The sequence below is a fragment of the Pseudorhodoferax sp. Leaf265 genome (assembly GCF_001422365.1).
Taxonomy (GTDB): domain Bacteria; phylum Pseudomonadota; class Gammaproteobacteria; order Burkholderiales; family Burkholderiaceae_C; genus Pseudorhodoferax.
This window is the reverse complement of record NZ_LMMT01000010.1, coordinates 1-55058: the sequence shown is the minus strand read 5'-3', so window position 1 is coordinate 55058 and position 55058 is coordinate 1. Positions and strand designations below refer to the sequence as shown.

Annotated in this window: 55 protein-coding genes (1 of these 55 running past the window's edge); 26 read left to right on the top strand and 29 right to left on the bottom strand. The window is 69.7% G+C overall.

What is annotated here, in order from left to right; translation table 11 throughout:
- Positions 1-346 carry the 3' end of a CaiB/BaiF CoA-transferase family protein gene (locus ASF45_RS10700; RefSeq protein WP_056661272.1) on the top strand. Its footprint begins 818 nt before the window's first position, so 346 of the gene's 1164 nt are visible here — the last part of the coding sequence; the start codon falls outside the window, past its left edge; the stop codon is at positions 344-346.
- Here the strand turns inward: ASF45_RS10700 and ASF45_RS10695 are convergent.
- The gene (locus ASF45_RS10695) at positions 338-1228 is read right to left on the bottom strand and encodes a LysR substrate-binding domain-containing protein (RefSeq protein ID WP_056661269.1); all 891 of its coding nucleotides are present in this window, start codon (positions 1226-1228) and stop codon (positions 338-340) included. The genes ASF45_RS10700 and ASF45_RS10695 overlap by 9 nt on opposite strands.
- Positions 1229-1314: 86 nt before the next feature.
- Here ASF45_RS10695 and ASF45_RS10690 point away from each other — a divergent pair, with 86 nt between their 5' ends.
- Positions 1315-2247 (top strand): hypothetical protein, encoded by a 933-nt coding sequence (locus ASF45_RS10690; RefSeq protein WP_056661266.1) that lies wholly within the window; start codon positions 1315-1317, stop codon positions 2245-2247.
- Between the two features lie 17 nt (positions 2248-2264).
- Here the strand turns inward: ASF45_RS10690 and ASF45_RS10685 are convergent, their stop codons facing one another.
- The 5 genes from ASF45_RS10685 to ASF45_RS10665 are packed head-to-tail and all read right to left on the bottom strand — an operon-like array spanning position 2265 to position 6511.
- The gene (locus tag ASF45_RS10685; RefSeq protein WP_056661263.1) at positions 2265-2798 is read right to left on the bottom strand and encodes a TIGR00725 family protein; all 534 of its coding nucleotides are present in this window, start codon (positions 2796-2798) and stop codon (positions 2265-2267) included.
- Position 2799: 1 nt separating this feature from the next.
- The gene (locus ASF45_RS10680) at positions 2800-3621 is read right to left on the bottom strand and encodes an ABC transporter permease (RefSeq protein WP_200932145.1); all 822 of its coding nucleotides are present in this window, start codon (positions 3619-3621) and stop codon (positions 2800-2802) included.
- Positions 3618-4691: an extracellular solute-binding protein gene (locus ASF45_RS10675; RefSeq protein ID WP_056661261.1), complete on the bottom strand. Its 1074-nt coding sequence runs from the start codon at positions 4689-4691 to the stop codon at positions 3618-3620. Before ASF45_RS10675 ends, ASF45_RS10680 begins: the two co-directional genes overlap by 4 nt.
- 27 nt (positions 4692-4718) lie before the next feature.
- A complete protein-coding gene (locus tag ASF45_RS10670) occupies positions 4719-5747 on the bottom strand; it encodes an ABC transporter ATP-binding protein (protein ID WP_056661258.1) in 1029 nt (342 codons plus the stop codon).
- A complete protein-coding gene (locus ASF45_RS10665; RefSeq protein WP_056661255.1) occupies positions 5744-6511 on the bottom strand; it encodes an ABC transporter permease in 768 nt (255 codons plus the stop codon). Before ASF45_RS10665 ends, ASF45_RS10670 begins: the two co-directional genes overlap by 4 nt.
- Before the next feature lie 167 nt (positions 6512-6678).
- On the opposite strand from ASF45_RS10665, the gene ASF45_RS10660 reads away from it, so the two are divergent.
- The 4 genes from ASF45_RS10660 (at position 6679) to ASF45_RS10645 (ending at position 10619) form a co-directional block, all read left to right on the top strand.
- Entirely contained in the window at positions 6679-7575 is an 897-nt protein-coding gene (locus ASF45_RS10660; protein WP_056661249.1) for a LysR substrate-binding domain-containing protein, read from the top strand.
- A gap of 104 nt (positions 7576-7679) precedes the next feature.
- A complete protein-coding gene (gene nadC / locus ASF45_RS10655) occupies positions 7680-8540 on the top strand; it encodes a carboxylating nicotinate-nucleotide diphosphorylase (RefSeq protein ID WP_056661246.1) in 861 nt (286 codons plus the stop codon).
- Between the two features lie 2 nt (positions 8541-8542).
- Positions 8543-9520, top strand: coding sequence for a tripartite tricarboxylate transporter substrate binding protein (locus ASF45_RS10650; RefSeq protein WP_156472948.1), 978 nt, complete (start codon positions 8543-8545; stop codon positions 9518-9520).
- 64 nt (positions 9521-9584) lie between these two features.
- Complete coding sequence (locus ASF45_RS10645) at positions 9585-10619, top strand: RNA methyltransferase (RefSeq protein WP_056661242.1); 1035 nt, start codon at positions 9585-9587, stop codon at positions 10617-10619.
- An 8-nt stretch (positions 10620-10627) separates the two neighbouring features.
- Here the strand turns inward: ASF45_RS10645 and ASF45_RS10640 are convergent, their stop codons facing one another.
- The 6 genes from ASF45_RS10640 to ASF45_RS10615 form a co-directional block, all read right to left on the bottom strand.
- Positions 10628-11689, bottom strand: coding sequence for a malate/lactate/ureidoglycolate dehydrogenase (locus ASF45_RS10640; protein WP_056661238.1), 1062 nt, complete (start codon positions 11687-11689; stop codon positions 10628-10630).
- A 101-nt stretch (positions 11690-11790) separates the two neighbouring features.
- Complete coding sequence (locus ASF45_RS10635) at positions 11791-13317, bottom strand: UxaA family hydrolase (RefSeq protein ID WP_056661234.1); 1527 nt, start codon at positions 13315-13317, stop codon at positions 11791-11793.
- Positions 13318-13342: 25 nt separating this feature from the next.
- Positions 13343-14737, bottom strand: a complete 1395-nt coding sequence (locus ASF45_RS10630; RefSeq protein ID WP_056661231.1) for a TRAP transporter large permease — start codon at positions 14735-14737, stop codon at positions 13343-13345.
- Between the two features lie 16 nt (positions 14738-14753).
- Positions 14754-15311, bottom strand: coding sequence for a TRAP transporter small permease (locus ASF45_RS10625; RefSeq protein ID WP_056661229.1), 558 nt, complete (start codon positions 15309-15311; stop codon positions 14754-14756).
- Positions 15312-15450: 139 nt separating this feature from the next.
- Positions 15451-16437, bottom strand: coding sequence for a sialic acid TRAP transporter substrate-binding protein SiaP (locus tag ASF45_RS10620; protein ID WP_056661226.1), 987 nt, complete (start codon positions 16435-16437; stop codon positions 15451-15453).
- Between the two features lie 26 nt (positions 16438-16463).
- Positions 16464-17180 (bottom strand): FadR/GntR family transcriptional regulator, encoded by a 717-nt coding sequence (locus tag ASF45_RS10615; protein ID WP_056661223.1) that lies wholly within the window; start codon positions 17178-17180, stop codon positions 16464-16466.
- Positions 17181-17289: 109 nt separating this feature from the next.
- Here ASF45_RS10615 and ASF45_RS10610 point away from each other — a divergent pair, with 109 nt between their 5' ends.
- From ASF45_RS10610 to ASF45_RS10595, 4 genes are all read left to right on the top strand, one after another.
- The gene (locus ASF45_RS10610) at positions 17290-18048 is read left to right on the top strand and encodes an SDR family oxidoreductase (RefSeq protein WP_056661220.1); all 759 of its coding nucleotides are present in this window, start codon (positions 17290-17292) and stop codon (positions 18046-18048) included.
- Positions 18045-18791 carry an SDR family NAD(P)-dependent oxidoreductase gene (locus ASF45_RS10605; RefSeq protein WP_056661217.1) on the top strand — a complete coding sequence of 249 codons (747 nt, stop codon included), beginning with the start codon at positions 18045-18047 and terminating at the stop codon, positions 18789-18791. Before ASF45_RS10610 ends, ASF45_RS10605 begins: the two co-directional genes overlap by 4 nt.
- 22 nt (positions 18792-18813) lie before the next feature.
- Positions 18814-19662, top strand: a complete 849-nt coding sequence (locus ASF45_RS10600) for a fumarylacetoacetate hydrolase family protein (RefSeq protein WP_056661214.1) — start codon at positions 18814-18816, stop codon at positions 19660-19662.
- A 166-nt stretch (positions 19663-19828) separates the two neighbouring features.
- Positions 19829-20119, top strand: a complete 291-nt coding sequence (locus tag ASF45_RS10595) for a hypothetical protein (RefSeq protein ID WP_056661211.1) — start codon at positions 19829-19831, stop codon at positions 20117-20119.
- A 3-nt stretch (positions 20120-20122) separates the two neighbouring features.
- Here ASF45_RS10595 and ASF45_RS10590 read toward each other — a convergent pair whose 3' ends face one another.
- Positions 20123-20806: a glutathione S-transferase family protein gene (locus ASF45_RS10590; RefSeq protein WP_056661208.1), complete on the bottom strand. Its 684-nt coding sequence runs from the start codon at positions 20804-20806 to the stop codon at positions 20123-20125.
- 93 nt (positions 20807-20899) lie between these two features.
- Positions 20900-21817, bottom strand: a complete 918-nt coding sequence (ppk2, locus tag ASF45_RS10585; RefSeq protein ID WP_056661205.1) for a polyphosphate kinase 2 — start codon at positions 21815-21817, stop codon at positions 20900-20902.
- Between the two features lie 142 nt (positions 21818-21959).
- Between ppk2 and ASF45_RS10580 the strand changes: the two genes are divergently transcribed.
- From ASF45_RS10580 to ASF45_RS10555, 6 genes are all read left to right on the top strand, one after another.
- Positions 21960-22934 (top strand): magnesium and cobalt transport protein CorA, encoded by a 975-nt coding sequence (locus ASF45_RS10580; RefSeq protein WP_056661202.1) that lies wholly within the window; start codon positions 21960-21962, stop codon positions 22932-22934.
- A 203-nt stretch (positions 22935-23137) separates the two neighbouring features.
- Positions 23138-24841, top strand: a complete 1704-nt coding sequence (locus tag ASF45_RS10575; RefSeq protein ID WP_056661199.1) for a Na/Pi cotransporter family protein — start codon at positions 23138-23140, stop codon at positions 24839-24841.
- Between the two features lie 5 nt (positions 24842-24846).
- Positions 24847-25941 carry a phosphate ABC transporter substrate-binding protein PstS gene (gene pstS / locus ASF45_RS10570; protein WP_056661196.1) on the top strand — a complete coding sequence of 365 codons (1095 nt, stop codon included), beginning with the start codon at positions 24847-24849 and terminating at the stop codon, positions 25939-25941.
- A 157-nt stretch (positions 25942-26098) separates the two neighbouring features.
- Entirely contained in the window at positions 26099-28513 is a 2415-nt protein-coding gene (locus ASF45_RS10565; protein ID WP_056661193.1) for a DUF3141 domain-containing protein, read from the top strand.
- A complete protein-coding gene (locus ASF45_RS10560) occupies positions 28510-29961 on the top strand; it encodes a bifunctional enoyl-CoA hydratase/phosphate acetyltransferase (protein ID WP_056661190.1) in 1452 nt (483 codons plus the stop codon). Before ASF45_RS10565 ends, ASF45_RS10560 begins: the two co-directional genes overlap by 4 nt.
- Positions 29958-31202: an acetate/propionate family kinase gene (locus tag ASF45_RS10555; protein WP_082550938.1), complete on the top strand. Its 1245-nt coding sequence runs from the start codon at positions 29958-29960 to the stop codon at positions 31200-31202. The genes ASF45_RS10560 and ASF45_RS10555 overlap by 4 nt, the downstream gene beginning before the upstream one ends.
- Here ASF45_RS10555 and ASF45_RS10550 read toward each other — a convergent pair whose 3' ends face one another.
- The 7 genes from ASF45_RS10550 to ASF45_RS10520 all read right to left on the bottom strand — a co-directional run bounded on the left by ASF45_RS10550 (position 31203) and on the right by ASF45_RS10520 (position 36177).
- Positions 31203-31538: a copper-binding protein gene (locus ASF45_RS10550; RefSeq protein WP_082550937.1), complete on the bottom strand. Its 336-nt coding sequence runs from the start codon at positions 31536-31538 to the stop codon at positions 31203-31205.
- A 9-nt stretch (positions 31539-31547) separates the two neighbouring features.
- A complete protein-coding gene (locus ASF45_RS10545; RefSeq protein ID WP_056661187.1) occupies positions 31548-32006 on the bottom strand; it encodes a DUF411 domain-containing protein in 459 nt (152 codons plus the stop codon).
- Positions 32003-32497: a plastocyanin/azurin family copper-binding protein gene (locus ASF45_RS10540; protein ID WP_056661184.1), complete on the bottom strand. Its 495-nt coding sequence runs from the start codon at positions 32495-32497 to the stop codon at positions 32003-32005. Before ASF45_RS10540 ends, ASF45_RS10545 begins: the two co-directional genes overlap by 4 nt.
- Positions 32498-32513: 16 nt before the next feature.
- Positions 32514-33887 (bottom strand): multicopper oxidase family protein, encoded by a 1374-nt coding sequence (locus ASF45_RS10535; RefSeq protein ID WP_056661180.1) that lies wholly within the window; start codon positions 33885-33887, stop codon positions 32514-32516.
- A 10-nt stretch (positions 33888-33897) separates the two neighbouring features.
- On the bottom strand, positions 33898-35304 hold the full coding sequence (locus ASF45_RS10530) for a TolC family protein (RefSeq protein WP_056661178.1): 1407 nt from the start codon (positions 35302-35304) through the stop codon (positions 33898-33900).
- A complete protein-coding gene (locus ASF45_RS10525) occupies positions 35301-35624 on the bottom strand; it encodes a hypothetical protein (RefSeq protein ID WP_082550936.1) in 324 nt (107 codons plus the stop codon). The genes ASF45_RS10530 and ASF45_RS10525 overlap by 4 nt, the downstream gene beginning before the upstream one ends.
- A gap of 103 nt (positions 35625-35727) precedes the next feature.
- Positions 35728-36177 (bottom strand): hypothetical protein, encoded by a 450-nt coding sequence (locus ASF45_RS10520; RefSeq protein WP_156472947.1) that lies wholly within the window; start codon positions 36175-36177, stop codon positions 35728-35730.
- A 97-nt stretch (positions 36178-36274) separates the two neighbouring features.
- Between ASF45_RS10520 and ASF45_RS10515 the strand changes: the two genes are divergently transcribed.
- Positions 36275-38539 carry a copper-translocating P-type ATPase gene (locus ASF45_RS10515; RefSeq protein ID WP_056661169.1) on the top strand — a complete coding sequence of 755 codons (2265 nt, stop codon included), beginning with the start codon at positions 36275-36277 and terminating at the stop codon, positions 38537-38539.
- Here the strand turns inward: ASF45_RS10515 and ASF45_RS10510 are convergent.
- Together ASF45_RS10510 and ASF45_RS10505 are read right to left on the bottom strand one after the other, a co-directional pair.
- Entirely contained in the window at positions 38520-39044 is a 525-nt protein-coding gene (locus ASF45_RS10510; protein ID WP_056661166.1) for an MgtC/SapB family protein, read from the bottom strand. The genes ASF45_RS10515 and ASF45_RS10510 overlap by 20 nt on opposite strands.
- A 14-nt stretch (positions 39045-39058) precedes the next feature.
- A complete protein-coding gene (locus tag ASF45_RS10505) occupies positions 39059-41050 on the bottom strand; it encodes a lytic transglycosylase domain-containing protein (RefSeq protein ID WP_056661163.1) in 1992 nt (663 codons plus the stop codon).
- A gap of 11 nt (positions 41051-41061) precedes the next feature.
- Between ASF45_RS10505 and ASF45_RS10500 the strand changes: the two genes are divergently transcribed.
- On the top strand, positions 41062-41664 hold the full coding sequence (locus tag ASF45_RS10500) for a 5-formyltetrahydrofolate cyclo-ligase (RefSeq protein WP_056661160.1): 603 nt from the start codon (positions 41062-41064) through the stop codon (positions 41662-41664).
- A 15-nt stretch (positions 41665-41679) separates the two neighbouring features.
- Here the strand turns inward: ASF45_RS10500 and ASF45_RS10495 are convergent, their stop codons facing one another.
- Entirely contained in the window at positions 41680-42675 is a 996-nt protein-coding gene (locus ASF45_RS10495) for a LysR substrate-binding domain-containing protein (RefSeq protein WP_056661156.1), read from the bottom strand.
- Between the two features lie 108 nt (positions 42676-42783).
- Here ASF45_RS10495 and ASF45_RS10490 point away from each other — a divergent pair, with 108 nt between their 5' ends.
- Positions 42784-43272 (top strand): DUF2917 domain-containing protein, encoded by a 489-nt coding sequence (locus ASF45_RS10490; protein ID WP_056661153.1) that lies wholly within the window; start codon positions 42784-42786, stop codon positions 43270-43272.
- A gap of 9 nt (positions 43273-43281) precedes the next feature.
- Here the strand turns inward: ASF45_RS10490 and ASF45_RS10485 are convergent, their stop codons facing one another.
- The 3 genes from ASF45_RS10485 to ASF45_RS10475 all read right to left on the bottom strand — a co-directional run bounded on the left by ASF45_RS10485 (position 43282) and on the right by ASF45_RS10475 (position 45537).
- Entirely contained in the window at positions 43282-43941 is a 660-nt protein-coding gene (locus tag ASF45_RS10485; protein WP_056661471.1) for a Crp/Fnr family transcriptional regulator, read from the bottom strand.
- A gap of 107 nt (positions 43942-44048) precedes the next feature.
- Complete coding sequence (locus ASF45_RS10480) at positions 44049-44723, bottom strand: helix-turn-helix transcriptional regulator (protein ID WP_156472946.1); 675 nt, start codon at positions 44721-44723, stop codon at positions 44049-44051.
- A gap of 151 nt (positions 44724-44874) precedes the next feature.
- Positions 44875-45537, bottom strand: a complete 663-nt coding sequence (locus ASF45_RS10475; protein ID WP_056661148.1) for a Crp/Fnr family transcriptional regulator — start codon at positions 45535-45537, stop codon at positions 44875-44877.
- 101 nt (positions 45538-45638) lie between these two features.
- On the opposite strand from ASF45_RS10475, the gene ASF45_RS10470 reads away from it, so the two are divergent.
- Together ASF45_RS10470 and ASF45_RS10465 are read left to right on the top strand one after the other, a co-directional pair.
- Positions 45639-46370, top strand: coding sequence for a Crp/Fnr family transcriptional regulator (locus ASF45_RS10470; RefSeq protein WP_056661145.1), 732 nt, complete (start codon positions 45639-45641; stop codon positions 46368-46370).
- Between the two features lie 124 nt (positions 46371-46494).
- On the top strand, positions 46495-46731 hold the full coding sequence (locus ASF45_RS10465) for a hypothetical protein (RefSeq protein WP_056661142.1): 237 nt from the start codon (positions 46495-46497) through the stop codon (positions 46729-46731).
- Positions 46732-46735: 4 nt separating this feature from the next.
- On the opposite strand, the gene ASF45_RS10460 is transcribed toward ASF45_RS10465, so the two are convergent.
- Positions 46736-47572 (bottom strand): DUF6279 family lipoprotein, encoded by an 837-nt coding sequence (locus ASF45_RS10460; protein WP_156472945.1) that lies wholly within the window; start codon positions 47570-47572, stop codon positions 46736-46738.
- A gap of 43 nt (positions 47573-47615) precedes the next feature.
- Here ASF45_RS10460 and glmU point away from each other — a divergent pair, with 43 nt between their 5' ends.
- Together glmU and ASF45_RS10450 are read left to right on the top strand one after the other, a co-directional pair.
- Positions 47616-49025, top strand: coding sequence for a bifunctional UDP-N-acetylglucosamine diphosphorylase/glucosamine-1-phosphate N-acetyltransferase GlmU (gene glmU, locus ASF45_RS10455; protein WP_056661136.1), 1410 nt, complete (start codon positions 47616-47618; stop codon positions 49023-49025).
- Positions 49022-49789 (top strand): ATP-binding protein, encoded by a 768-nt coding sequence (locus ASF45_RS10450; protein ID WP_056661133.1) that lies wholly within the window; start codon positions 49022-49024, stop codon positions 49787-49789. The genes glmU and ASF45_RS10450 overlap by 4 nt, the downstream gene beginning before the upstream one ends.
- Here ASF45_RS10450 and ASF45_RS10445 read toward each other — a convergent pair.
- Positions 49740-50231, bottom strand: a complete 492-nt coding sequence (locus ASF45_RS10445; protein WP_056661130.1) for an Lrp/AsnC family transcriptional regulator — start codon at positions 50229-50231, stop codon at positions 49740-49742. The genes ASF45_RS10450 and ASF45_RS10445 overlap by 50 nt on opposite strands.
- Positions 50232-50365: 134 nt before the next feature.
- Here ASF45_RS10445 and glmS point away from each other — a divergent pair, with 134 nt between their 5' ends.
- The 3 genes from glmS (at position 50366) to ASF45_RS10430 (ending at position 54917) form a co-directional block, all read left to right on the top strand.
- The gene (gene glmS, locus ASF45_RS10440) at positions 50366-52267 is read left to right on the top strand and encodes a glutamine--fructose-6-phosphate transaminase (isomerizing) (RefSeq protein ID WP_056661127.1); all 1902 of its coding nucleotides are present in this window, start codon (positions 50366-50368) and stop codon (positions 52265-52267) included.
- Between the two features lie 462 nt (positions 52268-52729).
- Positions 52730-52936 carry a helix-turn-helix domain-containing protein gene (locus tag ASF45_RS10435; protein WP_056661124.1) on the top strand — a complete coding sequence of 69 codons (207 nt, stop codon included), beginning with the start codon at positions 52730-52732 and terminating at the stop codon, positions 52934-52936.
- Positions 52926-54917 (top strand): class I SAM-dependent DNA methyltransferase, encoded by a 1992-nt coding sequence (locus ASF45_RS10430; protein ID WP_056661121.1) that lies wholly within the window; start codon positions 52926-52928, stop codon positions 54915-54917. The genes ASF45_RS10435 and ASF45_RS10430 overlap by 11 nt, the downstream gene beginning before the upstream one ends.
- Positions 54918-55058 lie beyond the last annotated feature (141 nt).

The window sequence follows — 55058 nt, the reverse complement described above, 5'->3', positions numbered from 1 at the left end:
ACTGCGCGTGCAGCACCGTGCCGCGATCAATGCGCATGTGAACGTGGCCGTCTCGCGCCACGACAAGGCGCACTGGATCGCCACGCTCAACGCGGCCGGCGTACCCTGCGGCACCGTCATGAACCTGGCCGAGGTCTACAGCGACCCGCAGGTGCTGTCGCAGCAGATGCTGCTGGAGGTGGAGCACCCGGGCCACGGGCCGGTGCGCATGAGCGGCTTTCCGGTCAAGTTCTCCGAGGCGCCGTGCGCCGTGCGCCTGCCGGCGCCGGACCCGGGCGCGCACACGGCCGAGGTGTTGCGCGAGGCCGGGCTCAGCGAGGCCGAGATCGCGGTGCTGTCAGCCTAGGGCCGCCGCCTGCAGGTGGGCCAGCAGCAGCCGGCTCGCGTTGGGCAGGCCCTCGCCTGCGCGCACGCAGATCTTGAGTTCGCGTTGCGCCCAGCCGTCCGTCAGCGCGATGGTGGCCAGGCCGTCGCCCGCGTACAGCGCCAGCGCCTCGCCCGGCATCACGCCCACGCCGAAGCCGGCCTTGACCATGGCGACCATGGCGTCGTAGGAGGTCACCTGAAAGCGCATGCGCAGCGGCAGGTTGGCGGCTGTGGCCGCGCGCATCAGCATTTCGTTGCCGGCGCTGCCGCGGTGCATGCCGACCTGGTCGTACGCCAGCGTGTCGGCATAGGCCAACGCGCGGTGGCCGGCCAGCGGGTGCGCCGCCGGCACCACCAGCACCATGCGGTCGCGCCGGTACGGGAACACCGTGAGGCCCTGCAGGTCCAGCGCGCTCGTGAAGATGCCGATGTCGGCCGCGTTGTCCAGCACCAGCCGCGTGACGACCGAGCTCACGCGCTCCTCCAGGTCGATTTGCACGCGCGGGTGCTGGCGCGCGAAGCGGGCCAGGTCGTTCGGCAGGAACTGCGTGATCGACGAGAGGTTGGCCGCCAGCCGCACGTGGCCGGCTGCGCCGCTGGCCTGGTCACGGATGGTGTCGGCCAGGCCCTCGGCGTTGTGCAGCAGCTGGCGTGCGCCGCGTGCCAGGTTGCGGCCGGCCTCGGTCGGCTCGACGCCGCGCGCGCGGCGGATCAAGAGCGGCGTGCCGACCTGGCGCTCGAGCTCGGAGATGCGCTTGCTGAGCGCCGAGGTCGCGATGTGCTCGCGCTCGGCCGCCGCGGCGATCGTGCCTTCCTCGACCACGGCGACGAAGAGTTGCAGCGAATAGAGGTTCAGGCGCACCGGCAAGGTCTGCGGGGGGGGGGAGGGCGAATGATAGAAGCGTGGCGACGGCACAATGCGGAGCCGTTCCCGCCGCCCCACGCCCTTTGTCCGAAGCCTCCCCACCGTCTCAGCCGATCACCGCCGAACTGGTGGCCGTGCTCGTCGCCGTGACGGCCGGGCAGGCGCGCATCCTGACCACGCACAAGGGGCTGGCGCTGCCCAGCGGGCCGTTCGAGCAGACGCACCGCTCGCTGCAGGCCGGCATGCGCGCCTGGATCGAGCGGCAGACGCACCACCCGATCGGCTACATCGAGCAGCTCTACACCTTCGCCGACCGCGACCGTGCGCGCGACCAGGGCCGCCGCGTGATCTCGGTCAGCTACCTGGGCCTCACGCGCGAGGCCGCGGCCATCGACGAAGCCAGCGGCTGGCGCGACTGGTACCGCTACTTCCCCTGGGAAGACCGGCGCTCGGATGCGGCCGAGGCCTTGCTGGCCGGCCAGATCCTGCCGGCCCTGGCAGCCTGGCGCGATGCCGCGCCCGACGCCGCCAGCGCGCAGCAGCGCCGCCTGCGCGTGGACACGGCCTTCGGCCTCGGCGGCTCGGCCTGGAACGAGGACTTCGTGCTGCAGCGCTACGAGCTGCTGTTCGAAGCCCGCCTGGTGCCCGAGGCCCTGGGCCGCAGCCGCGCCGGCGCGCCCGTGCTGCCCACGGGCCAGCCCATGCGCGAGGACTTCCGCCGCATCCTGGCCACCGGCATCGCGCGGCTGCGCGCCAAGATCAAGTACCGGCCCGTGGTGTTCGAACTCATGCCCGATGCCTTCACGCTGCTGCAATTGCAGCAGACCGTGGAGGCGCTGGCCGGCCATGCGCTGCACAAGCAGAACTTCCGCCGCCAGGTCGAGCAGCAGGCCCTGGTCGAGGAGACCGGCGCGCTGGCGCAGGGCGGCTCGGGCCGGCCGGCCATGCTGTTCCGCTTCCGTGACGACGTGCTGCTCGAGCGCGCGATCTCGGGCAGCAAGCTGCCGTTCAAATGAAGTGGGCGGCGGTGCGCTCAGGCCGGCAGGGCCAGCAGCGCATCGACCAGCCGGGCCAGCATGTCCTGGACATCGGTCACCTGCACCGCGCCGGGCAGCGCCACGTCGCCATGCAGCACGAACACCGGCGTGCCCCACTTCAGGCCCAGCGCCATCTCCGACAGCGTGCCCATGTTGCCGCCGATAGCGGCCAGGCACAGCGCGCTGCGGGCCACCAGCGCGTTGCGCATCTCGCCCATGCCGGTGGCGATGGCCACGCTGAGCCACGGATTGGCGTTGCGCGTGTCTTCCTCGGGCAGGATGCCGATGGCGATGCCGCCGCCTTCGCGCGCGCCGCGCGAGGCGGCCGCCATCACGCCGCCGCGGCCGCCGCAGACGATGGCCATGCCGGCCTGGGCCAGGGCGTGGGCGACTTCCTGGGCGGCCGCGCAGACCTGGGCGTCGCCGTCGCCTGGCCCGATGATGCCGACCGGCCGCATGTGGCGCTGCGCACCCTGCTGGCGCTGGGCCAGGCGCTGCAGCGCCTCGGTCAGCGCGGCCGGATAGTCCATGTCAGTGCCCGGCTGCGCCACCGCGTTCTCTTCTGCGTGCAATCACATCTCCCAAGCCCATCACCACGACGCACAGCGCCATCAACAGCAGCGACAAGGCCGCCGCCACACCGAAGTCGGACCCGCCGTCACCCACCTGCGCATAGAGCATCAGCGGCAGGATGTTGAGCTGTGTGCCGACCAGCGCCAGCGCCGTGCCGTAGGTGCCCATGGCGATGGCCGCGACCAGGCAGGCGTTGGACAGCACCGAGGGTGCGACCTCGGCCAGCACCGTGTCGCGGAACGCGCGCCAGCGCGTGGCGCCCAGCGTGCGTGCGGCCTGCATCGGCCGCAGGTCCAGGTTCACGAACACGGGGTACAGCGACAGCGCCACGCGCGGCACCAGGTAATAGGCATAGGCCATGCCCAGGCCCACGGCGCCGTAGATCCAGCTGCCCACCTCGGCCGGATCGGCGCCCAGGCCGGCCAGCAACTGCGTGACGAAGCCGGCGCGGCCGAAGGCCAGGATGAAGCCGTAGGCGATCACCAGGCCCGAGAAGGCCAGCGGCAGGCTCAGCAGCGTCATCATCCAGTGCCTGCGGGCCGGCGGCTGGCGTGCCAGCTCCACGGCCACCGCGGTGCCGACCAGGGCCGACACCGCACCCGCCGTGAGCCCCAGCGCCAGCGTGTTGCGCAGTGCGCCGGGCAGGAGCGGGTTGGCGAACAGTCGCGCGAACGCGCCACCGCCGTCGCCCAAGGCCTCGGGCAGCAGGGCGCCCAGCGGCAGGGCAAAGAACACCGCCATGAAGGCCCAGGCGGGCCAAGCGCCGAAGCGGCGGATCATTTCAAGGTCGCTTGCGTCCAGAGCTGGTCGACCTCGGCCTTCTTGGCCGAGGCTTTCACCACATCCAGCGGGCGGATCTGCGGGGCCGCGGGCATCTTGGCCGCCACGTCGGCCGGCAGCGCGGTGCCCGGCACGGCAGGCCGCACGTAGCCCTGCGCGAACAGCTGCTGGCCGGCGCTGCTCATGATGAAGTTCAGCCACAGCTTGCCGGCGTTGGGATTGGGGCCGTTCTTGACCAGGCTGATCGCGTAGGGCGCGGCCACGCTGGCCTCCTTGGGGATCACCACCTCGCAGGCGTCGCCCATGCCGTCCACATGCTTGGCCTTCAAGCCGTCGTTCTCGTAGCTGATCCAGATCGGGATCTCGCCCTTGAGGAACTTGGCGTAGGGCGTGGTGCCCTCCACGCGCTGCACGTTGCCGGCCGCGTGCAGCTTGCCCAGGAAGTCGGTGCCGGGTTTGACGTCGTCCACGCTGCCGCCGTTCGCATAGGCCGCGGCGAACACCAGCACCTGGCCCACGCCGGTGCTGCGCGGATCCAGGTAGCTCACCGCGCCCTTGTACTCGGGCTTGAGCAGGTCGGCCCAGCCGGTGGGCACGTTCTTTACGAGCTTCTTGTTGACCAGGAAGGCGATGTTGAGCGTGTGGATCGTGAACCAGCGGCCTTCTTCCTCGCGGAACACGGGCGGCAGCTTGTCGAAGCCGATCGGCTTGAAGGGCGCGACCACGTCCTTCTTGGCTGCGTCCACGGCCGAGGCCGCGAAGTAGTAGGCCGTGTCGGCCTGCGGACGGCGGCGCATCTTCTCCAGCGCCACCACGGTGGCGGCCGAGCCCAGGTCGTTGTAGGTCAGCTCGATCTCGGGGTAGCGCTTCTTGAAATCGCGGAACAGCGACTTCCAGTTGGCCCATTCCGGCCCGGTGTCGAACGACACGCACATGCCTTCCTTCTTCGCTTCTTCGTACAGCGCCTTCTCGCCGGCGTACAGCTCGGCGCCGTCGAAGGCGTGGCTGCGGGTGGCCAGGGCGGCCAGCGGCAGTGCGCCGGCGGCCTGGATCAGTTGTCTGCGTTGCATGCGGGTTCTCCTTGTCGAGGTGGGCGCTCAGTCGTCGAGCAGGCGGATGGATTCGGGGGCGATGGCGATGGCCGTGGTGGCACTCCTGCGTCCTTCGGCCAGGAAGGGCCGCGGCGCGCCGGCCACCTCGAAGTCGTAGCGCGTCATTGCCCCCAGGTAGCGGGCCGCACCGGGCCGGCCTTCCAGCCGGTTGGGGGCGCCGGGGGCGGGGTCGGCCTGTACATGCTCGGGTCGGACCAGCACATGCACGGCCTGGCCGACGGGGCGGCTGCCGGTGGGCGTGGCCAGCTGGGCAAAGCCCACGTCGACGCGGCCCGGCGCCGCCACCTTGCCGGTCAACAGCGTGGACAGGCCGACGAACTCGGCCACCGCGCGCTGGGCCGGACGTTCGTACAGCTCACGCGGCGTGGCCATCTGCAGCAGCCGTCCTTCCTTCAGCACGGCGACGCGGTCGGCCATGGTCAGCGCCTCTTCCTGGTCGTGGGTCACCAGCAGCGTGGTGGCGCCGAAGCGCTGCTGCAGCGCACGGATCTGGTCGCGCAGGTGGCCGCGCACGCTGGCGTCCAGGGCCGACAGCGGCTCGTCCAGCAGCAGCGCGCGCGGGTCGATCGCCAGCGCGCGTGCCAGCGCCACGCGCTGCTGCTGCCCGCCCGAGAGCTGGGTCACGGCGCGCTCGGCGTGGTCGATCAGGCCGACCACCTCCAGCAGTTCGCGCGCACGGGTGCGCCGCTGCGCCACAGGCTGCTTGCGCAGCGCCAGGCCGTAGGCCACGTTGTCCTGCACCGACAGATGGGGGAACAGCGCGTAGCTCTGGAACACCATGCCGATGCCGCGCTGGTGCACCGGCGTGCCGGCCATGTCCTGCCCGGCCAGCGCGATGCGGCCGCTGTAGCCCGTCTCCAGCCCGGCGACCAGCTTGAGCAGCGTGGACTTGCCGGAGCCGCTGGGGCCGATGACGGCGACCAGCTCGCCGGAACCGACCTCGAACGAGATGCCGTGCAGGCCCTGTGTGCTGCCGGGATAGCGGTAACTGACGTGGTCGAAAACGAGGCTCATGGTTTCTTGCGCAGGGCGGAGGACGACAGCAGCGCGGCGATGCAGGCCAGCATCAGCAGCACGACCGTGGCGGCGCAGGCGAAGCCCGTGGCGCCGTAGAAGGCCTGCAGCAGCACCACCGGATAGGTGCGGTTCTGGAAGCCCGCCAGCAGGTTGGACAGGTTGAATTCGCCGATCGACAGCGCCGCCACCATGACCAGCCCCGACAGCAGGCTCTGCTGCAGGCTGGGCAGCACGATGCCGGTGAAGCGCTGCCACTCGGTGGCGCCCAGCGTGGCGGCGGCCTGCTCGAGCCGCTCCAGCCCCAGGTGGCGCAGGTCGGTCAGCAGCGTGTTGGTCAGGTAGGGCAGGGTGGCGATGGCATGCGCCCCGATCAGCAACGGCGTGCTGCCCAGCCAGGGCATGGCGTCGGTGTTGAACACGATCATGTAGCCGAAGCCCAGCGTGATGGCCGGCACCGCCACCGGCATGGCGCTGACGATGCGCGAGGCCAGCGCATGGCCACGGCGTGCGCCGTGGTACAGCGCATAGGCCAGCGGCAGGGCCAGCACGGCGTCGATGGCGCATGCCGCCAGCGCCACCGTCAGGCTGCTGCCGAAGGCTTTGCGGAACGACGGATCGGTCCACAGGTCGCCGTACCACTGGCCGGTGAAGCCGGAGGGCAGCAGGCTGTTGGTCCAGCTCTGGCCGAAGCTGCCGACCACCAGCAGCGCCATCGGCAGCAGCAGGTACAGGCCATACACCAGGGAAATGCTGCGGACCATGTCTCCGAATCCTGTGAGGTGCCGCAACACTTTCCGGTTGCGACGGTTCAATCGTTCAATGTGGGTGAATTCTAGGGAGAGGTTCACCGTCTCGGGGTGACATTCAGATGACTTCTGTTGAGTGGATGGAAAATGTCGCCACTGTTCTGCTCAAGCATCCAGCCCCCATGAAACGCAACTGCCCCACCATGCAGGAACTGCTGGCCTTCGATGCCGTGGCCCGCTACTCCACGCTGACCCAGGCGGCTGGTGCGCTGTGCATCACCATCGGTGCGGTCAGCAAGCAGGTCGCCGGGCTGGAGTCCTTCCTGGGTGTGACGCTGCTGGCCAAGCAGGGGCGCGGCGTGCAGCTCACGCCGGCGGGCCGGGCCTATTGGCAGAAGATTGCGCCGGGCCTGCGCGCCATCGAAACCGCGACCTACGAGGCCCGCTCCGGGGGCGCCGGCGTGGGCCTGCTGACGCTGGCCAGCGTGCCGACCTTCCTGACGCGCTGGCTGATCCCGCGCCTGCCTGCCTTCCGGCGCCTGCATCCGCAGATCACGCTGAGCTTCAGCCGGCATCTGGACCCGTCCGACGGCATTCCGCCGCAGGTGGATGCGGCGATACGCTACAGCCCGGGAGAGTGGCCCGGTGTCGTGGCCGAGTACATCGCGGGCCGCGAGTTCGTGCTGATCGCCTCCGACGCCCTGGCCGGCGGCCAGCACCGCATCCTGCGGCCGGAGGATCTGCTCGGCCACACCTTGCTGCATCACGAAGAGGCGCCCAGCGCCTGGCCATTGTGGGCAGCGCAGCACGGCGTGCCCGAGGCGCAGGTCGCGGCGGGGCCACGCTTTGCGCAGTATTCGGCGCTGATCCAGGCGGCACGCAGCGGGCTGGGCGTGGGCATCGCGCCGCGCGTGCTGGTCGAGGACGAACTGGCCGACGGCGCCTTGCACAGCCCCTGCGGTACACCGGTCTCGGTGGACCAGGGGCACTACCTGTGCTTTCGGCCCGACCGCATGCACCTGCCTGCGTTCGCGGCGTTCCGCAGCTGGCTGCTGGAGCAGGCGACCGGGCCCGAATGACCGGGGGCGGCATGGCGACGGCGGCGGGACTGGACTTATGCTCGAATTAAGTATAAAAACGCGGCCTGGGTTTTTTTGACCACTTAATACTCAAGTTGAGCAATATGGACATCCGACCGACCTGTGTGCCGCCGCTGCCCCAAGCCATGCTGGAACCGCTGGTGCGCGCCGCGCTGCTGGAAGACCTGGGCCGTGCCGGCGACATCACGAGCAACGCCGTGGTGCCGCCCGACGCACGCAGCCGCTTGACGCTGGTCGCGCGCCAGCCTGGCGTGCTGGCCGGACTGGACCTGGCGCGGCTGGCCTTCACGCTTTGCGACCCGGCCACCGCCTGGCAGTCGCTGCTGGCCGATGGCGCGCGGCTGGTGCCGGGCAGCGCGATCGCGCAGATCGAAGGCCCGGCGCGCGCCATCCTGATGGCTGAGCGCACGGCGCTGAACTTCCTGGGCCACCTGTCGGGCGTGGCCAGCGCCACGGCGCGCATTGCCGATGCCATTGCACACACGCCCGCGCGCGTGACCTGCACGCGCAAGACGCTGCCGGGCCTGCGCGCCGTGCAGAAGTATGCGGTGCGCGTGGGCGGTGGCAGCAACCACCGCTTCGGCCTGGACGATGCCATGCTGATCAAGGACAACCACATCGCCATCGCGGGCAGCCTGCGCACGGCCGTGGAGCGCGCGCGCGCAGCCATCGGCCACATGGTGCAGATCGAGCTGGAGGTCGACACGCTGGCGCAGCTGCGCGAGGCGCTGGAGCTCAAGGTGCCCATCGTGCTGCTCGACAACATGGACCTGCCCACGCTGCGCGAGGCCGTGCGCCTGACGGCCGGCCGCGCCGTGCTCGAGGCCTCGGGCCGTGTGACCGTGGAGAGCGCGCCCGGCATCGCCGAGACCGGCGTGGACCAGATCGCGGTGGGCTGGATCACGCACAGCGCGGCCGTGCTCGACATCGGTCTGGACGCCTGACCATGCTGCGCAGACTGTTCCTGCACGCGGCACTGGCGGTGGTCGGCGTCGGCGTGGCCCACGCCGGCCCGGCCGACTACCCGAGCCGCCCCGTCACCATCGTCGTGACCTTCGCGCCCGGCGGCGGCACCGACCTGCTCGCGCGCAAGCTCGCGCCCGTGCTGCAGCAGGCCCTGGGCCAGCCCGTGGTGGTGGAGAACCGGCCCGGTGCCAGCGGCAACATCGGCGCCAGCCACGTGGCCAAGGCCGCACCGGACGGCCACACGCTGCTGATGGTCAACAGCTCCTTCGCGATCAACCCGGGCGTCTACGGCCCGCTGGAGTTCTCGCCCGCGCGCGACTTCGCGGCCGTGTTCAACGTGGGCTTCGTGCCCTCGGTGCTGGTGGTGCCGCCGGCCTCACCGCTGCGCAGCCTGGCCGACCTGCTGCAGGCCGCCAGGCCGCCGGCGGCGCCCGCGCTGTTCGCCTCCTGCGGCGCCGGCACGCCGCAGCACCTGGCCGGCGAGATGCTGCAGCTGGCCGCGCCCGTGCGCATGGCCCAGGTGCCCTACAAGGGCTGCGGCCCGGCGCTGACGGACGTGCTGTCGGGCCAGGTCGGCCTGGGCATCGTGACCGCCAGCAGCGCCGCGCCGCTGCTCGCGGCCGGCAAGCTGCGCGCGCTGGCCGTGACCTCGCCGCAGCGCACGGCGCAGCTGCCGGACGTGCCCACGGTGGCCGAGCAGGGCCTGGCCGGCTACGAACTCGACCAGTGGCATGGTTTGCTGGCACCGGCCGGCACGCCGGCAGCCGTGGTGCAGCGGCTCAACGAGGTGCTGGTGCAGGGCCTGGCCGACCCCGCCCTGCAGGCCCAGCTGCGCGGCCTGGGCTACACGCTCACGCAGGGCGAGCAGGGCACGCCGCAGGCCTTCGGCGCGCTCGTGGCGCGCGACCTGCGGCGCTTCGGCACGGTCACGGCGCAGCTGGGGCTGCGGCTGGATTGAGGAGGGCCGGTGCCAGCCGGCGACAATCCGCGCCCCGCCACCGCCGTCCGACGCCCGCGCGAAGATGACCCTCACCGAACTCCGCCAGCGCCTGCGCGCGCTGGGCGCGCTGCCGCTGCACGAGGGCCGCGTTCTGCGCCAATGGGCCCAGGGCCGCCCGCTGATCGACGGGGCACGGCGCTGGCACGACGACTTCTTCCCGCAGCGTGTGCGCGCAGACCTGCCGCAGCTGACGCGCGACCTGGCCGCGCTGGCCACGCTGCAGTCGCAGCACCCCGCTGAGGACGGTTCGGCCCGCTTGCTGGTCGGCTTGCAGGACGGCCAGTCCATCGAAAGCGTGCTGCTGCCGCGCGACGGCCTGTGCGTGTCCTCGCAGGTCGGCTGCGCGGTGGGCTGCCAGTTCTGCATGACGGGCCGCGAGGGCCTGGTGCGCCAGGTCAGCAGCGCCGAGATCGTGGCCCAGGTCGCGCTGGCACGCTCACTGCGGCCGGTGAAGAAGGTCGTCTTCATGGGCATGGGCGAGCCGGCGCACAACCTCGACCAGGTGATGGAGGCCATCGAGGTGCTGGGCCTGCACGGCAACATCGGGCACAAGAACCTGGTGTTCTCCACCGTGGGCGACCCGCGGGTGTTCGAGCGGCTGCCGCAAGGCCCGGTGAAGCCGGCGCTGGCCCTGTCGCTGCACACCAGCAAGCGCGCGCTGCGCGAGCAGCTGCTGCCGCGCGCGCCCAAGCTCACACCGGAGGAACTCGTCGCCGCGGGCGAACGCTATGCGCGGGCCACCGGTTACCCGATCCAGTACCAGTGGACGCTGCTGGACGGCGTGAACGACGGCGAGGACGAGATCGACGGCATCGTGCGCCTGCTCCAGGGCAAGTACGCGCTGCTGAACATGATCCCGTACAACACCATTCCGGGCCTCGCGTTCCGGCGGCCGGACTGGGACAAGGCCAAGGCCATCGCCCGCACGCTGCACCAGCGCGGCGTGCTGACCAAGCTGCGCGACTCGGCCGGCCAGGACATCGATGGCGGCTGCGGCCAGTTGCGGGCCCGGGCGGAAAAGCCGGTGCGCCTCATGCCCCGGGCCGCGGCCGGCTGACGGGGCCCTCAGCCCGTCACCGCGCACCCCACCTTGCGGCCGGCTTCGACGATCTCGGCCCAGGTCTGGTCGTCCACGGTGATGCCCGCGGCCGCGCGTGCCGTGCGTGCGGCACGCTCAGGTTCGCCGGCGATCTGCACCTTGTCGTGCCCCTGGCCCACCGGGCCCAGGCGCAGCCAGTCGACGAAGGCCAGCGCCTCCTGCTCGAACGTGGCCTGCGTGCCCAGCCTGGCCGGGTCGATCAGCACCGTCAGCATGCCGTTGAGCACGGTGCGGGCGGTGTCGGCCGGCCGGTGCCAGGTGCCGCCACCCGACAGCGCGCCACCGAGCAGCTCGCAGGCCACGGCCATGCCGTAGCCCTTGTGCTCGCCGAAGGTCATGAGCGCGCCGAACAGGCCATTGCTCTGCGGCACCACGACCACGCCGGGGTCGGTGGTCGGGCGGCCCAGCTCGTCGATCAGTGTGCCCTCGGGCACGCGCTCGCCCTTGTTGTGGGCCACGCGCATCTTGCCCTGGGCCTGGCGGCTGGTGGCGAAGTCGAGCACGAAGGGCTCCTGGCCTTGCAGCGGGACGCCGATGCAGCAGGGGTTGGTGCCGAAGCGCCCGTCGCCGCCGCCGAAGGGGGCGACCACAGGCCGCGACAGCACGTTGACGAAGTGCAGCGAGACCAGGCCCGCCGCGATCGCCATCTCGGCGAAATGGCCGATGCGGCCCAGGTGGTGGCTGTTGCCCACGGTCATGATGCAGCTGCCGTGCTGCCGGGCGCGTTCAATGCCCATCTGCATGGCCTGCTCGCCCACGACCTGACCGTAGCCGCGCTGACCGTCCAGCGCGAGCATGGTGCCGATGTCCACGGTGGCCTTGGCAGAAGTGTTGGGCTTGAGGCCGCCTTCGAGCACGGCGTCCACGTAGCGCGGCACCATGCCCACGCCGTGCGAGTCGTGGCCCGAGAGGTTGGCCAGGACCAGGTTGGCGGCGACCTTTTGGGCCTCGGCGGCATTGCTGCCGGCCGCCTGGATGACTTGCGCGACCTGCGCGGTCAGCTGTTCGGAAGAAATGGTTTTGCTCATAAGGGTTCCGAGGATATGCGGCCGCCCCAAGGCGGCCGCGCCTCCACCTCGGGGGGTGGAGTTACACGACCGAAGGGAGTGAAAAGCCGGGAGCTCACAGTTCACATGACGGCGCCGACCTGCCAGGGCACGAACTCGTTCTGCCCATAGCCATGTTTCTCGCTCTTGCTCTGCTGCCCCGAGGCCGTGGCCAGTACGAGTTCGAAGATGCGCTGGCCCATCTCCTGGATGCTGGCCTGGCCGTCGACGATCTCGCCGCAGTTGATGTCCATGTCCTCTTCCTGGCGCTGCCACAGCACGCTGTTGGTGGCAAGCTTGAGCGAGGGCGAAGGCGCGCAGCCGTAGGCCGAGCCGCGGCCCGTGGTGAAGCAGATCATGTTGGCGCCGCCGGCCACCTGGCCGGTCGCGCTGACGGGGTCGTAGCCCGGCGTGTCCATGTAGACGAAGCCATGGGCCGTGACGGGCTCGGCGTACTCGTAGACGGCCTCCAGGTTGCTCGTGCCGCCTTTGGCCACCGCCCCCAGCGATTTTTCGAGGATGGTGGTCAGCCCGCCAGCCTTGTTGCCGGGCGAGGGGTTGTTGTTCATCTCGCCTTCGTTGATGGCGGTGTAGCGCTCCCACCAGTGGATGCGCTCGACCAGCTTCTCGCCGACCTCGCGGCGCACGGCGCGGCGCGTGAGCAGATGTTCGGCCCCGTAGACCTCGGGCGTCTCCGACAGGATGGCCGTGCCGCCGTGGGCGACCAGGATGTCCACCGCCGCGCCGAGTGCCGGGTTGGCGCTGATGCCCGAGTAGCCGTCCGAGCCGCCACATTGCAGGCCGATGGTGATGTGGGCCGCGCTGCAGGGCGTGCGCTGCACGGCGTTGGCGCGCGGCAGCATCTCGTTGATGAGGGCGATGCCCTTCTCCACGGTCTTGCGCGTGCCGCCCGTGTCCTGGATGTTGAAGGTGCGAAAGTTCTCGCCCTCGGCCAGGTGGCCGGTGGCGAGCCAGGCGTTGATCTGGTTGGCCTCGCAGCCCAGTCCCACCACCAGCACGCCCGCGAAGTTGGCATGCGTGGCGTAGCCGGTCAGCGTGCGCGACAGGATCTGCATGCCAAGCCCGTCGCCGTCCATGCCGCAGCCCGTGCCGTGCGTGAGGGCCACCACGCCGTCCACGTTCGGGAAGGCCGCCAGCGCGGCCGGGTTGGTCTGGCGCGAGAAGTGGTCGGCGATGGCGCGCGCGGCCGTGGCCGAGCAGTTCACGCTGGTCAGCACGCCGATGTAGTTGCGCGTGGCCACGCGGCCGTCGGCACGCTGGATGCCCATGAAGGTGGCCTCGCGCTTCGCCGGCGCCGGCTTCACGTCGGCGCCGAAGGCGTAGTCGCGCGCGAAGTCGCCCTTGTCCGGCCCCATGTCCAGGTTCTGCGTGTGCACGTGCTCGCCCTGGGCGATGGGGCGGCTCGCGAAGCCGATGATCTGGTTGTAGCGGCGCACGGGCGCGCCCTGGGCGATGTCGTGCGCCGCCACCTTGTGGCCGGCGGGAACCAGGCCGCGCACCGTGAAGTTCTCAACGGTGGCGCCGCCGACCAGTTGGCTGCGTGCGATCACCACGTCGTCGGACGGGTGCAGGCGAATGAAGGGGGTCATCGTGGGGCCTCTTTCGGGCTGGAAGTCAGAAGAACATTTTCGGCAGCCACAGCACCAGCTGCGGCACGTAGGTGATCACCGCCAGGCTCAGCAGCAGCGGCACCAGCCAGGGCAGGATGGCCATGGTGGTGCGCTCGAAGGAGAGGCCCGCCACCCGCGCCAGCACGAACAGCACCAGGCCCATGGGCGGGTGCAGCAGGCCGATCATGAGGTTCAGCACCATCACCAGGCCGAAGTGCACGGGGTCGATGCCCAGTTGCAGCGCGATCGGCAGCAGGATGGGCACGAGGATGGTGATGGCCGCCGTGGGCTCCAGGAAGCAGCCCACGAACAGCATCAGCAGGTTGGCCAGCAGCAGGAACACCCAGGCTTCCTTGGTGAAGCCCAGCACCCAGGAGGCGATGTCGGTGGTCACGCCCGTGGCCGTCAGCATCCAGCCGAAGATCGACGCGGCAGCGACGATGAACAGCACGGTGGAGGTGGTCTCGATGGTTTCCAGGCAGACCTTGAGGAACATCTTCCATTGGAGCGTGCGGTACCAGGCGAAGCCCAGGATCATGGCCCACAGGCAGGCTGCGATGGCGCCCTCCGTGGGGGTGAACAGCCCGGTGCTCATGCCGCCGATCAGCAGCACGGGCGTCATGATGGGCAGCAGCGCCTCGAACTTGAACAGCTTGTCCAGGATGAACAGCGAGGCCAGGCCCGCGAACACCGTGGGCTGGGCCGGCAGGTCGAACTTGTCGACCAGCAGCCACAGGCCCAGCGGCCAGCCGACCACCACCGCCAGCTCCGACAGGGCCTTGATCAGGCGCGGCGCCGAGAACTTCATGTCGCGGCCCCAGCCGTTCTTGTGCGCGTAGTAGGTGACCGTGAGCATCATGAGGATGGTCATCAACAGGCCCGGCATCAGGCCCGCGAGGAACAGCGCGCCGATGGACACGTTGCCCATCATCCCGTAGATCACGAACGGCAGGCTGGGCGGAATGATGGGCCCCAGCGTGGCCGAGGCGGCCGTCACGCCGACCGCGAACTCGGTGCTGTAGCCGTGCTCCTTCATGGCCTTGATCTCGATGGTGCCGAGACCCGCGGCATCGGCGATGGCCGTACCGCTCATGCCGGCGAACACCACCGAGCCGACGATGTTCACGTGTCCCAGGCCGCCCTTGAGCCAGCCCACCAGAGACAGCGCGAAGTTGTAGATGCGCGTGGTGATGCCGGCGTTGTTCATCAGGTTGCCGGCCAGGATGAAGAAGGGCACGGCCAGCAGCGGAAAACTGTCGATGCCGCTGACCATGCGGTGCACCACCACGAAGGGCGGCAGGTTCCCCGACACCAGGATGTAGACCAGCGAGGCACCGGCCATGGCGATGGCCACGGGGATGCCGCCGGCCATGAACAACAGGAAGAAGATCTTGAGCATGGGCGCAGGTGCTGGGTTATCGGTCGTCGATGGTGGATTCGGGGCGTTCGAGCACGCTGTAGCCGCGCGCCCAGTGGATGCGCGCGACCTGCAGCGCGCGCCAGGCCATGGCGATGAAGCCGACCAGGCAGACGCCGTAGACGATGTTCATCGGCGCATCGACCACCGTCATGCGCGTGTTGCCGCCGATCTTGAGCATCATCTGTACCGTCATCACCGCCGCCGCGACGAAGAAGGCGATGCGCACCACGTCGACCACGCGCGACAGCCAGCGGCCCATCGCGGCCGGCATGTGGCGATAGAAGAAGTCGACCTGGATGTGGTTGTTTTTGTGCACGCCGATGGCGGCACCGATGAACACCACGCCGATCAGCATGTAGCGCGCGACCTCTTCGGTCCAGGCCGCGGAATCGTTGAGCACGTAGCGCGTGACGAACTGGTAGAGCACGGTGGCGCCCAGCAGCCAGAACAGGGCCAGTGCGGCCCAGCCCTCTGCGATGGTGCCGGACAGGTCCACCTCCTCGTCCTGCGCGTGGAAGTGCCCATCGTCGTCGATGATTTTTTGGTCTGCCATGTGTTCTCCGGGTGGCGGCGGGCTTGGGCCGGTGCGCGCAGCGATGCCCGCTCCAGTGCACCCACGGCACTGGCGCTGCCAGGCCGCTGGGTGCGCCCCTGTGGGGGTATCGGCCGGCTTGCCGGCCGAAAGGGAGGCGTTACTTGATCGCGATGATCTTGTCGTAATCGGCCTGGCGGTAGCCGTGGTCGGTCGGCTTGGTGTTCTTCAGCACGGCCTCGCGGAACGCGCCCTTGTCCACCGTGATCACGTTGTTGCCCTTCTTCTTGAACTCTTCGACCAGGCGCGCCTCGGAGGCGATGATCTCGCGGCCGGTCTTGTCGGCGGCTTCCACCATCACGTCGCTGAAGATCTTCTTCTCGTCCGCGCTGAGCTTGGCCCAGGTGCTGCCCGAGACCACCGTCAGCAGCGAATCGACGATGTGGCCGGTCAGCGAGATGTTCTTCTGCACCTCGTAGAACTTCTTGGCCTCGATGGTGGGCAGCGGGTTCTCCTGCGCATCGACAGTGTTGTTCTGCAGCGCCAGGTACACCTCGGCGAAGGCGATGGGCGTGGCATTGGCGCCCAGCGCCTTCGGGAACGCCATGTAGGCCGGCGCATCGGGCACGCGGATCTTCAGGCCCTTCATGTCCTCGGGCTTGCTGACCGGCTTGGCCGCGCTGCTGGTCACGTGGCGCGCGCCGTAGTAGCTGAGCGCCGTGATGTGGTTGCCGGTCTTGTCGTCGTAGCCCTTGGCGAGCTCCTTGAACACGTCGCTGGTGGCGTACTTGAGCTGGTGCTCGGCGTCGCGGAAGATGAACGGGAAGTAGCTGATCGACAGCGGCGTGTAGCTGCGGCCCGCGAAGCTCGCGCCGGTCAGCACGATGTCCACCGTGCCCAGCGTCAGGCCCTGGTTGATGTCGGCCTCCTTGCCCAGCGTGGAGGCCGGGAACACCGTGATCTCGTACTTGCCGTTGGTGCGCTTCTTGATCTCCTCGCCGGCCCACACGGAATATTTGTGGAAGGGCTCGGAGGTCTCGTAGACATGGGCCCACTTGAGCTTGGTCTGGGCGCTGGCCAGGCTTGTTGCGGCCAGCAGGCCGGCCAGGGCCAGGGTCTTCAGGGCGATTCGCTTGGGGTGGTGCATCGCTTGTCTCCTAGGGGTGGGTGGGGTCAGGTTGAGGAAAGCTCTTTGGCGCGGCGCCAGCTGGCGGAGAAGCGCTGGTGCGATTTGTCCATGTGGGTGTGCATGGCGGCGCGTGCGGCGGCCTCGTCGCGCGCGGCGATGGCTGCGCGGATGGCCTCGTGTTCGGCGATCGCCATGCGCCAGGACGGCACGGTCTCGAAGTAGCCGCCCAGCCGCGTGAAGATGGGGCCGCGGCGCGAATCCCAGAAGCCCTGCACGGTCTCGCTGAGCACCTGGTTGTCGCAGGCCTCGACGATGGCCAGGTGGAAGGCGCGGTCGCCTTCGAGTGGCATGACCTTGCGGTCCGCCAGTTCGCGCATGGTGTCGATGGCGCGGGCCATCGCGTCCAGGTGCGTGCGCTTGCGCTGCTGGGCCGCGATGGCGGCGGTCTCGCCCTCGACCACGCGGCGCGCGCGGATCAGTTCCAGCGGGCCCCATTCGGTCTCCGCTACCGGCGTGGCGGCGCGGCGTTCGCGCTCCAGCACGTAGACGCCCGAGCCCGTGCGCACCTCGACCCAGCCCTCGACCTCCAGCGCGATCAGCGCCTCACGCACCGAGGGCCGGCTCACGCCCAGCTGCACCGCCAGCTCGCGCTCGGCCGGCAGGCGCGCGCCCACGGCGAACTCGCCCTGCGCGATCAGCGCGCGCAGCTGGTCGGCGATCTGGCGGTACAGGCGTTGCGGGGCGATGGACTGCAGCGGCACGGTGGTTCTTAGGGCTTGTACTGAATTGGCCAAGTGGTCTGACCAATTGATAATTCCACAGCTTCCGGATGGCACCCATCCGGCGAAACCCTGAACACGAGGAGACGCGATGCGATTGCAGGGCAAGAGAGTGTTGGTGACGGCGGCCGGCCAGGGCATCGGCCGCGCGGCCGTGGAGTCGCTGGCACGCGAGGGCGCGGAAGTCTGGGCCACCGACGTGAACGAGGGCCTGCTGGAGCAGGCTTACGCGCGCCAGCCCATGGTGCACACGCACCGGCTGGATGTGCTGGACAAGGCCGCCATCGCGGCGCTGGTGGACGGCATGCCGGGCATCGACGTGCTGTTCAACTGCGCCGGCGTGGTGCACAACGGCACCATCCTCGACGCCACCGATGCGGACCTGGAATTCGCGCTGAACCTCAATGTGCGCGCGCAGTTCTGGGCCATCCAGGCGGTGCTGCCGCGCATGCTGGCCAATGACAACGGCCAGGGCGGCCAGGGGCGGGGCAGCATCATCAACATGGCGAGCGTCTGCGGCAGCTTGAAGGGCCTGCCGAGCCGCTGCGTCTACGGCGTCAGCAAGGCCGCGGTCGTGGGCCTGACCAAGAGCGTGGCAGCCGACTACGTGGCGCGCGGCATCCGCTGCAATGCCATCGCCCCGGGCACGGTGGACACACCGTCTCTGGGCGAGCGCATCAACGCCTACGCCGACCCGGTGGAGGCGCGCAAGGCCTTCGTCGCACGCCAGCCCATGGGACGGCTGGCGCAGGCGGCCGAGATCGTGCCCATCGTGACCTACCTTGCCAGCGATGAATCGGTGTTCGCCACGGGCCAGGTGTTCTCGGTCGATGGCGGCATGACGATATGAACCAGCTCGATCTGAAAGGCCGCCACGCGGTCATCACGGGCGGCGCCGTGGGGCTGGGCTATGGCATCGCCCAACGCATGCTGGCCTCCGGTGCCACCGTCACGCTGTGGGACCGCAACGCCGAAGCGCTGGCCAAGGCCAAGGCCGCGCTGGGCGCCGGGGTGGACGCAGTGCAGGTCGACGTCGCCGCGCACGCCAGCGTGGCCGAGGCTGCGCGCCAGGCCGGCGCAGCACATGCGGCCGTCGACATCCTCGTCAACAGCGCCGGCATCACCGGCCCCAATGTCAAGCTGTGGGACTACCCGCCCGAGGCCTGGGAGCAGGTGCAGCAGGTCAACCTCAACGGCCTGTTCTTTTGCTGCCGCGAGATCGTGCCGCTCATGCGCTCGCGCAACTACGGCCGCATCGTCAACATCGCCTCCGTGGCCGGCAAGGACGGCAACCCCAATGCGAGCGCCTACAGCGCGAGCAAGGCCGCCGTGATCGGCCTGACCAAGTCACTGGGCAAGGAACTGGCCGACACCGGCATCCGCGTGAACTGCATCACCCCGGCCGCAGTGAAGACGCCGATCTTCGACCAGATGACGCCCGAGCACATCGCCTTCATGCTGTCCAAGATCCCCATGGGCCGCTTCGGTACAGTCGAGGAGGTCGCGGCCATGGTCGCCTGGCTGTGCACGGAGGATTGCTCCTTCACCACCGGTGCGGTGTTCGACCTGTCGGGCGGCCGTAGTACCTACTGAATCCAACAAGAGGAAACAACACATGAAACTCGTCCGCTACGGCAACCCCGGCAAGGAAAAGCCCGGCCTGATCGACGCCAACGGCCAGCTGCGCGACCTCTCGTCCGTGGTGCCCGACATCGGCGCGGCCCAGCTCGGCGATGCGGCCCTGGCCAAGATCCGCAAGATCAAGACCGACAAGCTGCCGCTGGTGCGCGGCAAGCCGCGCTACGGTTGCCCGGTGGCCAACGTCGGCAAGTTCATCGCGATCGGCCTGAACTACGCCGACCACGCGGCCGAGTCCAACATGCCGATCCCGGCCGAGCCCGTGGTCTTCACCAAGGCCAACAGCTGCATCCAGGGCCCGAACGATCCCGTCATGCTGCCCAAGGGCTCGGTCAAGACCGACTGGGAGGTGGAGCTGGGCGTGGTCATCGGCGCGCGCGCGCGCTATGTCTCGCAGAAGGACGCGCTGAATTACGTGGCAGGCTTTTGCGTGATCAACGACGTCAGCGAGCGCGCCTGGCAGCTCGAGCACGGCCTGACCTGGGACAAGGGCAAGGGCTTCGACACCTTCGGCCCGATCGGCCCCTGGCTGGTCACGCGCGACGAGATCGCCAACGTGCAGAAGCTCGGCATGTGGCTGGACGTGAACGGCCAGCGCATGCAGACCGGCAACACCAAGACCATGATCTTCAATGTGGCCAAGCTGGTCGCCTACGTGAGCCAGCTCAACACCTTGATGCCGGGCGACGTGATCACCACGGGCACGCCGCCTGGCGTGGGCATGGGCATGAAGCCGCCGGTGTTCCTCAAGAAGGGTGACGTGATCACGCTGGGCATCGACGGCCTGGGCGAGCAGCGCCAGGAAGTGCTGCCGTTCAAGCTCTGAGCGCGCGCAGGCAACCGGGTGGAAGGGGCGCATGGCGCCCCTTCGTTGTTTGTGCGCGGCCTGCAGCATCGGCCCGCAGTGGGGTGCGGTGCCGTCCTACAGGTACAACTGCCAGGGTTCCCCAGAATGCGGCGTTTTCCGAAACGTCTCCTGAGGAAGGTTCCCGATGCAAGCCCAGGCCCAGTGCACCGAACGACTGACGATTCCCGCCTTCGAAGAGCTCGGCGGCCTGGACTGCATGTCGGTGCTGCACAGCGGGCCGGATCGCCTGACCGTGCAGATCGATGCCGAGAAGCCCGCGATCCGCCAGGCCGCCGCGCGCATGATGGCCGGCCAGCTCTACGCCACCTTCGGCGAAACCCCGATCAAGCTCCTGCGCTACACCGTCATGAACCAGGGTGTGCCGGGCCGGCTGGTGTTCGACGCGACCTACCGCGTGCGCCAGCTGCACAGCTGACGGTCAGGGCGCTGCGCGGTAGGGCTCGTCGAAGTCCACGAAGCGGTGCTCGGCCAGCGCGGCCTCGGTCCAGCGCTGCATGGCCGGGAGCGCGCGCACACGTTCGATGTAGGCCGTGATGGCCGGCGGCACCGGCAGCGCGAAGTTGGCCAGCCGCACGCAGACCGGTGCGTAGTAGGCGTCGGCGATGCTGAAGTCGCCGAACAGCAGGGGCCCGCCATGGGTATCAAGCAGTTCCTGCCACATGACCACGATGCGCGCCACGTTGGCGCGCACGGCCGCCTGGTCGCGCCAGATCACGCGGCCCATCTCGGGCATGCTGGCTTCCAGGTTCATGGGGCAGTGGTTGCGCAGCGCGCTGAAGCCCGCGTGCATCTCGGCGCAGACGCTGCGCGCCCGGGCCCGGGCACGGGTGTCGGCGGGCCACAGCTTCTTCTCGGGAAATTTCTCGGCCAGGTACTCGGCGATCGCCAGCGTGTCCCAAACCACCAGGTCGCCATCGACAAGCAATGGCACCTGGCCCGTGGGCGCGAGCGGCTGCAGCGTCTGCTTGAAGGGCGAGGTGGGCGCCAGGTCGTCGAAGGGCACCATGACCTCTTCGAACGCGATGCCGGCCTGGGCCATGAGCAGCCAGGGCCGCAGCGACCAGGACGAGTAGTTCTTGTTGGCGATGTAGAGCTTGAGCATGGCGGACTCCGCGGGTTCAGAAGCCGGCCATGCTAGCGCGGCGCAGGCGCACCGTGGATGCCGAAAACGCGCGCGATCGATGCGCGCCGCGAATCAATAGCGGTCGGGAACGTACATGCTGGCCGGTACCGGGTTGCGCGTGTACTCGGGGTTGCGCGTGCGCTCGGGCAGCACGATGGACGGGTGCTCGATCTCCTCGTAGGGCAGCTGCGTGAGCAGGTGGTTGATGCAATTGAGCCGGGCCTTCTTCTTGTCCACGGCCTGCACCAGCCACCAGGGCGCTTCGGGAATGTGGGTGCGCTCCAGCATGACTTCCTTGGCCTTGGTGTAGGCCTCCCAGCGGCGGCGGCTCTCGAAGTCCATGGGCGAGAGCTTCCACTGCTTGAGCGGGTCGTGGATCCGGCCCAGAAAGCGCAGGTGCTGCTCGTCGTCGGTGATGGAGAACCAGTACTTGACCAGCGTGATGCCCGAGCGGATCAGCATCTTCTCGAACTCGGGCACGGAGCGGAAGAACTCCTCGTACTCGGCGTCGTTGCAAAAGCCCATGACGCGCTCGACGCCGGCGCGGTTGTACCAGCTGCGGTCGAACAGCACGATCTCGCCGCCCGCCGGCAGGTGCGAGACATAGCGCTGGAAGTACCACTGCGTCTTCTCGCGGTCGTTGGGCGCCGGCAGCGCGGCCACGCGGCACACGCGCGGGTTCAGGCGCTGGGTGATGCGCTTGATCACGCCGCCCTTGCCGGCCGCGTCGCGGCCCTCGAACAGGATCACGACCTTCTTCTTGTGGAACTGCACCCAGTCCTGCAGCTTGACGAGCTCGCCCTGCAGGCGCAGCAACTCGCGGAAGTAGGCCTGGCGGCCCAGGCCGTCCTCGGCACCGGCTTCCCCGGCCGCATCCAGGCGGCCATCGTCGATCTCCATCTCCAGCTCCTCGTCGTAGCTGTCGAGCAGGTCGCGTTCGATACGCTGCATCACGCTCTCGTGGTGATCGGGAAGAAGCTTGTCGTTCATGGTGCGGGTCCTTTGGGAACGGGAATGCTAGGAATGGCGTATGACAGCGGCGTGTCAATGCTGTCACGCCGTTGTCACCGTTCTGTCGGAACAATGCGCGAGCGCTTGTCTGCTGTATGCCGGAGAGGAACCAGGTGTTGCGATGCTGATCAACTGCGCGGCCTACGCGGCCGGCGCCAAGCTGGCCGACATCCCGGTGGCCGACATCAGCGACTACCTGGACCGGCCCGGCTGCTTCGTCTGGGTGGCGCTGGCCGATGCCACGCCCGAAGAGCTCGACGAGATGGGCCAGGAGTTCGGCCTGCACCCGCTCGCGCTCGAGGACGCGCGCTGCGGCCACCAGCGGCCCAAGATCGAGGAGTACGGCGACTCGCTGTTCGCCGTGATGCACCTGGTCGAACCCTCGGTGGGCCCGCGGCCGGCACTGCACGTGGGCGAGGTCGACGTGTTCGTGGGCCGCAACTACGTGCTGTCGGTGCGCAACCGCAGCCGCCTGGGCTTCCTGGGCGTGCGCGAGCGCTGCGAGCGCGAGCCCGAGCTGCTGCGCCATGGCGCGGGCTTCGTGCTCTACGCACTGCTGGACGCCGTGGTCGACCGCTACTTCCCGGTCATCGACGCGCTGGAGGTCGAGCTCGAGGGCATCGAGCAGCGCATCTTCACCAAGGGCGCGGCGCGCGCCAGCATCGAGCAGCTGTACGCGCTCAAGCAGCGCGCCATCACGCTCAAGCGCGCCGTGGCGCCGCTGCTCGAAGGCGTGGGCCGGCTGCACGGCGGCCGCGTGCCACCGGTCTGCGCGGGCGCGCAGGACTACTTCCGCGACGTGGTGGACCACCTGGCGCGCATCAACGCCTCCATCGACGCGGTGCGCGACACCATCGCCACGGCGATCCAGGTGAACCTGTCCATGGTCGCGATCGAGGACAGCGAGGTCACCAAGCGGCTGGCGGCCTGGGCCGCGATCTTCGCGGTCTGCACGGCCTTCGCGGCCATCTGGGGCATGAACTTCGAGCACATGCCCGAGCTCAAGTGGCGCTGGGGCTATCCGGCGGGCCTGGCGCTCATGGCGGGCTGCTGCGGCGTGCTGTACTGGCGCTTTCGGCGCGCGGGCTGGTTGTAGCGCTGCACGGCAGGCCGCATGACGGCCGCGCGTCGGCCCTGTGACGCTCTGTTTTGCATACAGTGAAGTTGCTGTGACGGGCTCGCGTTGTCATGTAGACGACATGAACGGTCCGTAATCTTGCCCGGTCCTCTTCGTTCCGACCGGCGGGGGGCTGGAGATCGCCGGACGGCTCAGTCCCTCAGCCAACACCTACACCTCATATGCAAGTCGATATCTTTCGAGAGATCCTCGTGCCCGTCTTCGGCGGGCTCGGGATCTTCATGCTGGGCCTGGAATTCATGTCCGACGGCATCCACAACCTCGCGGTGCACCGCATGCGCGCGCTGCTGGCCAAGATCGCCGGCACGCCCATCAAGGGCCTGGCGGCCGGCACGCTGATCACCGGCGTGCTGCAGTCCAGCACCGCGATGACGGTGATGGTCGTGGGCCTGGTCAACGCCGGCGTGGTGGGCCTGCGCCCGGCCATCAGCGTGATCATGGGCGCCAACATCGGCACCACGCTGGGCAACGGGCTGATCGCGCTGCCGCTGGGGCCGCTGGGCCTCATCACGGCGGGCATCTTCGGCCTGGTCTACGTGTTCGCCAAGAGTCCCAAGACCACCAACATCGCGCTGACCATCGTCGGCTTCTCGCTGATCTTCTACGGCCTGAACCTGCTCACTGGTGGCTTGAAGCCGCTGCGCGCCATGCCCGAAGTCATGAGCGCGATCTCCAGCCTGAACGCCACCAGCTACTCGGGCCTGGCGATCTGCGTGCTGACCGCCGCCGGCATCACGGCCATGATCCACTCGTCCTCGGCCACCATCGGCATCGTGATGGGCCTGGGCGCTGCCGGCATCCTGGACTGGCAGACGGCCGTGGCCTTCTCGCTGGGCGCCGACCTGGGCACCACCATCACCTCGTGGATGGCCTCGCTGAACCTGACCAAGAACGCCAAGCGCGCGGCCTATGCGCACATCTCGTTCAACTTCCTCGGCGTGGCGGTGATGTTCCCGCTGTTCTTCCTGTCCATGGACCTGCTGCAGTGGGGCATGGGCCTGTTCGGCATGAACCCGGCGCAGATGGCGCTGGCCGATGGCAAGGAGACTTACCCCATGGTGCCGGTGGCCGTGGGCATCTACTCGATCGGCTTCAACATCTTCAACACGGCGCTGCTGTTCCCGTTCATCGGCGTGTTCGAGCGCGTGCTCTCGCGCGTCGGTGCGACCAAGGAAGACGAGCTGGAGGACTACTCCATGCCGCGCCACCTGGACCGCAAGGCCCAGGGCGACTTCAATGCCGGCGTGGTCTCGGTGCAGAAGGAACTGGCCCGCTACGTGGAAGGCGCGGGCCTCATGATGGCCGTGTCGCGCGGCGTGGCGACGGTGCCCTCGGACATCGACGCGCACTACAAGGCGCTGGACACGCTGAACCGCGAGATCCGCAGCTACACCGCCGCCATGCTGACGCCCGACCAGACTCCGGCCAAGGCCGACCTGCTGGCCAGCCTGATCGAGGAAGAGGACTTCAGCGCGAGCCTGGGCGAGGCGCTGTACCAGATCAGCCGCCGCGTGGAACGGCAGGTGTTCTCGGCGCAGGCCAGGCCGCTGGTCGACGAACTGCTGGGCCTGGTCGATGCGGCCGTCGCCAAGCGCGTCACGCGCGGCGAACTCGGCGGCAACGTGCAGGAAGACAACGCACCGCAGCTGCTGGCGCTGCGCAAGCGTGCGCTGGACCTGGGCCAGGGCCTGTCGTGGGACGAGCGCGGCGCCATCCTGGCGCTGCTGGGCAGCGCCGAGCGCGCCTTTTTCCTGGTCGAGCGCATCTTCAGCGAGCGCCTGTCGGTCTCGCGCGACCTCGGCCGCTTCGAGAGCCGCCCGGGTGCTGCCGGCCTGCGCACGCAGTCCGTGCCGGTGGCAGGGTGAGCGCCATGCGCACGCTGCCTTCGCGCCGCATCGCGCTGGCCGCCCTCCTGGGCGCGGCGCTGGCGCCGGCCATGGCCCAGACGCAAGATGAGTTCGGCCGCGCCGGCCTGCAGGGCGCCGGCTCCACCTTCGTCCATCCGCTGGCCGCGCGCTGGGTGCGCGAGTACCGCCACCACCTGGCCGGCGGCATCGCCCACGCCACGCCCAACGCCGGGCTGGACGACGACATGAACGGTGCCGCGCTGGACTACGAGCCGGTCGGCTCGCTGGCCGGCATGGCGCGGCTGCGTGCCGGCGCGGTGGACTTCGCGCTCAGCGAGGTGCCGCTGTCGTCGGCCGAACTCAGGCGCCAGCGCCTGGTGCAGTTCCCCATCGTGCTGGGCAGCATCGCCGTGGCGGCCAACCTGCCGGGCCTGCGCGGCGAGTTGCGCCTGTCCGGCCCGGTGCTGGCCGACATCTACCTGGGCCGCATCCAGCGTTGGAACGACGCCGCCATCCGCGCGCTGAACCCGCAGCTGGCGCTGCCCGACGCGGCGATTGCCGTGGTCGGCCGCAGCGACGGTTCCGGTACCACCTACACGCTGACGCACTACCTGGCCGGCCAGAGCGCCGACTGGCGTGCCAAGGCCGGTGCCGACGCGCAGGTGCGCTGGCCCGTGGGCCGCGGCGTGCGTGGCAGCTCCGGCATGGCCGAGGCGCTGCGCCGCACGCCCAATGCCCTGGGCTACCTGGACGCCGTGCAGGCGCGCCAGGCCGGACTCACGGTGGTGGCGCTGCGCAACGCAGCCGGCGCCTTCGTGGCGCCCTCGGCCGCGGCGGCTGCCGAGGCCGCGCAGTCCGCACGCTGGGACGCCGCGCGCGACTTCGACCAGGTGCTGGTCGACAGCCCCGGTGTCGCCAGCTACCCCGTCGTGGCCACGGTGTTCGGCCTCATGCGCGACAACCTGCGCAGTGGCCGCCAGCAGCGCACGCTGGCCTTCTTCGACTGGGCGCTGGTCGAGGGCCGGCTCGCGGCCGAACAACTGGGCTACGTGCCGCTGCCGGTGGCCGTGATCGGCACTGTGCGCGAGACGCTGGCCGCACGCGCTGCCCCGCTGTAGGCGGCCGCGCTCCGCGTGCAACGGCGCCGGTTTCCGGCGCCGTTTTTCTTCGGCGCGGCACCGACACGCCGCTGTCAAGTGCGCTTCCTATGCTGGTTCGGCGCAAGGCCGGTCCCCTGCCGGCCTTTCCTCAACGCTTGCCTCCAGGACGCACACCATGCCTTTGCCGACATCGCCGGTTCCGTTCTCCAACCCCTGGCTCGCCCACGGCGCGCACTGGCAGCAACAGGCCGACAACGCACGCGCCGCCTGGGACGGCCAGCGGGCCTTCGGCGCGCAGATCGGCCGCCTGGCCGAACGCCAGGCGCAGCAGGCCCAGGCCGGGCTGGGCGCGCTGGCGCAGGGCATGCAGCAGCTGTTCGCTTCGCTGTGGCAGCCGCCGGCCGATGGCGCCGCGCTGGCCGCGCAATGGCAGGACTACTGGCGCGATGCCACCCAGCGCCAGCTGCTGTTGCTGGACACGCTGCGCCGCCGCGGCAACACCTTCCTCGAACACGAGGCCGCCGGCATGCCGCCGGTGCTGGACTTCGACCACGAACTCGTGCTGGACGGCGCCACGCTGCCGCGCCCCGTGAACTACCAGCTGCTGCGCGTGGTGCCGCCCGCCGGCGTGGTGGTGGACGAAGACAAGCGCCCGTTCATGATCGTGGACCCGCGCGCGGGCCACGGCGCCGGCATCGGCGGCTTCAAGGCCGACAGCCAGGTTGGCGCGGCCTTCAAGAACGGCCACCCGGTCTACTTCGTCGCATTCCGCCCCGTGCCCGAGCCGGGCCAGACCCTGGCCGACGTGCGCGATGCCGAGCTGCTGTTCCTGTCCGAGATCGCCGCGCGCCACCCCGGGGCGTACCGGCCGGCCGTGGTCGGCAACTGCCAGGGCGGCTGGGCCACCATGCTGTTGGCCGCCTCCCGGCCCGAGCTGGTCGGCCCGGTCGTCATCAACGGTGCGCCCATGTCCTACTGGGCCGGAAAGACCGGGCAGAACCCGATGCGCTACGTCGGCGGCCTGCGCGGCGGTGCGCTGCCGGCGCTGCTGCTGTCGGACCTGGGCGACGGCATCTTCGACGGCTCGGCCCTGGTCGCCAACTTCGAGGGCCTGAACCCGGCCAACAGCCTGTTCAAGAAGGTCTACCACCTCTACGCCAACGTGGACACGGAAGCAGAACGCTTCCTCGAGTTCGAGCGCTGGTGGGGCGGCTTCTTCCTGATGACCGAGGCCGAGATCCGCTGGATCGTGGAGAACCTGTTCGTGGGCAACAAGCTCGCGCGCGGCGAGGCCGAGCTCGGTGGTGAGCGCATCGACCTGCGCAGGATCCGCTCGCCCATCGTGGTGTTCGCCTCCGAGGGCGACAACATCACACCGCCGCCGCAGGCGCTGAACTGGATCGCCGACCTGTATGCCGACGCCGACGAGATCCGCGCCCATGGCCAGCGCATCGTCTACATGGTGCATGCCGACATCGGACACCTGGGGATCTTCGTCTCGGCCAAGGTCGCCGGCCGCGAGCACGACGCCATCACCGACGTGATGGCCGCGCTCGAGGCGCTGCCGCCCGGCCTGTACGAGATGCGGCTGGACGACGAGGAGCGCGTGCGCATCCGCTTCGAGCCGCGCGAGATCGAGGACATCCTGGCGTTCGACGACGGCCGCGACGAAGAAGCGCAGTTCGCCTCTGTGGCGCGGCTGTCCGAGCTCGGCACCCAGGTGTACGAGACGACGCTGCGCCCGCTCGTGCGTGCGGCGGTCACGCCGCGGGCGGCCCAGGCCTTTCGCGCCGTGCAGCCGCTGCGCGCGCGCCGCGTGGCCTGCTCCGACCGCAACCCGCTGATGGGACCCGTGGCCCGGCTGGCCGAGCAGGCCCGCGCGCAGCGCGCGCCGGTCGACCCCTCCAACCCCTTCCTGGCCTGGGAGCGCATGGGCGCGAAGCTGCTGGAGCAGCAGCTGAACCTGTACCGCGACCTGCGCGATGGCCGCAACGAGCTGCTGTTCCACCTGCTCTACGGCGCGCCCGCGGTGCAGCGCCTGGCGGCACCCGCGCTGACGCAGCGCGACGCGCAGCGCCGCGAGGACCTGCGTGCGCTGCCCGATGTGCGCGCGGCGCTGGACGGCATGGCCGTCGGCGGCGCGGTCGAAGGCACGGTGCGCATGCTGCTGCTGATGGCCAAGGCCCGCGGCTACCTGCGCCGCTCGCGCCTGGAGCGGCTGCAGACCTACCGCGCCACGGCCGAGTTCGCGCGCATGGACGAGGAGGCCTGGGGCCGCGTGGTCTACCAGCAGTCCATCGCCATCGAGTTCGAACCCGAGCAGGCGCTGGCCACGCTGCCGCTGCTGCTGGACACGGAGGCCGAGCGCCGCGATGCGCTGGCTGCCGTGCACGCCGTCATGGGCGAGGGTCCCAGCCAGCACGCGGCCGCGCATGCTGCAGCCCAGGACCTGCTGCAGCGCTTCGAGGCGCTGCTGCGCCTGCCGCTGGCCGCGCCCATCGTCCACGACGAAGGCGATGAGTCCGACGAGGACAGCCCCGCACCGCCGCCCACCCGGCGCCGGACCGCCCGCGCGAAGGCCACGGCATGAACGCGCCGGCCGACCTGCCGCTGCCTGCCGGCAGCCGCGCCAACCGCACCTGGGACGAACTGCGCGTGGGCGAGTCCGCCAGCATCCAGCGCAGCGTGACCGAGCGCGACCTGTACCTGTTCGCCCACGCCTCGGGCAACCTGAACCCCATGACCACGCCGGGCCAGGCGATGGACCTGGACGGTGACGGCGTGGACGACTGCTTCGTGCCATCGATGTGGATCGCCTCGCTGGTCTCCAGCGTGCTGGGCAACGTGCTGCCTGGCACCGGCACGCGCTACCGCGACGCGCAGATGGCCTTCGGTGAACCGGCACGCCTGGGCGATGCGCTGCAGGTTTCTGTGCGCGTGGTCGAGAAGCTGGCCGCACCGGCCGTGCTGTTCGACACCGAGGTGCGCCATGCCGATGGCCGCCTGATCGCCAGCGGCCCGGTGCGCGTGGATGCGCCCACGCAGCGCGTGGTGACCGGCGCGCGCGAGCTGCCGGCCGTGTTGCTGGACGCGCACGACCACTTCACGCGGCTGATCGACGCCGCCGCCGCGCTGACGCCCATGCCCACCGCCGTGGTCTGCCCCGACGATGCCAACGCGCTCGGTGGCGCGCTGCTGGCCTGGCGGCGTGGGCTGATCGCGCCGCTGCTGATCGGCGACCGGGCCCGCATCCTGGCGGCTGCGCAGTCGCTCGGCGCAACGCTGGACGGGCTGCCGGTGTTCGACGTGCCCGGCGCGGGCCAGGCCGCCCGCTACGCCGTGGAGATGGTGCACACGCAGCGTGTGCGCGCCATCATGAAGGGCAACCTGCATTCCGACGAGTTGCTGGCCCAGGTGGTCAAGAAGGACGGTGGGCTGCGCACCGGCCGCCGGATCTCGCACGTGTTCGCGCTCGACGTGGCCACGCTGGCCTACCCGCTGTTCATCACCGATGCAGCCATCAACGTGGCGCCTGACCTGCCGACCAAGGTCGACATCACGCAGAACGCGATCGACCTGGCGCGCGCCTGTGGCGTGGCCTGCCCGCGCGTGGCGCTGCTGTCGGCCGTGGAGACGGTGAACCTGGCGATCCCTTCGTCCATGGACGCGGCCATCATCGCCAAGATGGCCGAACGCGGCCAGATCACGGGTGGCATCGTCGACGGACCGCTGGCCATGGACAACGCCATCGACGCGGGCGCCGCGCGCGTGAAGAAGCTGGCCTCGCCCGTGGCCGGTGCGGCCCAGGTGCTGGTGGTGCCCAACATCGAGGCCGGCAACATGCTGGCCAAGCAGCTGACCTTCGTCTCCATGGCGCATTCGGCCGGTCTGGTGGTCGGCGCCAAGGTGCCCGTGATGCTGACCAGCCGCGCCGACGACGAGCGCGCACGCCTGGCCTCCTGCGCGCTGGCGCAGCTGTCCGAGCACTTCATGCGCACGGGGCAGAGTGCCGTGCCGGTGCAGGAGATGCAAGCATGAGCGAGGCTGCACTGTTCCGTGCGGTCCCGGTGGGGCCGGCCGCGGGCGCTGGCACCGAGGTGCTGCTGACGCTCAACGCGGGCTCCTCGTCCATCAAGTTCGCGCTGTTCGAACTGCCGGGCCTGGCGTTGCGCCTGTCCGGCGAGATCGACGGCCTGGGCGCGCAGGCCGGCTTCCAGGTGCGCGATGCCGATGGCGGCGTGCTCGCGCGCCACCGCTGGCACAGCGGCGTCGAGCAGCCAGCCGACCACCGGGACGCACTGACCTGGACCATCGCCTGGCTGGCCGAGCACCAGCGCGGCCTGCGCGTGGCGGCCGTGGGCCACCGCGTCGTGCACGGCGGCCCCGATTTCGGCGAGCCGGTGCTGATCGACGAAGCCGTCCTCGCGCAGCTGCAGGCGCTGGTGCCGCTGGCGCGCCTGCACCAGCCGCACAACCTGGCTGGCATCGCGGCCGCGCGCGCGAGCTTCGGCGACGTGCCGCAGGTGGCCTGCTTCGACACGGGCTTCCACCGCGGCCTGGGCTTCAACGAGGACGCCTTCGCGCTGCCGCGCAACTTTCACGCCGAGGGCGTGCGGCGCTACGGCTTCCATGGGCTGTCGTACGAGTTCATCGCCGGCCGGTTGCGCGCGCTCGACCCGGGCGAGGCGCTGGGCCGTGTGGTCGTCGCCCACCTGGGCAATGGCGCCTCGCTGTGCGGCCTGCGCCAGGGCCGCTCGGTGGCCGCCACCATGGGCTTCTCGGTGCTGGATGGCCTGCCCATGGGCACGCGCTGCGGCCGCATCGACCCGGGCGTGCTGCTGTACCTCATGGAGCAGCGGAAGATGCCGGTGGCGGACCTGTCGCAGCTGCTGTACCAGCAGTCCGGCCTCAAGGCCTTGTCGGGCGGGCTGTCGAACGACATGCGCACGCTGGAGGCGGCGGGCACGCCCGTGGCCGAGCAGGCGATCGGCTACTTCGTGGCCGCGGTCCGGCGCGAGATCGGCATGCTGGCCGCCACGCTGCAGGGCCTGGACGCGCTGGTGTTCACGGGCGGCATCGGCGAGAACTCGCAACGCGTTCGGCGCGAGGTCATGCAGGGCCTGGGCTGGCTGGGCGTGGCGATGGACGAGGGGCGCAACACCGCGCAGGACCAGCTGCTCAGCGCCGCCGGTTCGCGCGTGCTGTGCCTGCGCATCGCCACCGACGAGGAAAGCATGATCGCGCGCCACACGGTGCGCGTGGCGGCGTTGCAGGCCTGATCAGTCCGCGGCGCGCAGTGAGGTCACGGTGAAGGTCCCGCCGACCTTGTCCGCCGTGAACCGCACCTTGTCGCCTGGCTTGACGGCGTCCAGCATCTTCGGATCGGCCACCCGGAACACCATGGACATCGGTGGCATGTCCAGGTTCGGGATGGGACCGTGGCGCAGCGTGAGCTTGCCTTGTTCCAGGTCCACCTTGCGGACCTCGCCATCGACCAGCGGCGCGGCGCCGGGTGGTTGCTGGGCGTCGGGGCCGACGGCCGGAGCGGGCTGTGCCTGCGCGGCCATGGCGGTGCAGGCGATGGCCGCCGCGGCCAGGAGGTGTGTGAATGTCATGGGAGTCTTTCAGGTGCGGGGATGGTGCGCGAAGACCGATGCGCGGCCGGTCTTGTCGATGAGCAGGACGTCGAAGGCGTCACTGTGGCTTCCGGTCTCCATGCCCGGCGAGCCCACAGGCATGCCCGGCACGGCCAGGCCCAGGGCCCTGGGCCTGGCCGCGAGCAGACGCTTGACCGCAGCCGCCGGCACATGGCCTTCGAGCACATAGCCGTCGACCAGGGCTGTGTGGCAGCTGCCGAATGCGGCCGGCATGCCGAGGTGCCGGCGCGTGGCCGAGGTGTCGTCCACCTCGATGACCTTCACCGCAAAGCCCGCGGCTTCCAGGTGGTCGACCCAGTCGCCACAGCAGCCGCAGGTCGAGCTCTTGTAGGCCTGCACCCTGGGCCGCGGCCCCTGGGCCCGGGCTGGCAGGGACAGGGCCGCGGCGCCCGCCGCTGCGGCGGACAGAACGAGGCGGCGCTTCATCGGACCGTGACCTTGCCAACCATCCCGGCCTCGAAATGCCCGGGGAGCAGGCAGGCGAACGCGAACTCGCCGGCCTGGGTGAACTGCCACACGATCTCGCCGCGCCTGCCTGGCTTGACGTGGGCCATGTAGGCCTCGTCGTGTTCCATGCCGGGAAACTTCTTCATCATCTCGGCGTGCTTGCGGAGTTCCCCGGGCGTCCCGATGACGATCTCGTGCAGCACCTGGCCCTTGTTGGCGGCCACGATCCTCACCGTCTCGCCCCGCCGGACGGTGATGTCCGCGGGCGTGAAGCGCATGCTGTCGGCCATGGCGACCTGGATGGTCCGCACCACCTTGGCGGGATCGCCGGCGCGGCCGAAGGCGGTGTCCTCCACCGTGGAGGCGTCGAACGTCCTGGCCTTGGCCGGGTGGTCCTCGGCGCCGTGCGCGAGGGCGCCGGCGTGGGCCAACAGCGCGGCAAGGCCGAGCAGCGTGATTCTGGTGTTCATGTCGGGGTCCTCGGTGTCAGTGGTGGGCGTGGCCGCCGCCGGAGGGCTTGCGCACGGTCATGGTGTTGCGGTCCGCCTGGGGGGCCGGCGCGCGGGCGGGTTGCTCGACCTGGCCCTTGAACTCGTAGGCGACAGTGCCTGGCGGGTGCTGGTAGGGCGCAGGCTCCTTGTAGTCGCCCGGCCGCACCTCGTCGCGCACCTTGACGACGCTGAACATGCCGCCCATCTCGAGGGGGCCGAAGGGCCCGGTGCCGGTCATCATGGGCAGCGTGTTGTCCGGCAGCGGCATCTCCATCGCGCCCATGTCCGCCATGCCCTTGTCGCCCATGACCATGTAGTCGGGCACGAGTTTGGTGATGCGCTCGGCCACGCCGCGGTGGTCCACGCCGATCATGTTGGGCACGTCGTGGCCCATGGCATTCATCGTGTGGTGCGACTTGTGGCAATGGATCGCCCAGTCGCCGGCGACCGCGTCGAACTCGAAGGCCCGCATCTGTCCCACGGCGATGTCGGTCGTCACCTCCGGCCAGCGCGCCGCGGGCGGCACCCAGCCACCGTCCGTTCCCGTGACCACGAAGTGCGGCCCGTGCATGTGGATCGGGTGGTTGGTCATGGTGAGGTTGCCCACGCGCACGCGCACCCGGTCGCCCGTGCGGCACACCAGCGGGTCGATGCCGGGGAACACGCGGCTGTTCCAGGTCCACATGTTGAAGTCGGTCATCTCGGCCGTCTTCGGCGTGGCCGCGCCGGGCTCGATGTCGTAGGCAGCCAGCAGGAACACGAAGTCGCGGTCCACCCGCATCTGCCGCGGGTCCTTGGGGTGGATGACGAACATGCCCATCATGCCCATGGCCATCTGCGTCATCTCGTCGGCGTGCGGGTGGTACATGTGGGTGCCGGCGCGCAGCAGGGTGAACTCGTAGACGAAGGTCTTGCCCACCGGGATGTGCGGCTGCGTGAGGCCGCCCACACCGTCCATGCCCGATGGCAGCAGGATGCCGTGCCAGTGCACCGTGGTGTGTTCGGGCAGCTTGTTGGTGACGAAGATGCGCACCCGGTCGCCCTCGACGGCCTCGATGGTCGGCCCGGGGCTGCTGCCGTTGTAGCCCCACAGGTTGGCCTTCATGCCGGGCGCGAACTCGCGCACCACGGGCTCGGCGACCAGGTGGAATTCCTTGACGCCGTTGTGCATGCGCCAGGGCAGGCTCCAGCCGTTGAGCGTGGCGACCGGGTTGAACGGCCGGCCCGTGTCGGGCGGGCGCGGCGGCTGCATGGCCGGCGAGCTCTGGTAGACGGCCTCGGGCAGGGATGCGGCGCCCACGCGGCTGACCGTCGTGGCACCCAGGGCGACGGCGCCTGCCGTCCTGAAGAAGTTTCTGCGGTTGGACATGTGGGCTCTTTCAGTGGCCGGCGGACGGTGCGCCTGCCGCTGTTGCGGGGGAGGCCGCGGGGGTGGGGGCGCCGCCGGGGGAGCGGCCGGTCAGTGCGGTCTGCAGGTCGGTTTGGGCGATCCAGAAATCGCGCAAGGCCTGCACGTAGTCCGTGACGCCCCGGACCTGCTCGCGCGCGTCGGCCAGCAGCTCGAACACGCCGATCAGCATGCCGTTGTAGCGCAGCAGGTTTTCCTCGGAGATGCGCTTGCGCAGCGGGACCACCTCGTCGCGGTAGTGCCGCGCGAGGTCATGGGCCGTGCGGTAGGCGGCGTAGGACTCCCGCACTTCGGAGCGCGCGTTCACGGCCACGGCGGCCAGGCGGTGCACGGACTGCATGTAGGTCGCCTCGGCGCGCGCGGAGCGCGCGGTGCCGAAGTCGAACAAGGGGATGGGCAGTTCGATCTCGTAGCCGTTCTGCCGGCGCGCGCCGGTCTCGCTCTTGTTTTGGTATCCGACCTCCAGGCCGTCGATGAAGCGCGTGGCGTGCGTGAGCCCGAGCGCGCTGGCGGTCGCCTCCGTGGCCCGCCTGGCCATCAGGATGTCCAGGCGCGTCGCGATGGCCGTCTGCTCGGCGTTGTGCGGTGTGGTCGGCTGTGGGGGCAGGGCCGGCAGGCGTTCCGGCAGGGTGTAGTCCAGTTGGTCGCCCGACAGCCCCAGCAGGCGGGTCAGGCGCTCGCGCTCGGCCACGGCCTGCTGCTGGGCCCGGGCGAGCCCGGCCGTGGCGTCGGCATAGAAGGCCTGCTCGCGCATCTGGGCCAGCTTGTTGAAGTTGCCCGCCTGCAGCATGCGCCGGGCCAGCTCGTTGGAGACATCGGCCGCCTCCTTGACCTGGCGCAGGTAGTTGACCGTCTCCTGTGCGGCGACGGCACCGAAGTAGGCACGCCGCGTGTCGGCGGCCAGGCCCACGGCCTGCGCCGCGGCCAGGACCTGCGCCTCTTCGAAGTGGCGCTGCTGCACCTTGGTCGCGGCCGGCATGGTCAGCAGGCCCAGCAGGTCGAACATGACCGAGCGTTCGATCTCGGCGGCGCCGCCGCCCAGCGCCATGCGGCCGAAGCCGAACACCGGATTGCGCAGCCGGCCGGCCTGGACGAGGTCCGCTTCGGCGATGCCCAACTGGCTGAAGCTGGCCTGCAATCCGCGGTTGTTCAGCAGGGCCAGTTCGACCGCCGCGTCTGGCGTGAGGGGCTGCGCGAGGAGTTCTGCCACGCGGGCACGGGCCTGGCCGGCGTCCTGCGCAGACCGCTGCGGCGCGATGCCCTGTCCGGTACGCTCCTTGGTGAGCGCGGACACCCGGTCCATGCCACCGTCGGGCGAGAACGCGGCACAACCGGCCAGCACCGATGCGGCCAGGGCCGCGACCGTGGCGCGCATCATGGTCGGCCCCCGTGCATGGGGTGGCCCGCCGCCGCGGGGGGCGGGTGGCTGGCTGCACCCTGGGGCGACGCGGGCATGGCGTGGGCGCCGTGCCCGCCGGCCCGGCCTGCGGCGGGGGCGACGAGCTGGTCGTTGAGCTGGCGCCAGTTGCCGGGCCGGATCTCCTGCCAGGGTTTGTAGTCGGAGAAGGCCGATGCATGGCGCAGGGCCGGCGCGGCGGCGGCGGGGTCATCGGGGCGCGCGCCCTCGGACAGGGCGAATGCGCCCAGCGGCAGGCACAGCACCAGCACCGGTGCGGCCCGCAGGGAAAGTCTGTTCATCGTTCGGAACCATGTGAGAGAACTGGCGGCATGCCAGAGACGCCCATGCGTTCGCGCAGCGGACGCACGAGCCCCATCGGGCCTCCCGCGGAGGCCTCGTGGGTCAGATGGTTCGTGGAGGGCGCTCCTGGCCGTCCGACAGGAAGGTCGGGGCCGGGGCCGGGAGATCGGGGAAGGGGGCCGAGGCCAGGTCGAGGGGGGCGGCGAGGCCCCCTGCTGCGCTCGGCACCGGCGGTGTGGCGCACGACGCCGAGCACATGTTGCACTTGTCGGCGGGGCCTGCCGCATGCGCAGGGTCGGCTGCCGCGTGGTCACCACCGTGGGAATGCCCGGCCTCGTCGTGCCCATGGCTGCCGTGCCCATGGTCCCCGGCCGGTGCGCCGAGCTGCTGCGCCGCGGCGCTTGCAGGCGGCGGGCAGGCCATGGCCGCCGCCATCGCGCCCCGGACGGGGAGCAACACGGCGAGCAGCACGAGCAGCCAGATACGCAGCAGTTTCACAGGCTTGGGGCGACGGGCGGGAATTCCGTCCGTCGATTCACGAATGTCCGCCATGCTAAACCTTGCCATGGGGAGAAGGTCAATGGGGCCCGTGGCGCGCCTTGACATTGCGGCGATGTCAGGGGCCAGACTGGCGCATCCGGAGCCCGTCATGCAGACCTCAAACCCATCCCACAGCGGCCACCCAGGCCACGGCCACCATGGCCTTGCAGGTCACCACCACGAGGCGGCCGCGGCCGGGCCGGCGAAACCTGGGGGCCCGTACACCTGTCCCATGCATCCGCAGGTACGGCAAGCGGGGCCGGGCAACTGCCCCATCTGCGGCATGGCGCTGGAGCCGCTGATCGCGGCCGAGGGAGAGGGGGACAGCCCCGAGCTGCGGGACATGCAGCGGCGCCTGGGCATTGGCGCGGTGTTGACCGCTCCGGTGTTCGCGCTCGAGATGGGGAGCCATGTCTTCGACATCCACCACCTCATCGCACAGCAGGCCTCGAACTGGGTGCAGCTCGCGCTCGCGACGCCCGTGGTGCTCTGGGCCGGATGGCCGTTCTTCGCGCGGGGGGCGGCTTCGGTCAGGAACCGCAGCCTCAACATGTTCACGCTCATCGCGCTGGGCACGGGCGCGGCCTGGCTGTACAGCCTCGTCGCGACGCTGCTGCCCGGGCTGTTCCCCCCCGCTCTGCGGCGTGAGGACGGTGCCGTGGCCGTGTACTTCGAAGCGGCCGCCGTCATCACGGTGCTGGTGCTGCTCGGCCAAGTCCTGGAGCTGCGGGCGCGCGAGAAGACCTCGGGTGCGATCAAGGCGCTGCTCGGGCTTGCGCCCAGGACGGCGGTCAGGCTGAATGCCGCCGGCGCGGACGAAACGGTGCAGGTCGATGCGATCCAGGTCGGCGACCTGCTGCGCGTGCGGCCGGGCGAGAAGGTGCCCGTGGACGGCGAGCTGACCGAAGGCAAGGGCAACGTCGACGAGTCGATGGTGACGGGCGAGCCCCTTCCCGTCGCGAAGTCGGTCGGATCGAAGCTCACGGCGGGCACGATGAACCAGACCGGCGGCTTCGTGCTGCGTGCCGAGCGGGTCGGCGCCGACACCCTGCTGGCGCAGATCGTGCACATGGTGGCCGCGGCCCAGCGCAGCAGGGCGCCGATCCAGCGCATGGCCGACCAGGTCGCGGGCTGGTTCGTGCCGGTGGTGATCCTGCTGGCGCTGCTGACCTTCGCTGCATGGCTGGTGTGGGGGCCGGCACCGGCCTTCAGCTACGCGCTCGTGACCTCGGTGGCCGTGCTCATCATCGCGTGCCCCTGCGCGCTGGGGCTCGCAACGCCGATGTCCATCATGGTCGGGGTCGGCAAGGGGGCCCAGCACGGCATCCTGGTCCGCGATGCGCAGGCGCTGGAGAAGATGGAGAAGGTCGATACGCTGGTGGTGGACAAGACCGGCACATTGACCGAGGGGCGGCCGAAGGTGGTCCACATCGAGGCGACGGCGGGCTTTTCCTCCGGGGACGTGCTCCACAAGCTCGCCAGCGTGGAGCGGGCCAGCGAACACCCGCTCGCCTTGGCCATCGTGGCGGCCGCGCAGGAGCGCAAGCTCGCCTTGTCCCCGGTGTCCGGGTTCGACTCCCCCGTGGGCAAGGGCGTGGTGGGTACGGTGGAAGGGGTGGATGTGGTTTGCGGCAGCGCACGGTTCCTGGCCGAACAGGGCATCGACACCGCGGCGCTCGACGCCGCGGCCGAGCAGCAACGGCGCGCCGCGGCCACGGTGATCTTCGTCGGCCTCGGCGGCCGGCTGGCGGGCTTCGTCGCCATCGCCGACCCCGTCAAGAAGACCACGCCGCAGGCGCTGCAGGAACTGAAGGCCATCGGCATGCGCATCGTCATGCTGACGGGCGACGGCAAGACCACTGCCGACGCCGTGGGCCGGCAGCTGGGCATCGACGAAGTCGTGGCCGACGTGCTGCCGCAGGACAAGGCCGCCGTCGTCCAGCGGCTGCAGGCCGAGGGGCGGACCGTGGCCATGGCCGGCGACGGCGTCAACGATGCGCCAGCCCTCGCCCAGGCGACGGTCGGCATCGCGATGGGCACGGGCACCGATGTGGCGATGGAAAGCGCGGGCATCACCCTGCTCCATGGCGACCTGCTGGGCATCGTCCGGGCGCGGGCGCTGTCGCGCGCGACGATGCGCAACATCCGGCAGAACCTGGTGCTTTCCTTCGCCTACAACGTCGCGGGCATTCCATTGGCAGCCGGTGTGCTCTACCCGTTCCTCGGGCTGCTGCTGTCGCCGGTGGTGGCGGCGGCGGCGATGGCGCTTTCGTCCGTGAGCGTGATCGCGAATGCCCTGCGCCTGCGCACACTGCGGCTCGACGACGGGGGCCACCCGTCGGGAAGGACAGAGGTCAGCGGTCCGGCGGCGTGACGATGCGCCGCGGCGCATCGGCCTTGCGCTCGAACAGCCGTGCGAACAGCGGCAGCGAGGCCATGATGGCCAGCGTCAGCAGCGTGGCGAGGATGGCGGTGCTCTCCTTGCCCAAGCCGGCGGCCACGCCGATGGCGGCCGTCATCCAGATGCCGGCCGCCGTGGTCAGGCCCTTGACCCGGCTCTCGGCATCGCCCTTGAGGATGGTGCCGGCACCCAGGAAGCCGACCCCGGCGATCACCCCCTGCAGCACACGGCTCATGTCGGCCGCGCCGATATCGAACTGTTGCGAGGCCAGTACGAACATGGCCGCACCCATGGACACCAGCATGTGGGTGCGCACGCCGGCCGCCTTGCCCTTGGCCTCGCGCTCGATGCCGAGCAGGCCGCCGAGCAGGGCGGCCAGGGCCAGGCGCAGCACGATGCGCGTCGCGTCCTCGACGCTGCGCAGGTCGGAAAACTCCTGCGCGATGGTGTCGCCGATGCGAGCCAGGGCGTCATCCATCGCGTGCGCTGCCTTCAGGGCAGTTCCTTGCTCGGGTCGGGTGCGCCGGCGGCCAGCGGGCCCACGCTGCCCATGCGCGCCTTCAGCGATTGCGGCTGGCCAGTCAGGATGGCAGCGTAGTTGGTGGCGTTGGAGACCACCTTCTTGACGTAGTCGCGCGTCTCGTTGAACGGGATGTTCTCGGCCCAGATGGCGGCCTCCAGCGTCGGGCTGCCGGCCTGGCCACGCCACACGCGCGGCCGACCGGGGCCGGCGTTGTAGGCGGCCGCAGCCAGCGGCATGGAGCCGGCGAAGTCGTCCAGCACGAGCTTCAGGTAGCCGGTGCCGATCGCGATGTTGGTCTCGCGCTCGTTGATCTGGCCGGGCGTGAAGTCCGTGAGGCCGATCTTGCGCGCGGTCCAGCGCGCTGTGGCCGGCATCACCTGCATGAGGCCGGAGGCGCCCACGTGCGAGCGCGCGTCCATGATGAAGCGCGACTCCTGGCGGATCAGGCCGTAGACGAAGGCCGGGTCGAGATTGATCGCGCGGCTGCGCGGCACCACCGAGTCCTGCAGCGGCATCGGGAAGCGCTGGCTGAAGTCGATGGCCTGGCGCGTGCGTTCGCTGGTGTTGATGCAGCGGTCCCAGACCTCGCGCTCGCAGGCGAGATCGGCAGCGGCCAGCAGGTCGCGCTCGGCCATGCCGCCCGGGCTGTGCAGGTTGGTGGCGTAGTTCCACTCGCGCACGCCTTCGCTGCGCAAGCCCATGCCGATGGCGTAGAGCGCGCGCTGCAGGCTGGGGTTGCTGCGGGCCAGGGCCTTCTCGTCGGGCGTGGGCGGTGGCGGCGCGGGCGGCACCTCGATCTTGCGGCCGAGTTCCTCCAGCGCCAGCTGCTCGTAGAAGCCGCGCACGCCAGCGATGCTTTCGTACAGCTGCAGCGCCTCGGCGCGGTCGGCTTCGTTGCCGATCTTCTGCAACGCGCGGGCGCGCCAGTAGATCCAGGCCGGGTCCAGGCGGCTCTCGTCGCCCATGGCCTGGATGGTGGTGGTCAGCGCCTTCCACTGGCCTTCGCGCAGCGCGGTGCGGGCCTTCCAGACCAGCATTTCGTCGTGCAGGTCGGTGTCGCGCTGCACCTTGCTGAAGTACTCCCAGGTCATGGGCGAGCGGCGGATCGCGGCCTGCTTGCCGATCACGCCCCAGAGCCAGTTGCGCTCCTCGGCCGAGAGCTGCACGCTCCACTTGCTGTCCAGCGCCGCGGCGGCCTGCTCGGGGTCGGAGGCGGCCAGCTTGACCAGGGCCAGCGTGATGAGTTCTCGGCGCAGCTTGGAGGCGGCCACGCTGCGGCCGGCCAGGTAGCGCACCGGACTGTCGAGCAGCTGGCCGACCTGGTCCAGCACCTCGGGCGCGACGATCTGCACGGCGTCGCGCGTGGCGCGGCTGCGGTTGGCCTCGGCCGACAGGCGGGCCTTGCGCCAGACGTCCTCGGCCGGCAGGCGACGGGTGGCGTAGAGGCGGTCGGCCGCCTGGGTGCAGCCGTCGTCGGCGTCGCGCTGGGCCAGCCACAGACGGCGCACGTCGTCGGCCGCCACCTGCGAGGCGGGCTGGTTGCTGCGCAGCTGGTCGACCAGCAGGGCGTAGCAGCGCACCTGGCGGTCGTCGCCCATGCGGAACTGTGGGTGCTCGGCGGCGAAAGTGCTCCAGTCGCGGCGCTGGCCCAGCAAGAGCAGCCAGTCGTTGCGCAACCGGTCTTCCTGGTAGCTGCCGGCGTAGCGGGCGCTGAAGGCCTGCATGTCGCCGCTCGTGAAGTCCTCCAGCCGGCTGCGGGCTTCCCAGTAGGCGGCCCAGGGCTCCAGCACATGGCCGCGCACCTGCGGCAACAGGCTGGCCAGGCGTGCCTTGTCGCCGCGCCGCGCGGCCTGCTGCATGTCCAGGATCAGCTGGTCGGCAGGGGTCTGGGCCGGGCTGGGCAGGGCCGCACCCAGCCCGGCCATGAGAACGATCGATGTCAGAATGGCCCGTACTTGCATGGGGGAGGATTATGGAGAAATCGGCCGAGGACAAGGCGCGCGAACGCAAAGCCTTGCGCGCCGCACTGTTGGAAGCGCGCCTGGCCTTGCCCGACCGCATGGAGCGTGCGCGTGCCCTGCAGCAGGTCATGCGCATCTGGCTGGTCGGCCGGGCCGACACGGTGATCGGCGCCTACTGGCCGATCAAGGGCGAGTTCGATCCGCTGCCGGCGCTGCACCGCTGGAAGGAAGACGGCGAACTGCAGGGCGAGGCGACGCGCAAGCGCATCGGCCTGCCCGTGGTGGACAAGGTGCACAAGACCCTGACCTTCCACGCCTGGTACCCCGGCTGCCCGATGGAAGAGGACGCCTACGGCATTCCCAAGCCCAAGGGCACCGAGGTGGTGGTGCCCACGCTGCTGTTCGTGCCCTGCGTGGGCTATGCGGCGGGCGGCTACCGGCTGGGCTACGGCGGCGGCTTCTACGACCGCACGCTGGCCACGCTGCAGCCCAAGCCGCTGACGGTGGGGCTGGGCTTCGGCACGGGCTTCCTGGACGACTTCGAGCCCGAGCCGCACGACGTGCCGCTGGACGCCATCCTGAACGACCACGGCGTGGTCTGGCCGATCAAGTAGCCGGCCGCAGCCAGCTCAATCGATGTCGTCCACCGTGTCGGGGTCGGGCGCGTCGCCGACGGCCGCACGCGTGAGCGCCGCCTGGTCCATGAGCCAGTCGCAGAAGGCCCGGACCTCGGGCCGGGCCTCGCTGCGGGGCGCCAGCTTGAGCCAGTAGGTCATCGGCGAGTCCATGCGCCGATTGGGCAGCACCTCGACCAGGTCGCCATTGGCCATGCTTTCGGCCACCAGGGGCAAGCGCGCCAGCACCAGGCCCTGGCCGGCCAGCGCGGCCTGCACCATCTGGTAGGCATAGTTGAAGTAGAGCCAGCGCTGCGGCTGGAACTTGCGGGCGCTGGCGGCCGGCAACTGCAACTCGATCCAGCGCTGCCAGGTCAGCCACTGCAGGTGCGTGTAGTGCGCATCGCCGGCCTCGATCAGCGTGAACTGGGCCAGGTCTTCAGGTTGGTGCAGGCGCACGCCGCTCTTGAGCAGCCAGGGGCTGGCCACCGGCGTCAGCTGTTCGCCGAACAGGCGGCGGCCGTCGGCCGGCATGTTGGCGAAGTGGCCGTAGCGCAGCGACATGTCCACATCGGAGACGTCCAGGTCGACCACGGCGTCGGTGGCGTCGATGCGGATGTCGATGTCCGGGTGGTCGCGCTGGAAGGCTTCGAGGCGCGGGATCAGCCACATCGAGGCGAACGAGGCGAAGGTCGTCAGCGAGACGCTGCGCCGCCCCGCGCTCTGGCGGATCTGGCGCACGGCGCCGTCCAGCCGCTCCAGTGCCGGTGCGGCGGCGGCCAGCAGCTGCGCGCCGGCGCCCGTGAGCTCCACGGCGCGCGTGTGGCGCAGGAACAGAGGCACGCCGACCTCTTCCTCCAGGGCCTGGATCTGCCGGCTCACGGCGGATTGGGTGAGGGCCAGTTCCTCCGCCGCGACGCGGAAGTTCAGGTGGCGGGCCACGGCCAGGAAGGCACGCAGGTAGCCGGCCGCGATGGGCCGGGTGCGCAGATGGGTCTGGGAATGCTGCATGGGGTGATTGATGCGCGCGATGAATCAATAGCCTAGCCCGATTTCATTGGACCGCCAAGGGGCTGGCGACGATCATTCACTCCCAAGCACCGAACTCAGGAGCCCGCCATGTTCACCCAAGCCACGCAAAGTACGCATCAATCCTCGTCCGCCGCCGCCCTCCCGGGCTGCTGGAAGCTCGACGCCGGCCAGGCCCTCAGCCTGACCCCGTCCAGCGCGGGTGTGCTGCGCATTGCGCACGGGCGTGTCTGGGTCACCATGGACATGCTGCGCACCGACACCCAGGCCTCAGGTGACCTGTTCCTGGTCCCGGGGCGGGGGATGGTGGTGCAGGCGGGGCAGCGCGTGGTGCTCGAATCCTCGGGTGCCGAGCGCGGGGCCGCGGCCTACTTCGCCTGGGATCCGCTGCCGCAGACCCAGGCACGCGCAGTCGGCCGCGCCCTGCAGGCCGGCCGCTGGCAGCAGGCCGTGGCCCAGCCCGTGCGCGACCTCGGGCTCGCCCTGGGCCAGGCCGGCGCCGCGCTGGCACGGCTGGCGCTGGGCTTGGTCGGCCTGGTGCTGCCGCCGGCACGCGGCAGCATGCAACAGCAGTCCTGAGCGCCAGGACTACCAGCGCGCCGGCAGCTTCGCCAGCAAGGCGATGCGCCGGTCGCGCACGCCGACATAGCCGCCGGCCTCCAGGTCTTTCATGATGCGGCTGACCATCTCCCGGCTGCAGCCGACGCGGCTGGCGATGTCCTGCTGCGTCATGCGTTCGCGCATCAGCGCGGTGCCATCGGGCTGGGGTTCGGCCAACTCCGTCAGCAGCTGCGTGATGCGGCCGTAGACATCGGTGAAGGCCAGGTTGCGCACGGCGTTGGTGGCCGAGCGCGCGCGCCGGATCACCTTGCCCAGCAGATCCAGCGCAAAGCCAGGCTCCTGGCCGATGAAGGCCAGCAGGGTGGCGCGCGACACCAGCGAGCACACGGCCGGCTCCAGCGTGATCACGCTGGCCGAGCGCGGCCCGCCATCCAGCGCCATCTCGCCAAAGTAGTCGCCTGCGACGATCACGCCCAGCGTGATCTCGCGGCCGTTGGAATCGGTGCTGAAGACCTTGACGCGGCCTTCCATGACGACAAAGAGCGTGTCGCCATGGTCCGACTCATGGATCAGGATGGTGCCCTTGCGGTAGTGCCGCACGTCGCCCAGGGCGGCAAGGCGGCGCAAGGGGCTGGATGGGGCGGCGTTGGAACTGAACGCGTCGGTCTGTGCACTCAACTCGGACATCATGGCTCGACGTGCCGCGTGGCGGCGGCGCTGGTGTGGCGTGTTCGCGCCAGTCTAAGCCATGCATCCCGGCGCCGCGCGCGCGGGCGCGACGGGGGCCCGCAGGGTCAGACCAGGTGGCGTGCCATAGGCGGCAGCAGCGAGACGGTCTGCACGAGTTCGCGGATGGAGCCGCTGCGCGTCTTCTGGCGGATCGACAGCAGTTGGCTGCGCACGGTGGACACTTGCACGCCATGCTGGCGGGCCACCTCGTGCGGCCGCTTGCCTTCGCAGACGGCGGCCAGCACGTTGCTCTCGGCGGCTGTGAGGTCGCAGGAGCGGGCGAACAGCGCCAGCGTGGTGGCGTCGCACAGGCGCGGCTTGGAGAAGATCAGCAGGGCCTGGCCGTCTTCCTCGGGGCCGGCCAGCGGCACCACGGCCACCGTGGTGCGGCCAGGGCCCTTGTTGGCCGTCAGCAGGTCGCGCACGCCGGTGCGGGCCAGCGTGAGGCTGCGTTCGAGGGCGCGCTCGCCAACCGGTGTCAGCGCGCAGAGCTCGCCGGCCACCACCGACAGGCCGCTGCTGTGGTTGCTGTCGGCGCTCATCGCCAGCAAGGCGGCCGAGTTGGCGAGGTGCAGGCGGCGCGAACCGATCGAGATCAATGCAAGCCCGTAGTCCACATGCTCGATGATGCAGCGCAGCATCGTGGTCGCGTCGGAAAGAAATCGCCGCGGTGTGGCAGCGATGACGCTGCCGATGTCCCAGGCAGCCTCGGCGTGGACAGACGTTGAACCTTCCAACATGGCAGCTTCCTTGTTCCCCGCGGCATGGGCGAGGCCGGTGCGAAGCTTAGGTGGCGGGCCGGATGTGACGCCGTGTGAAACCCACAGGGGGTTTGTGACGTATGCACACAATTTGGCGCGAATTCTTGCAAAGAGCCGTGCGGTTTCGGCACTACCAGCGCGACGGCAGGGGCGTGCGCAGCACCAGCCGGCCGTCCAGGCGCTCCAGGTAGCCGGCCCCTTGCAGGTCCCTGAGGATGCGGTTGAGCATCTCTCGGGTGCACCCGACGCGCTGGGCGATCTCCTGCAGGCTCAGGTCCTCGGGCAGCACGGCGCGGCCGTCGCCCTCGGACCGGGCGACGCCACCGAGCAGCTTGGCCAGGCGGCTGTAGACGTCGATGAAGGCCAGGTTGCGCGCGCTGTTGGTGGCCATGCGCGCACGCCGTGTCACCTTGGCCAGCAGTTCCAGCGCGAAGCTGGGTTGGCGTCCGATGTAGGCCAGCAGCGCGTCGCGCGTGACCAGCGCGCAGACGGTGGGCTCCAGCGCCTCCACGGTGGCCGAGCGGGGGCCGCCGTCCAGCGCCATCTCGCCGAAATAGTCGCCCGCGCCGACATAGCCGAAGGTGATCTCGCGTTCCTGCGGGTCGTGGCCGTAGGCGCGCACCTGGCCCTGCATGACGACGAACAGCGTGTCGCCGCGGTCGGTTTCGTGCAGCAGCTTGGCGCCGCTGCCGTAGCGGCGCGGCGTGCCCAATGCGGCCAGCGCCCGCACGCTCTGCGGGTAGGCAGGATCGGCGCAGAACGCTTGCGCCACGGCATCCAGGCTGGAACCCATCGCTGCACCTCCATCGTCCCGGGTGCCGGGACGGTGCGAGTGTAGGAGCATGCGCGGTGCCCCTACACTCGCGCCCCGTGACGCCGTCCGACGCCCCTCCCATGCCGCAGCGCTGTGCGCACTGCGGTCTGCGCGCCAGCGGCGCTTTCCACCAACTCGCGGCGAGCGAACTCGGCTTCATCGAAGACCTGCGCAGCGCCACCGAGCGCGTACCGGCGGGCCATGCGCTGATTCGGGAGCAGGCCGATGGCGGCCGGCTCTACACGCTCTACGCCGGCTGGGCGTTCCGCTACAAGACGCTCAGCGATGGCCGGCGCCAGATCCTGAACTTCCTGCTGCCAGGGGACTTCTTCGGCCTGCAACAGCGCTTCTCGGAAGGCGCCACCTACGGCGTGGAGGCCTTGACCGAGGCCTCGGTCTGCGTGTTCCAGGGCAAGCGGCTGTGGGAACTCTACCGCGCCCAGCCGCGCCTGGGTTACGACCTGACCTGGCTCTGCGCGCGCGAGGAACAGATGCTGGACGAGAACCTGCTGACCACCGGCCGGCGCAGTGCGATGGAGCGGGTGGCGGTGCTGCTGATCCATCTGTTCAAGCGCCTGCAGCGGCTGGGGCTGGTCGCCGAAGACAACAGCTGCGCCTTCCCGCTGACGCAGCAGCACATGGCCGACGCGCTGGGCCTTTCGCTGGTGCACACGCACCGCACGCTGCGCCGCCTGCAGGCCCTGGGGCTGCACAGCCTGGAGGACGGACGGCTGCTGCTGCGCAACCCGCGCGCGCTGACGCAGCTGGCCGACTACGCGGCCCAGCCTCTGGAGAAATTGCCGCTGCTGTAGGACGGCGCCGACGCCTGTAACAAGCCGTGGACGACGGAGGAGCCGCAGCCCGCGCCCTAAGCTGGTGCATATTCTTGCCGACATGCTCCGTTCCGGGCACGCGGCGCTCCAGGATTTGACCGCCATGCACCAGGATTTCCGCGATTCCGTGTCCGCCGGGCTTCAGCACCGCCACATGCCGCCCGACAACCGCCAGCAGCAACAGGACAACGGCACAGGCGAGTTCCAACCGCGGGCGCAACAGGGCGATGCCTGGGGCGTGCCCGACGTACCGCCCAGCCTGCAGGCCTACCTGGAGCGCAGCCGGCAGCGCGGGGAGCTGCCGCAGCCGCGGCCGGCCCTGCGCCTGGCCAAGCGCTGACGCGTCAGCGCTGCGCGGCCAGCGAGCGGAAATCCTTCTCGTAGGCCTGCAGCCGCTTGACGGCGTTCTCGCGCTGCGCGGCCGTGGTGGTGTCGTGCAACAGCGCCAGGCCTTCGCACCCCTCCTCGATCTGCCGCTGCGCATAGGCCCGGTAGTCGGCCTGCGGTGACTGGCGGTAGCGCGCGAACAGGCCGCGCAGCGCACGCTCTACCTGCTCGGGCGGGGCTTGCTCGCCGGCCACGCTGCGCAGCGTCTGCAAGGTGTCTTGCTGGCGCCGCACGCGCTCGGCCTGCAGCTTGCGCGGGTCGTAGCTGGAGGCATCGACCTGCCGACGAAGCAGCGCCCGCTGCTCGGCGCTGAGCCGGCCATAGAAGTGTTCGGCGCGGTCCAGCGCCTTGTCGTAGCGCTTCTCGTGGAGTTTGTCTGGGCTCAAGTCCAGCCACTCCTTGCTGAAGTCTTCGTTGGTCTTGTTGTACTTGGCGTCCAGATGCTGCAGCTGCGCTGGCGTGAGGGTGCGCACCAGTTGCGCCGCGCCGGGCTCCGAGTGGGCGCTGATGTCGGCCAGCTGGCGCTGCACGTCGTCCACCAGCGCACAGGCCTGCGAGGCCGGCAGGTGTTCCTGCCCAGCCAGTGCCTGGGCACGTTGCAGCAGGCCGGCCATCTCGGGCAACTGCGTGCGGTGCCACTGCTGCAGGCTGGCCAGGTCTTCGCGCAGCCGGGTCGACTGCGAATCGTCGAAGTCCAGGTAGCTGTTGAGCCACCAGGTGCCAAAGGTGGGCACGTTGTTGTAGGCCAGCCGCACCGAGCTGCAGCCCACCATCAGGCAGGTCAGGGCGAGCACGATAATCCGCGCGGCATTGGAACCAGTGAAAGCGAGGTAGTGCATGGCATCCGTCGATGTGGTGGTCATGGCCGCGGGCAAGGGCACGCGGATGAAGAGCAGCATCCCCAAAGTGTTGCACCGTCTGGCCGGTCGCGCCCTGCTCGGGCATGTTCTGGACACCGCGGCCCAACTCGCGCCGCGACGCACCGTCGTCATCACCGGCCATGGCGCTGCGACGGTAGAGAGTTTCGTCCAACAGGCCGGGGCCGCCCAGGCCGCCCTGGCGCTGCATTGCGTCAGACAGGAGCCGCAGTTGGGGACGGGCCACGCCGTACAGCAGGCCGTGCCCGCGCTGCCCGATGACGGGGTCACGCTGATCCTCAACGGCGATGTGCCGCTGATCGCCGCCGACACGCTGCGCGCGCTGCTGGCCAGCTGCGCTGGCGAGCGGCTGGCGCTGCTGACGGTGGACATGCCCGATCCCACTGGCTATGGCCGCATCGTGCGCGATGGCGACGCCGTGCAGCGCATCGTCGAGCACAAGGACGCCACCGACGCGCAGCGCGCCATCCGCGAGATCTACACCGGCGTGATGGCCGTGCCCACGGCGCAGCTCAAGCGCTGGCTGGTGCGGCTGACCAACGACAACGTGCAGGGCGAGTACTACCTGACCGACATCGTGCAGATGGCCGTCGCCGACGGTGTTCCTGTGGTGGCGAGCAAGACGGCCGACCGCATCCAGGTCGACGGCGTCAACAGCCCGGTGCAGCTGGCCGAACTCGAGCGCGCCTACCAGCTGCGCCATGCCCAGCGCCTCATGGAGCAGGGCGTGCGCCTGGCCGATCCGGCGCGCCTGGACGTGCGCGGCCGGCTGGAGTGCGGCGGCGACGTGGAGATCGATGTCGGCTGTGTGTTCGAAGGCGAGGTGCGCCTGGGCGAGGGCGTGCGCATCGGCCCGCACTGCGTGATCGCCAACGCGCAGATCGCTGCCGGCACCGTGATCCAGGCCTTCTGCCACATCGAAGGCGGCACCGACACGGGCAGCCAGGTGCAGGTGGGCGCGGGCGCCATCGTCGGCCCCTACGCGCGGCTGCGCCCCGGTGCGAAGCTCGGCGAAGAGGTGCACATCGGCAACTTCGTCGAAGTCAAGAACTCCACGCTGGCCAAGGGGGCCAAGGCCAACCACCTGGCCTACCTGGGCGATGCCACCGTGGGCGAGCGCGTGAACTACGGCGCCGGCAGCATCACCGCCAACTACGACGGCGCCAACAAGCACCGCACGGTGATCGAGGCCGACGTGCACGTAGGCAGCAATTGCGTGCTGGTCGCGCCCGTCACCATCGGCGCCGGGGGCACCGTGGGCGGCGGCTCCACCATCACCAAGGACGCCCCGGCCGGTGCGTTGAGCGTGGCGCGCGGCCGCCAGGTCAGCATCCCGAACTGGACGCGCCCCGCGAAGAAGGCGAAGTGAGCGCGGACGGCCCCAGCGAACTGCAGGCGCTGCGCGCGCAGCTTGGCGCGGCCCAGGCCGATGCCGAGGACATGGCGCGCATGGTCTCGCACGACCTGCGCGCACCGGTGCGCCATGTGCTGGCCTATGGCGAAGTGCTGCGCGAGATGGCGGCGTCCGGCGAGGATCTCGCCCCCGCGCTGGCCCAGCTGGACCGCTCCTCTCGCCAGCTGGGCGACATGCTCGACGCCGTGCTGGCGCTGGTGCGGCTGTCGGGCGCGCCGCTGCAGCAAAGCGTGACCGATGGCGCCCTGCTCGTGGCCGAAGCCCGCCGCGCGGCCGAGGCCACCTTGCCCGAGGCCGACCGTGCGCGCGCCATCCGTTGGGACATCGCGCCCGGCCTGCCGCCCGTGCCGGGCGACGTGGCGCAACTGCGCCAGGCGTTGGCCGCACTGCTGGCCAATGCGCTCAAGTTCACGCGGCCGGCGGTCGAGCCCTGCATTCAGATCGACGGCGCGGTGCTGCCCGACGGTGGTGTGCAACTGCGCGTGCGCGACAACGGTGCCGGTTTCCCGCCGGCCCAGGCCACGCGCCTGTTCCAGCCCTTTGCACGCCTGCACGGCGCGCGCTTCGAAGGCCTGGGCATGGGCCTGGCCCTGGTGCAGCAGGTCGTGCGCCGCCATGGCGGCAGCGTGCGCGCCGAGGCCGCACCCGGCCAGGGCTGCACGGTCTGGCTCACCTTGCCGCGGGCAGCGGCAACCGGGTCTGGAACTTCGCCCGCTTGAGGCTGAAGAAGGCCTTCACGTTGCGCACGTTGGCGTCGGCCGTGAACAGCCGCTCGGCCAGCGCCAGGTAGTCCGGCATGTCGCGCGCGTGCACCACCAGGCAGAAGTCCGGCCCGGGCGAGACGCGGTAGCACTGCTGTACGGCGTCGTCGGCCACCACGCGCTGCTCGAAGGCGGCCAGCCGCTCGGCGTCCTGCCGGTCCAGCGTGATCTCCACCAGGGCCGTCAGCCCGTGACCCAGCACCGGCGCCAGTCGGTCCGGCGACAGGATGGCCACCTGGCGCTCCACCAGTCCTGCATCGACCAGCCGCTTGACGCGGCGCAGACAGGTGGGTGCAGACACATGCACGAGCTCGGCCAACGCCAGGTTGCTCAGCGAGGCGTCGCGCTGGAGTTGATCCAACAGCCGCAAATCGGTGGCATCAATTTCCAAAGATTCCATGAATTGATCATGAATGAAATTTTCTGTCCTTGTCGGCGGTGTGGGAAACAATATTCCGAATGGCGTGAAAAATCGAACAAAAAGAACAGTCTCCATCGCCTAGCATCCGCCCGCTCATTCACGGGAGAACCTCTATGTGCGGCATCGTCGGCGCAGTGTCCAAGCGCAACATCGTTCCCATCCTGGTCCAGGGTCTGCAGCGGCTGGAGTACCGGGGCTATGACAGCTGCGGCGTCGCCATCCATGCCGCCAGCCTGGGGCCGGCCGAAGGCGGCGGGCTGCAGCGGGCCCGCAGCACGGCGCGCGTGGCCGAACTCGTGGCCCAGGTGCAGGCCGAGCACATCGAGGGCGGCACCGGCATCGCCCACACGCGCTGGGCCACGCACGGCGCGCCGGCCGTGCACAACGCCCATCCGCACTTCAGCCATGGCCCGGGCGCCGAAGCGGCCGCGCGGCCGGGCCGCATCGCGTTGGTGCACAACGGCATCATCGAGAACCACGACGAGCTGCGCGCGGCGCTGAAGGCCAAGGGCTATGTGTTCCATAGCCAGACCGACACCGAGGTCATCGCCCACCTGGTCGACAGCCTGTACGACGGCGACGTGTTCGAGGCCGTCAAGGCTGCCGTGCGGCAGTTGCGCGGCGCCTACGCGATCGCCGTGTTCGCCAAGGACGAGCCGCACCGCGTGGTCGGCGCACGTGCCGGCTCCCCGCTGATCCTGGGCGTGGGCAAGGACGGTGGCGAGCACTTCCTGGCCAGCGACGCCATGGCCCTGGCCGGCGTGACCGACCAGATCGTCTACCTGTCCGAAGGCGACGTGGTCGACCTGCAACTGGGCAAGTACTGGATCATCGACAAGGCGCACAAGAGCGTGACGCGCCCCGTCAAGACCGTGCAGGCGCACAGCGGCGCGGCCGAGCTGGGCCCCTACCGCCACTACATGCAGAAGGAGATCTTCGAGCAGCCGCGCGCCATTGCCGACACGCTCGAAGGCCTGGTGGGCGTCGCGCCCGAGCTGTTCGACGGCCAGCCCGACGAGCAGGGCGTGAGCGCCAGTGCGCACCGCGTGTTCCAGGAGATCGACCGCGTGCTGATCCTGGCCTGCGGCACCAGCTACTACAGCGGTTGCACCGCCAAGTACTGGCTGGAGGGCATTGCCAAGATCCCGACCCAGGTCGAGATCGCCAGCGAATACCGCTACCGCGAGTCCGTGCCCGACCCGCGCACGCTGGTCGTCACCATCAGCCAGAGCGGCGAGACTGCCGACACACTGGCCGCGCTGCGCCATGCGCAGAGCCTGGGCATGGAACACACGCTGACGGTGTGCAACGTGGCCACCAGCGCCATGGTGCGCGAGTGCAAGCTGGCCTACATCACGCGCGCCGGTGTCGAGGTCGGCGTGGCATCGACCAAGGCGTTCACCACGCAGCTGGCCGGCCTGTTCCTGCTGACGCTGGCGCTGGCCCAGGCCAAGGGCAGGCTGACCGAGGAGGCCGAGCAGCGCCACCTCAAGGCCATGCGCCACCTGCCCGTGGCGCTGCAGTCCGTGCTGGCGCTGGAGCCGCAGATCATCACCTGGTCGGAAGACTTCGCGAAGATGGAGAACGCGCTGTTCCTCGGCCGCGGCCTGCACTACCCGGTGGCCCTCGAAGGTGCGCTCAAGCTCAAGGAGATCACCTACATCCACGCCGAAGCCTATGCCGCCGGCGAGCTCAAGCACGGCCCGCTGGCGCTGGTCACCAGCACCATGCCGGTGGTCACCGTGGCGCCCAACGACCAGTTGTTGGAGAAGCTCAAGAGCAACATGCAGGAGGTGCGTGCGCGCGGCGGCGTGCTGTATGTGCTGGCCGACGGCGACACCCGCATCGAGAGCGAGGAAGGCATCCACGTGATCCGCATGCCCGAGCACTACGGCGAACTCTCACCGCTGCTGCACGTGGTGCCGCTGCAGCTGCTGGCCTACCACACGGCGTGCGCGCGCGGGACGGATGTCGACAAGCCGCGGAATCTGGCGAAGTCGGTGACGGTGGAGTAGGGCGGCATGATGGAATGACTGGAGCAAATAAAGTTCGTCGGAGAAAAATAAAGTTGGTCTGACGGATCTTGCAATGCCGTGCGGCGATAGAGGTGGTCCGAACTTGACGACGATGCTGATCAAGGGCCTGAATCTATGGGGGCTATCGGTTTTCGGACCGGCCGGCTGTACCCGCCCAGTTGCTGTCGTTGCGCCTGCGGCGGCGAACATCGGATTAAGACTGGGTGGGGTCATTCGTTCCGCGACGGTCGAGTGTCGGCAGCCATCGTCACCGGCCGCTCGACAGTGCAACCAATTCACATGACAGCGCCTGACGGGCCCCCGTGGCGGACGCCGAGCTGAATAGCTCCTGTCCCCGGTGAGCTTAACGATCGTTGGCTGACATTGAGATTGCCGTAGGATGGCGTCCTTTGGAATCTAATGCCGCCACCACCCGTGAGTTCCGATCCTGGTGCAGAACCGATGACTGATGAAATCCTGACTGTCAAGGAGGTCGCGGTGCTGCTGAAGCTCGCCGAGAAGACCGTGTACGCCATGGCCGCGGCCGGGCAGATCCCCGCGTTCAAGATCCGCGGGCAATGGCGCATCAAGCGTACCGAACTCGACCGGTGGATGGATGCGCAGCCGCGTGGCGGTGAGGCCGGGGGAGGCAGCGACGATGGCCGCTGATCACAACACCTTCGCCAACCTCATCTGGCAGATCGCCGACCTCCTGCGCGGCCCCTACCGCCCGCCACAGTACGAGCGCGTGATGCTGCCGATGACGGTGCTGCGTCGCTTCGACTGCGTCCTCGCCGAGACGAAGGCGAAGGTCGTCGCCGCGCACGAGAAGCACAAGGGCGGCAGGCTCTCCGGCGATGCGCTCGACACCACGCTGAACAAGGTCGCGGGCCAGCGCTTCCACAACCATTCGCCGCTCAACTTCGGCAAGCTCAAGGGCGACCCGGACAACATTAATAAGCACTTGGTCAGCTATATCAAGGGCTTCTCGAGGAACGTCCAGCGCATCTTCGAGTACTTCGAGTTCGAAGCCGAGATCGAGAAGATGCACGAGGCGAACATCCTCTACCTCGTGGTCTCGAAGTTCGCCGACGTTGACCTCCACCCGTCGAACGTGCCGAACGAGCGGATGGGCCAGATTTTCGAGAACCTCATCCGCCGCTTCAACGAGCTCGCGAACGAGACGGCCGGCGATCACTTCACGCCCCGCGAAGTGATCCGCCTCATGGTCAACCTGCTCTTCATCCACGACGACAAGCTGCTCGCCACGGCGGGCACGGTGCGCAAGCTCCTCGACCCGGCGTGCGGCACGGGCGGCATGCTGGCCGAAGCGCAGCGCTACCTGCGGGAGCACAACACCGAGGCGAAGCTTTACTCCTACGGGCAGGACTACAACAAGCGCGCCTTCGCCACGGCGGCTTCCGACATGCTCATGAAGGAGGTGAGCCACAACGGCGGCGGCGACAACGTTCGCTTCGGTGACATCTTTACCGAGGACCAGTTCCCGTCCGAGACCTTCGACTACTTCCTGAGCAACCCGCCCTTCGGCGTCGATTGGAAGAAGCAGCAGAAGGAGGTCCAGAGGGAGCACGAGCAGCGCGGCTTCGACGGCCGGTTCGGCGCCGGCCTGCCGCGTGTGAACGACGGCGCGCTTCTGTTCCTGCAGCACATGTGGAGCAAGCGCGAGCACGTCAAGCCGAAGGAGCACAAGGAGGGCTCTCGGTTCGCAATCGTCTTCTCTGGCTCGCCCCTGTTCACGGGGGGCGCAGGCTCGGGCGAGAGCGAGATCCGCAGGTGGCTACTCGAGAACGACTGGCTCGAGGCCATCGTCGCGTTGCCGGAGTCAATGTTCTACAACACCGGCATCGGTACCTACGTCTGGGTCGTCACCAACCGCAAGGAGGGTCGGCGCAAGGGCAAGGTGCAGCTCCTCGACGCGCGCGACGTGTGGACGCCAGGCGGCAGCGAAGACAGCAAGCGCAGCCTCGGCGACAAGCGGAGGCACATGACCAGCGCGCAGATCGACGATGTCGTACGCCTCTACGGCCAGTTCGAAGAGGGTCCGCACTCCAAGACTTTCGACAACGCCGACTTCGGCTACACGCGGATCACCATCGAGCGGCCGCTGCGCCTGCGCTACCAGATGACGACGGACGACAAGGCGCGTTTCCTCGACGCCTGCCCGCACCTGCTCGACGACGTGCAGGCCATCGACCAGTTGCTCGGCCGCGAGACGCGCGTGGACTGGCCCGCAACGTGGGACGAGATCGAGGCGCTACTGAAGAAGCGCGGCAGCCGCTGGAAGGCGACCGAGCAGAAGCTCTTTCGCTCGGTGTTCACGCAGCGCGACGCGAAGGCCGAGCCGGTGTCGGCGGGCGGTCGTGGCTCCGGCTTCGAAGCCGACGCCGAACTGCGCGACTTCGAGAACGTGCCGCTCACGGAGGACGTGGAAGCGTACTTCGAGCGCGAGGTGAAGCCGCACGTCCCGGACGCTTGGATGGATCGTAGCAAGGACAAGGTCGGCTACGAGATCAACTTCAACCGCCACTTCTACGTGTTCACGCTGCCGAGAGCGCTCGCCGAAATCGACGCGGACTTGAAGGCTGCGGAGGACGAAGTCGTCCGACTGCTCCGCGCGGTGACGACATGAGTCACCCCGAGATTCGCCTCAAGTATGTTGATTTCCACGTATTCCTGACCCGCCATTTCCATCGAACCTTGACCCACCCTGGATAGAGCCCAGCGGGACTCATGGTGTGGATAACTTCTTCGGTTGGATAACTTCTTCGGT

Coding starts and splice junctions, on each gene's coding strand:
- ASF45_RS10490 (WP_056661153.1), top strand. CDS start 42,784: ATGTTCACCCAAGCCACGCAAAGTACGCATCAATCCTCGTCCGCCGCC.
- ASF45_RS10590 (WP_056661208.1), bottom strand. CDS start 20,806: ATGCTCAAGCTCTACATCGCCAACAAGAACTACTCGTCCTGGTCGCTG.
- pstS (WP_056661196.1), top strand. CDS start 24,847: ATGCGCACGCTGCCTTCGCGCCGCATCGCGCTGGCCGCCCTCCTGGGC.
- ASF45_RS10480 (WP_156472946.1), bottom strand. CDS start 44,723: ATGTTGGAAGGTTCAACGTCTGTCCACGCCGAGGCTGCCTGGGACATC.
- ASF45_RS10580 (WP_056661202.1), top strand. CDS start 21,960: ATGCTGATCAACTGCGCGGCCTACGCGGCCGGCGCCAAGCTGGCCGAC.
- ASF45_RS10605 (WP_056661217.1), top strand. CDS start 18,045: ATGAACCAGCTCGATCTGAAAGGCCGCCACGCGGTCATCACGGGCGGC.
- ASF45_RS10525 (WP_082550936.1), bottom strand. CDS start 35,624: ATGAACAGACTTTCCCTGCGGGCCGCACCGGTGCTGGTGCTGTGCCTG.
- ASF45_RS10475 (WP_056661148.1), bottom strand. CDS start 45,537: ATGGGTTCCAGCCTGGATGCCGTGGCGCAAGCGTTCTGCGCCGATCCT.
- ASF45_RS10660 (WP_056661249.1), top strand. CDS start 6,679: ATGAAACGCAACTGCCCCACCATGCAGGAACTGCTGGCCTTCGATGCC.
- ASF45_RS10430 (WP_056661121.1), top strand. CDS start 52,926: ATGGCCGCTGATCACAACACCTTCGCCAACCTCATCTGGCAGATCGCC.
- ASF45_RS10520 (WP_156472947.1), bottom strand. CDS start 36,177: ATGGCGGACATTCGTGAATCGACGGACGGAATTCCCGCCCGTCGCCCC.
- ppk2 (WP_056661205.1), bottom strand. CDS start 21,817: ATGAACGACAAGCTTCTTCCCGATCACCACGAGAGCGTGATGCAGCGT.
- ASF45_RS10500 (WP_056661160.1), top strand. CDS start 41,062: ATGGAGAAATCGGCCGAGGACAAGGCGCGCGAACGCAAAGCCTTGCGC.
- ASF45_RS10535 (WP_056661180.1), bottom strand. CDS start 33,887: ATGTCCAACCGCAGAAACTTCTTCAGGACGGCAGGCGCCGTCGCCCTG.
- ASF45_RS10650 (WP_156472948.1), top strand. CDS start 8,543: ATGCTGCGCAGACTGTTCCTGCACGCGGCACTGGCGGTGGTCGGCGTC.
- ASF45_RS10510 (WP_056661166.1), bottom strand. CDS start 39,044: ATGGATGACGCCCTGGCTCGCATCGGCGACACCATCGCGCAGGAGTTT.
- nadC (WP_056661246.1), top strand. CDS start 7,680: ATGGACATCCGACCGACCTGTGTGCCGCCGCTGCCCCAAGCCATGCTG.
- ASF45_RS10680 (WP_200932145.1), bottom strand. CDS start 3,621: ATGATCCGCCGCTTCGGCGCTTGGCCCGCCTGGGCCTTCATGGCGGTG.
- ASF45_RS10560 (WP_056661190.1), top strand. CDS start 28,510: ATGAACGCGCCGGCCGACCTGCCGCTGCCTGCCGGCAGCCGCGCCAAC.
- ASF45_RS10670 (WP_056661258.1), bottom strand. CDS start 5,747: ATGAGCCTCGTTTTCGACCACGTCAGTTACCGCTATCCCGGCAGCACA.
- ASF45_RS10625 (WP_056661229.1), bottom strand. CDS start 15,311: ATGGCAGACCAAAAAATCATCGACGACGATGGGCACTTCCACGCGCAG.
- ASF45_RS10435 (WP_056661124.1), top strand. CDS start 52,730: ATGACTGATGAAATCCTGACTGTCAAGGAGGTCGCGGTGCTGCTGAAG.
- ASF45_RS10685 (WP_056661263.1), bottom strand. CDS start 2,798: ATGGACTATCCGGCCGCGCTGACCGAGGCGCTGCAGCGCCTGGCCCAG.
- ASF45_RS10550 (WP_082550937.1), bottom strand. CDS start 31,538: ATGACATTCACACACCTCCTGGCCGCGGCGGCCATCGCCTGCACCGCC.
- ASF45_RS10565 (WP_056661193.1), top strand. CDS start 26,099: ATGCCTTTGCCGACATCGCCGGTTCCGTTCTCCAACCCCTGGCTCGCC.
- ASF45_RS10485 (WP_056661471.1), bottom strand. CDS start 43,941: ATGTCCGAGTTGAGTGCACAGACCGACGCGTTCAGTTCCAACGCCGCC.
- ASF45_RS10640 (WP_056661238.1), bottom strand. CDS start 11,689: ATGAGCAAAACCATTTCTTCCGAACAGCTGACCGCGCAGGTCGCGCAA.
- ASF45_RS10600 (WP_056661214.1), top strand. CDS start 18,814: ATGAAACTCGTCCGCTACGGCAACCCCGGCAAGGAAAAGCCCGGCCTG.
- glmS (WP_056661127.1), top strand. CDS start 50,366: ATGTGCGGCATCGTCGGCGCAGTGTCCAAGCGCAACATCGTTCCCATC.
- ASF45_RS10530 (WP_056661178.1), bottom strand. CDS start 35,304: ATGATGCGCGCCACGGTCGCGGCCCTGGCCGCATCGGTGCTGGCCGGT.
- ASF45_RS10495 (WP_056661156.1), bottom strand. CDS start 42,675: ATGCAGCATTCCCAGACCCATCTGCGCACCCGGCCCATCGCGGCCGGC.
- ASF45_RS10470 (WP_056661145.1), top strand. CDS start 45,639: ATGCCGCAGCGCTGTGCGCACTGCGGTCTGCGCGCCAGCGGCGCTTTC.
- ASF45_RS10575 (WP_056661199.1), top strand. CDS start 23,138: ATGCAAGTCGATATCTTTCGAGAGATCCTCGTGCCCGTCTTCGGCGGG.
- ASF45_RS10635 (WP_056661234.1), bottom strand. CDS start 13,317: ATGACCCCCTTCATTCGCCTGCACCCGTCCGACGACGTGGTGATCGCA.
- glmU (WP_056661136.1), top strand. CDS start 47,616: ATGGCATCCGTCGATGTGGTGGTCATGGCCGCGGGCAAGGGCACGCGG.
- ASF45_RS10555 (WP_082550938.1), top strand. CDS start 29,958: ATGAGCGAGGCTGCACTGTTCCGTGCGGTCCCGGTGGGGCCGGCCGCG.
- ASF45_RS10445 (WP_056661130.1), bottom strand. CDS start 50,231: ATGGAATCTTTGGAAATTGATGCCACCGATTTGCGGCTGTTGGATCAA.
- ASF45_RS10675 (WP_056661261.1), bottom strand. CDS start 4,691: ATGCAACGCAGACAACTGATCCAGGCCGCCGGCGCACTGCCGCTGGCC.
- ASF45_RS10645 (WP_056661242.1), top strand. CDS start 9,585: ATGACCCTCACCGAACTCCGCCAGCGCCTGCGCGCGCTGGGCGCGCTG.
- ASF45_RS10540 (WP_056661184.1), bottom strand. CDS start 32,497: ATGAACACCAGAATCACGCTGCTCGGCCTTGCCGCGCTGTTGGCCCAC.
- ASF45_RS10630 (WP_056661231.1), bottom strand. CDS start 14,737: ATGCTCAAGATCTTCTTCCTGTTGTTCATGGCCGGCGGCATCCCCGTG.
- ASF45_RS10610 (WP_056661220.1), top strand. CDS start 17,290: ATGCGATTGCAGGGCAAGAGAGTGTTGGTGACGGCGGCCGGCCAGGGC.
- ASF45_RS10545 (WP_056661187.1), bottom strand. CDS start 32,006: ATGAAGCGCCGCCTCGTTCTGTCCGCCGCAGCGGCGGGCGCCGCGGCC.
- ASF45_RS10595 (WP_056661211.1), top strand. CDS start 19,829: ATGCAAGCCCAGGCCCAGTGCACCGAACGACTGACGATTCCCGCCTTC.
- ASF45_RS10515 (WP_056661169.1), top strand. CDS start 36,275: ATGCAGACCTCAAACCCATCCCACAGCGGCCACCCAGGCCACGGCCAC.
- ASF45_RS10465 (WP_056661142.1), top strand. CDS start 46,495: ATGCACCAGGATTTCCGCGATTCCGTGTCCGCCGGGCTTCAGCACCGC.
- ASF45_RS10665 (WP_056661255.1), bottom strand. CDS start 6,511: ATGGTCCGCAGCATTTCCCTGGTGTATGGCCTGTACCTGCTGCTGCCG.
- ASF45_RS10505 (WP_056661163.1), bottom strand. CDS start 41,050: ATGCAAGTACGGGCCATTCTGACATCGATCGTTCTCATGGCCGGGCTG.
- ASF45_RS10620 (WP_056661226.1), bottom strand. CDS start 16,437: ATGCACCACCCCAAGCGAATCGCCCTGAAGACCCTGGCCCTGGCCGGC.